This window comes from Micromonospora sp. NPDC005161 (assembly GCF_053599855.1).
This window is the reverse complement of the sequence record NZ_JBSFYQ010000008.1, coordinates 113,735-169,648: the sequence shown is the minus strand read 5'-3', so window position 1 is coordinate 169,648 and position 55,914 is coordinate 113,735. Positions and strand designations below refer to the sequence as shown.

Below are 55,914 nucleotides of genomic sequence, written 5' to 3'. Positions count from 1 at the left end.
CGGTCCGGCCGCAGGTGGGCACGCTCAGCCTCGGTGGGTTGACCGGCTGCTACGCCGGCTGCGCCCTGGTCGTCTCCAACGACACCGGTCCGCTGCACCTGGCCGCCGCGGTGGGTACGCCGACGGTCGGCGTCTACTGGGTCGGCAACCTGATCAACACGGCCAACCCGCTACGCGGCCGGCACCGGCCGATCTGTTCCTGGATCGTGCACTGCCCGGTCTGCGGGGTGGACTGCACGCCCGGCATCTATCCGCACCGGCCCGGCGACGGCGAGTGCCCGCACCGGGATTCCTTCGTCAGCGACGTGCCGACGATCGAGGTGCTGGAGGCCGCCCGGGAGCTGCTCCAGGCGTAGGGAAGGGCGCCTTTTCAGGCTGGCTGGGGGGTGTCCTCGTCGGCGAGTACGACCTCCCACGCCTCGACGTCCCGATCGGTGACCGTGGTGGGGGACTCCAGGTGGTAGGCGCCGCTGGGCAGGATGCCGGCCCCTCCGTGCCGGGCCAGCACCGAGAGTTGGGCGGCCACGTCCTCGCCCTGGTGCTTCTCCTGCACCTTCCGCCAGAAGTCGAAGCCACCGGAATCGACGAGCTTGGCCCGGTCGTAGAGCACGCACCCCCCGATCCAGGAGATCTTGTACGCACGCCACGCACCGGGCGGCAGCGCCAACTCTCCGGTGACGTGCAGCAGGTTGGCCGCCGAGTGGATCCGGGCCCGGTTCCACTCCGGGGTGCCGGGCCGGATCCGCTCCGGTGTGGGCCGGCCGATCCACTCCTCGTAGTGCCCGTGCGTCTCTGGTCGCCGGTCATCGGTGTACGAGAGCCCGTGCACGCCGTTGCCGACGAACCCGCAGCCCAGCTCCCCGATCGCGGTGACCAGCCGATGCAGCGCCCCAGGCTCCAGCCAGACGTCGTCGTCGAGGCTGAGCACGTACCGGGCGGCCGAGGTGGCCAGCAGGTACGCCCGGTGCTCGGCCAGCCCTCGCCGAGGCAGCCGGCGGGTCAGCAGCACCGGGTGGCCCCGGTGGCGCAGAGCCCGGACCATGGTGGCGGCGGCGGGGTGGGCGTACGCCGGCTCCCCGTCGGACTGGTCGCTGACCACCACCCCGAAGCCGGATACGCCCTCCTGGGCGGCGAGGCCGGCCAGGGTGACCGCCAGCTCGGCGGGCCGGTTACGGGTCGGAATCAGCACGTCGACCAGCCGCTCGGTGCGGAACGCCTCCGGGGTGTCGAGGTCGAGTGGGCGGTTCACGACGCTCGGGTACGGGTGCGGAGTGACGGGTCCTGGCCGTGCGACGACGGGTCGGGCTCCCGGTCCTGACTGTGCGACCGGATCCGCTCGATGATCGCGGACGTGGACCGGTCCGGCACGTACCCCAGGGTGCGCACCTGGCCACCCAGCCGGCGCACCAGCGGCGCCTCAGGCACCAGCTCCGGTGGGTAGTCCCCGCCCTTGACGTAGACGTCCGGCCGAACCGCCTCGATCAGCGCCGCGGGCGAGTCCTCCTCGAAGATCACCACGTGGTCCACGCAGGACAGCGCGGCGAGCAGGGCGCCCCGGTCCTCGACCGGGTTTACCGGACGGTCCGACCCCTTCAACCGGCGTACGCTGCCGTCCGAGTTGACCGCCACGATGAGCAGGTCGCCCAGGGCGCGGGCCTGCTCCAGGTAGCGCACGTGCCCGCGGTGCAGCACGTCGAAGCAGCCGTTGGTGAACACCACCGAACGTCCGGTGTCGCGATACTCGGCGACGATCGCGTCCAGCTCGTCGGCGCCGACGAGCACCGGGTGCCCGGTGCTCTCCGGCGGCTGGTCGAGCGCGGTGAGCAGGTCCTCCCGTCGGCACACGCAGGTGCCGGTGTCCGACACGGTGATGGTGGCTGCCAGCTGGGCGAGCTGGGCGGCGGTGGGCAGCGGCGCGTCGGCGGCCAGGGCCAGCGTCATCGCCGCCAGGTACGCGTCACCGGCACCCACGGCATGGCTCGCCGGCACCGGGGTGCTGTGGCTGCGTCGCGGCTCCCCGTCGGCGCCGCCGACAACCGCGCCCTCGGTGTCCAGGGTCACCGCGACCACGTCGGCGCCGGTGTGCGCACGTAGGTCGGCGAGGCGCGCCTCGGCCAGCACCGCCCGGTCGACGCCCTCTCCGGCCTCGGTGTTCACGGTCACGCCGGCGCCGGTGACGCTGAGTCCGTCGCCGGTGAGGGCCACCTGGCCTTCGCTGAGCGTCGGCTCGCCGACCGGCCCCGGATGGCCGGCCCGGGTCGGGTCGGGGATGGTTCCGGCGCTGACGGCGTCGGCTCGCGCCCCACCCGGGGCGGCACCCACGCTCAGCTCGGATGGTCCGTCGGCCGGGTCGCTGTCGGGGTGTTCCAGGTGCAGTTCGATGCCGGCCGCCGGGCGGTTCGCGCGGCCGGCGCGGGCCAGCAGCCGGGTCGCCTCGGCGAAGCTGGGGGTGACCACGGTCGGCGCGAGCCCCCGCCAGTCGGCCAGGTCGTGGGCGTCCAGCGCGACCGTGGCGTAGCGCTCCCGCTGCTCGACCAGCCAGGCGCGGACCGGCGCGGGCAGGGCGCCCAGGCCGTAGTCGCAGACCACCAGGGTCGGTGCCTCCCCGCCGGCGGCGGCGCGCAGCTCCTCGGTGGCACAGTCCAGCGCGGTGAGCAGCCGGGTCACCCCGTCCGGGGCGAGCGCGTCCGGGCCGCCGGAGTCCTCCCGGAGCAGGATCTGGTTGCCGGCCAGCATCCGCCGCTTCACCGGGGTGGGGCGACCGGGCTGGTTGACCGTACGGTCCCAGACGCCGGCGCGGTCCAGGCAGTCGTGCAGTTCGTCACCGGCGACGTCGGCACCGACCGGTGCCACCAGCACCGCCCGTCCACCGAGGGTGGCGACGTTGACGGCGGTGTTCGCGGCCCCGCCGGCGGCGGAGATCCGCCGCCGCAGGGTGAGGACCGGGGCGGGCGCCTCCCGGCAGAGCCGGTCGGAGTCGGCGAACCGCCATTCGTCCAACATGGCGTCGCCGATGATCAGGACGGGGCGCCCCAGCCAGCTCTCCACGACGGTGGCGAGCCGGCGGTGTTCCGCTGCTGCTCCTGCCATGCCTCCCCGGGTCCCCAGCACCCTCGGGGTCAAACCTCCGTGGTGATCCACTCCAGTGGCCGGCCGAGGCGGACGTGTTTTTCCTGGTTCGACGCATGTTCCGCGTTGGTCGGGAAAGAAGGGCCCATGACCACCGAAGCCTCTGCCGCGCCGGTGCTGAGTCGCCAGCAGATCCGGCTGCTCATGATCGGTCTGATGACCGGCATGCTGCTGGCCGCCCTCGACCAGACCATCGTCGGCACGGCCCTGCCGACCATCGTCGGGGAGCTGGGCGGGATCAACCACTACTCGTGGGTGGTCACCGCCTACCTGCTCGCCTCGACCGCGTCGACACCCCTGTACGGCAAGATGGCCGACCTGTACGGGCGCCGCCCGGTCTTCCTCTTCTCGATCGGTACGTTCCTGGTCGGGTCGTTGCTGGCCGGTCTGTCGCAGAACATGACCCAGCTGATCATCACCCGGGGCATCCAGGGCCTGGGCGCGGGTGGTCTGTTGACGCTGGCGTTCACCATCATCTCGGACGTCGTCTCACCCCGGGAGCGGGGCCGCTACCAGGGGCTGTTCGGTGCGGTCTTCGGAATCTCGTCGGTGGCCGGTCCACTGGTCGGTGGTTACTTCGCGGAGACCGACTGGCGGTGGATCTTCTACATCAACGTGCCGCTGGCGATCCTGGCGATCGTGGTCTGCTACCACGTGATGCGGCTCATCCCGTTCGAGCGCCGGGACCACGCGATCGACTGGCTCGGCGCCGGCCTGCTGGTCGCCGGGGTGAGCAGCCTGCTGCTCGCGCTGAGCTGGGGTGGCAACGAGTACCCCTGGGGCTCTGGGGTGATCATCGGCCTGTTCGTCGCCGGCGCGGTGCTCGCCGTGCTGTTCCTGCTCCAGGAGGCCCGGGTCGCCGAGCCCATCCTGCCGCTGCGGCTGTTCCGCAGCGCGACCTTCGCGCTGGCCAACTCGGCCGGCTTCGTGCTCGGCCTGGTCATGTTCGGGTCGATCATCTTCATCCCGCTGTACCTGCAGATCGTCAAGGGCGCCTCACCGACCCGCAGCGGTCTGCTGATGCTGCCGATGATGGCCGGCATCATCGTCACCTCGATCCTCACCGGTCGGGCGATGAGCCGGATCGGAAGGTACAAGTGGTTCCCGGTCACCGGGTCGGCGATCCTGCTGATCGGCATGCTGCTGTTCACCCAACTGTCGGTGGGCACCTCGCTCTGGATCGCCTTCGGCTACATGGTGGTGATCGGCGTCGGCCTGGGGCTGTGCATGCAGTCACTGGTCCTCGCGGTGCAGAACGCGGTCTCCGTGCGCGACCTGGGCGCCGGCACCTCCTCGGCCACCTTCTTCCGGTCGCTGGGCGGTTCGTTCGGGGTGGCGATCCTCGGCGCGGTGCTCTCGTCCCGGCTCGCCGGAGGGCTGGGCGACCGGCTGCCCGGCGCGATCGCCCAGCTTCCGCCGCAGCAGCAGGCCGAGGTGGCGGCGAGCGGCGGCGCGAACATCTCGATCAACGATCCGGCAACCATCATGGCCCTGCCCGGGCCGGTCCGGTCGGCCATCCAGAACGCGTTCGTCGACGCGCTGGACATGGTCTTCCTGACCGCCGGCCTGATCGCGATCGTGGCCGTGCTGGTCACCCTGGCGCTGCCGAACGAACAGCTCCGGGGCGCCGGTCCGGAGGGCGCCAAGGGCGGCGCCGACCCGCTCGGCGGTGAGGCCCCGGCGCCGGGCGGCAAGCCGCTGACCCGCGAGTCGAAGGAGGAGGCGGCCGCCGACATGGAGGCCAAGTCCCAGACGATGATCTGACCGTGTCCACCTCGACCGCCCCGGCTGGTCCGGGGCGGTCGGTGGTCAGGCGGGGCGTCGGTAGGCGCCGTACCACCAGGTCGCGGCCAGCTCCCGGGCGGCCGCACCATCGACCTCGGGGTCGGCGGGGGTCAGGGCGACATGGTGCGCGAGGAACCGGTCGCCGCCGAGCACGATCAGCCGGCTCGCGGTCGCCGGGTCCAGGCTCGCCGGGGTACGACCGGCCCGCTGCTGGGCGCGGAGCACCTCCTCGGTACGCGCCATGAACCGCTCGAAACCGGCCGCCCAGTACTCCCGCACCACCTCGTCGTACGCGGCGACCTCGCTGATCGCCGCCAGCACCGGGGCGTACGTCCGGTAGATCCGGATCACGTCGCTGAAGACCTCGGTGAGCCGGTCGAGCGGGTCGCCGGGGTCGGCTGGATCCCATTCCTGGACCCGGTCGAAGGAGGTCTCCCGCATGCTGCCGGCCAGGCGCATGAGCAGCTCGCTCTTGTCCCGGAAGTGGATGTAGAAGGTCGAGCGGGCCACCCCCGCCTCGGCGGCGATGCGCTGGACGCCGAGGTCGGTGAAGCGGGCCCCCTCCTGGAGCAGCCGCTCGGTGGCGGCCAGCACCCGCGCTTCGACGGCGGCCCGACCGTCGGGGTTGCGCGGGCGGCGTCGGGTGATCGAGGGCATGGTCGAAATCCTAGGTGGCCGGGGGCGGAACGGGCGACGTACGCTCGTCACCGGACACACTGTCCGACATAGTGACCACGGGGTGGCCGAAGCAGGCCTCCGATCGACGAGGAGTAACGCGTGAAGTACCGACTGCTGGGCAACACCGGGGTGTACGTCTCGGAGATCTCGCTCGGCACGATGACCTTCGGCGGCAGCGGGCACCCGATCTGGGGCGGCCTCGGCGCGCTGGCGCTGCCCGACGCCCAGCGGCTGGTGGACACCGCGCTGGACGCGGGCGTCAACTTCGTCGACACCGCTGACACGTACAGCGAGGGCGAGAGCGAGGAACTGCTCGGCCAGGCGCTCGGCAAGCGGCGCCGCGACGTGGTGCTCGCCACCAAGGCGCACGCCCGGACCGGTCCCGGCCCGAACGACGTCGGCACCTCGCGGTTGCACACCATGCAGGCGTTGGAGGACAGCCTGCGACGGCTGCGCACCGATCACATCGACCTCTACCAGATCCACAACTTCGACCAGGTCACTCCGATGGAGGAGACACTGCGCGCGCTCGACGACGCGGTGCGGCAGGGCAAGGTCCGCTACATCGGTTGCGCGAACTTCGCCGCCTGGCAGATCTCCAAGGCGCTGGGCATCTCCGCGCGGGAGAAGCTGGCCGGTTTCGTCTCGGTGCAGTCGTACTACTCCCTGCTGGGCCGGGACGTGGAGCGCGACGTGGTGCCGATGGCGCTCGACGAGGGCGTCGGCCTCACCGTGTGGAGCCCCTTGGCCGGTGGCTTCCTCTCCGGCAAGGTCGGCCGGGACAGCGCGGTCGCCGACAGCGGCTCGCGCAGCGCCCAGCCTGGCTTCACCAACTTCCCGCCGGTGGACCGCGAGCGCGGGTTCGACGTGGTCGACGTGCTCAAGGGCGTCGCCGAGCGGCACGAGGTCAGCCCGGCCCGGGTGGCGGTCGCCTGGCTGCTGGCCCGGCCGGCCGTGACCAGCGTGATCGTCGGCGCCCGCAAGCAGGAGCAGTTGGTGGACAACATCGCCGCCACGGACCTGACGCTGACCGCGCAGGATCTCGCCGAGCTGGACGAGATCAGCAAGCTGCCCGTCGCGTACCCGAACTGGATCCAGGAGGCGTTCGCCGGGGTCCGCTACCCGCAGTGAGGCCTGTCGTCCGGTCCGGCGCTCACTGGCCGGGCCGGGCGGGCACGGCGGGTACGGCCTACTTGAGGATCAGCCGGCTGGTCTGCTCGAAGACGTCCAGGTCGGCCAGGGTCTCGGTGACCGAGGTGGAGAGCGGGGCGGGGAACCGGTCCCGGGGGAAGAAGCCGGCGTCGGTGGTCTCGTCGGTGAACCGCGACAACTGCCCGTCCCAATCCTCGACCCGGAACGCCGTGGTGAAGACCTGGTAGGTGTGCCCGTACATGTTGGTGCTGGTCCGGTCCGGGCCGGTGTAGAGGGCGAACGCGCAGACCCGCAACGCCCGGAGCCCGGTCTCCTCGCGGACCTCCCGCACCGCGCAGTCCGCGATCGACTCGCCCAGCTCCATCGCCCCGGCCGGCATGGCCCACTGGCCGTTGTCCGAGCGCTGGATCAGCAGGATGCGTCCGGCGTTGTCGCGGACCACGGCGCGGGCGCCGACGAACATCAGCGTCCGGTCCCCGGCCAGTGCGCGCAACTGCCCTACGTACGAGTCGGCCCAGGAGATGCTCACCTGCGACAATTTACGGGGGTTCCCAAGCTGTGACCGGCGACACTAGCTTGTTACCCATGCGTAGCACGATGATGGACGCCCCTCTGCAGGTCTCCCGGATCCTCGACCACGGCGCCACCGTGCACGGCACGGCCGAGGTGGTCACCTGGACCGGCGGGGAACCCCGCCGGATGACGTACGCCGAGGTGGGCCGTGCGGCCGCCCGGCTGGCACACGCGCTGCGCGACGAGTGCGGGGTGACCGGCGACGAGCGGGTCGCCACCTTCATGTGGAACAACAACGAGCACCTGGTCGCCTACTTCGCGGTGCCGAGCATGGGTGCGGTGCTGCACACCCTCAACATCCGGCTCTTTCCCGACCAGGTCGCCTACATCGCCAACCACGCAGAGGACCGGGTGGTGCTGGTCGACAGCACGCTCATCCCGCTGCTGGCCCGGGTGATCGGCGAACTGGCCACCGTGCGGCACGTGGTGGTGGTCGGCGGCGGCGACCCGGCGCCGTTGGTGGCGGCTGCCGGCGATCGGATCACCGTGCACCACTGGGACGCCCTGCTCGCCGACCGGCCCGAGGTGTTCGACTGGCCCGAGGTGGACGAGCGGGACGCCGCGGCGCTCTGCTACACCTCCGGCACCACCGGCAACCCGAAGGGCGTGGCCTACTCGCACCGGTCGATCTACCTGCACTCGTTGCAGGTCTGCATGCCGGAGGGCTTCGGTCTCGGGCCGACCGACCGGGAGCTGGCCATCGTGCCGATGTTCCACGCGATGTCGTGGGGGCTGCCGTACGCGGCGTTTCTCTCCGGCGCGTCGCTGATCATGCCGGACCGGTTCCTCCAGGCCGCACCGATCGCCGAGATGATCGCCGCCGAGCGGCCCACCCTGGCCGGCGCGGTGCCGACCATCTGGACCGACCTGCTGGCCCACCTGGACAGCCACGAGGTGGACACCTCCTCGCTCAAGGAGGTGATCGTCGGGGGCTCGGCCTGCCCGCCGTCGCTGATGCACGCGTTCGACGAGCGGCACGGGATCGACGTCATCCACGCCTGGGGCATGACCGAGATGTCCCCGCTGGGTTCGGTCTCCCGTCCGCCGGCCGGCGCGACCGGGGAGCAGGCGTGGCGTTACCGCTACACGCAGGGTCGTGTGCCTGCGGGTGTGCAGGCGCGGATCGTCGGCCCGTTGGGCGAGCAGCTGCCCGCCGACGGCAAGGCCGCGGGCGAGCTGGAGGTCCGTGGACCGTGGGTGACCGCCCGGTACGTCGGTGACGACGCCCCGGACGAGGAGAAGTTCCGGGACGGCTGGCTGCGCACCGGCGACGTGGGCACCCTCTCTCCGGATGGATACATCACGCTGACCGACCGCGCCAAGGACGTGATCAAGTCCGGGGGTGAGTGGATCTCGTCGGTGGAGTTGGAGAACGCGCTGATGGCTCACCCGGCGGTGCTGGAGGCGTGCGTGGTTGGTGTGCCGGACGAGCGGTGGGACGAACGGCCGCTGGCTACGGTGGTGGTCCGGGAGGGCGCCTCGGTGACCGCCGAGGAGCTGCGTGACTTCCTGGCCAGCTCGGTGGCCCGCTGGCAACTGCCCGAGCGGTGGGCGTTCATCGACACGGTGCCGAAGACCAGCGTCGGCAAGTTCGACAAGAAGGTCGTCCGTTCGCGGTACGCCGGGGGCGAGCTGACGGTCCGGGAGCTGGCGGCCCCGTAACGTTTTCCCCGGCACCGTCGCCTGTTGGGGCAGGGGTGCTTCTGAACATTCCTCCCCAGGGGCGGCCCCGGCGTTCGCACCGCGCCGGGGCCGCCCGCTCCACGCGGGGCGACCCGCACCGTCATTGTTGCGAAACTTATTCGCCTCTGTCCTGATGACGGGGAAATTGGGTGGTCAGCGACCTGATCAGGCGTCACTGGTACTGATCAGCACCTTGCCCACGGCCGAGTTCTCCACCGCCTGGTGCGCCGCGGCCGTCTCGGCCAGGCGGTGGTAGTGCAGCGGCAGGCCGGCCTCCACACCGACCCGGATGCCGCCCTGGTCGGCCGCCGCGGCCACGTCCCGCACAGCATGGGCCTTGGCCACCGTCGGCTCCGTGTAGACCAGCACGAACTGCCACCGGGCGTTCCGCATCATCGACGGCCGGATCGGGACGCTCACCTCGGGCTCGTCGTCGGCATAGACGCAGACCGAGCCACCGTTCCGGAGCACCTGCACGTCCGTCGGGGCGTTGCGGGCCGGGGAGACCTCGACGATCGTGTGCACCCCGTCGGGAGCGATCTTGCGGACCTCCTCGACCACGTCCTGCTCCCGGTAGTTGATCACGACGGAGGCGCCGGCCGACGCCGCGAGCTGCGCCTTCTCCGCGCTGCTCACCGTGGTGATCACCGTGGCGTCGGCCCAACGGGCGAGCTGGATCGCCGCGTTGCCGACCGCGCCCGCCCCGCCCTGCACCAGCACGGTGTGGTCGGCCAGCGCGCCGGCCCGCAACGTGTCCGGCATGAACTCGCCGGCGGTCAGGCAGCGGTGCGCGGTGAGGAACGGGATCCCCAGGCTCGCGCCCAGGTCGAACGAGGCGTCGCCGAGACGGACCACCTGCCGGACCGGCACCAGCGTGTACTCCGCCGAGGTGCCCCACGGCCGCTGCCAGGCCGCCTCCCAGATCCAGACCCGCTCGCCGATCAGGTCCGGGTCCACCCCGGCGCCGACGGCCTCCACCACGCCCGCCCCGTCCTGCCCGGGGATCTGCCAGCCGGCCGGCAGGGGGAACGACCGGCGGGCCTTCCAGTCCGTCGGGTTCACGCCGGAGACCGCCACCCGGACCAGGACCTCGCCCGCCCCCGGCTCCGGCACCGGCCGGTCGACCAACTGCAGCACCGAAGGATCACCGGTGCGCTCGTACACGATGGCTTTCATCCGTGGTCTCCTCACCCGTCCGGCGGGTGGCACCCGGGTCGAGCACCGCCGGCTGCGGTACCCCGCTCAGTCCCCGTCATGCCGGCCCCACCGGTCCGTGAAAACCGTACAACCGCACCCGAGGCGGGAGGGACCGGACAGCGGGTGACGTGGGGTACATCAGTCAGCCAGCTGATCCACCAGCTCGGGGGTCAGCTCACCGATCGCGCCCAGCGTCACCGCGGCCAGCCGGGCGGCGTCCGGGTCCAGCGGGTACGAACCGTGCGGCACCGCCACCACCCGCATCCCCGCCGCCGCGGCCGAACGCACCCCGTTGGACGAATCCTCCACCGCCACGCAGCGGGCCGGGTCGACGCCCAGCCGCCCCGCGACGCTCAGGTACACGTCCGGCGCCGGTTTGCCCCGCTCGGTCTCCTCGGTGGACAGGGTGGTGGCGAACGCGTCGGTCAGACCCGTGGCGGCCAGTGCCGCCGCGATCAGCCGGGTCGGCGAGGAACTGGCCAACCCCATTTGCCACCGCGCGGCCAGCCGGCGCACCACCTGGTCGGCGTTGTCGATCAGCGGTACGTGCTCCCGGTAGCGCCGGGTCATCTCCTCGACCACCTCGTCGGCGACCTGTCCGGCGGTGCGCGCCACACCCAGCTCACCGCTGAGATAGTGGGCCCACTCGCTGGTGCTCATGCCCATCAGCCGGCGCTGGGTGTCCGGCTGCCAGGCTCCGCCGTGCGTCGCCACGTACGCCCGCCGGACCTCCTCCCACACCGGTTCGGAATCCACGATCACGCCGTCCAGGTCGAAGACCACCGCATCCACCACGGCCCCATCCTGCCGGACCGGGAGCCGTCGGTCAGCCGGGCAGCGCGGGCAGCCCGATCGGGCTGTCGGCCGGAATCAGGGTGTGGCCGGCCCGGGCCATCGGCTCCAGAAGGTTGCGCAGCCGGTCCGTGTCGTCCGGGCCGAGCGCCCGCCACGGGTGCTCGGCGGCCCGGTCGGTGGCGTCCTCGACAGCCTGGAAAGCGGCCCGGCCGTGTTCCGTGGCCTCGCCGTCCGTGCTCAGCCAGCCCCGCCGCGCCAGCCGCTCGCGGGCAGCCCGCCACTGCTCCTCGGACCAGCCCCGGCCCAGCAGGTTCTGCGGCGACATGTCCACCGCGACCCGCCAGGCCAGCGTCTCCACCGGGTCCAGGCCGGCGGCGACCAGCGCGGCCACGTGCCCGTCTCCCCGGTGCTCGCGCAGCGTGGTGGCGGCCTGCCAGAGCCGGGACAGCGGGTACTCCCCGATCGGCAACGCCGCGTTGACCGCGCCGAGCACCCGGCCGGCGGTCTGCGTCGCCGACGCGGCCCGCTCCAGCAGATCGGCGGCCTCCGCCAGGTGCGCCTCTGGCAGCTCGTAGGTCAGCTCCGCGAGGGCCTGCACGGCACCGGTCAGCCGGGCCCGCAGGGCCTCCTGCGGGCTGGCCAACCGCCAGATCGCCGGCAGTGCCCGGCTCACCATCGGCGGCGCGAAGCTGAAGAAGGCGGCGATCACCGGGGCCGCGTCGGTGGCGCCCAGCGGCGCGGACCGGCCGGCGAAGTAACCCCGCCAGTAGCCGCGCAGCCCGACCGCCTCGTACGCCGCTCGTGCCCGGGGGTGGAAGTAGGTGACAGCATGCACCGGCTCGAAGTGCGCCCACATCAACCGGGCGATCCGCCCGGGCTCGTCCAGCGCCGTCACGTGCACCTCCGCGTCCCGTCCGGATGCTCACCCCGGGAGGCGAGCCTCCCGGGGTGACGCCGAACCTACTGCCGGTGGGTGACGGGCCGGAAGCCCCATGTGAACAACTCCATCGCGCCCGGGCGAACACCGGGGCGATCCGGACGGATCACTGGGCGGCGAGCACGTCCACCACGAAGCGCAGCGGGCCTTCCGGCCGACCCATGGCGGCGGCGTCCTTGCCGTACGCCAGCTCGGACGGGATGTCGAGCTGCACCCGGCTGCCCACGGTCACGCCGACCAGGCCCTGGTCCCAGCCGGGGATGACCTGTTCCACGCCGATCGGGAAGGTGGCCGGCTGGCCTGCCTTCCAGGAGGAGTCGAACTCCTTGCCGTCCTTGTAGAAGACGCCCACGTAGTTCGTGGTGATGGTCTGGCCCTTCTGCACCGCCGGGCCGGTGCCCTTGATCAGGGGAGTCACCGTGAGCTTCTTCAGCTCGCCCTTGCCCGCCTCGACGGTCGGCTTGCTGCCCAGCGCCGGGTCGACGTCCGCCGGCAGCTGCGGTGCGGGAGGCGCGGCGGCCTCGTCCGGGGCCGGGGCGGACGCGGAGGCGGACGGTGTCGCGTCAGCCTGGTTCGCGGGCTTGTCGTCGCCCCCACCGACCAGCACGAAGACGGTGATCAGCACCGCCACCACGGCGACGCCGGCCAGCCCACCGGCCCACGCCTGACGGCGCCGCTTCGCCTCGGCCGCCTTCTGCGCGGCCAGCTGGGCGGCCAGCCGCCGCCCCGCCTTGGTTGCCGGGCTCTGGCCCTCCGACCGGTTCTGCTGCGTGCTCTCGCTCACGTCGTCGACTCCCTGCTGCGAAGGTGTGGCCGGCACCCGGTGCCGGGGGGAAAGCCGACGCACACGGTACCCGCCTGACGGCCCACCGTGCCCACCCCGGACCGCCCGGATCGCTCTGCGGGCGCTCGCCCCGAGCCGGCGTGACGGTTATTCCGGCACCACCATGAAGTCCGTCACGAACGATGTCACCCCGCCATCGGTGCCCCGCCCGATCCAGGTGCCGTAGCAGCCGTCACCCCAGCCCGTGGCGACGGTCACGACGTTGGCGCCGGTGGCCTCGTCCAGCACCGCGGTGATCAACCCCGGGACCGGCGAGGCGGGCAGCTCGGCCGGGATGAAGACCTTTTCCACCTGGTCTTCGTCCCAGGCTTCCAGGGCGGTGAGCGCCGTCGGGTCGGCGAGGGTGCCGGCGCCGGCGTCCACCCCGTACCCGAAGTAGTCGTCCGCGCCGAGGCTGGCGACGTCCTGGTCGCCGGCGACAGCCGGCTCCCAGCGCACCGTCGGCGCGTCCCGGACCACCAGCTCCAGCGCGGCCACCCGGCGGTCCACCTCGGCGTCCTCCCGGAGCACCACGGCCACCCAGGCGCGGGCGGGATGCCGCCCCGGGGGCACGGTGACCGTGAACGGCTCGGCCTCCGGGCAGACCAGCGGGTCACACCCGACCACCTGGCCAGTCGGCAGCACGATGTCGCCCACCGGGTGGGCCTCGATCATGTACGAGCCGTGCGCGTCGGTGAAGCGAGCGCCGGGCGTCAACAACCGGTCCAGATCAGGGGTGTACGGCATGGCGGCTCCTCCGGTGGCCAGCGGCCGGCGGAGCGTACCCGGTCCGGCCGATGCCTCCGTCGCTGCCGTGCGGTCAGGCGGTCTTGCGGGGTGCCGTCTTCCGGGCCGCCGTCTTCTTCGCCGGCTCCGCCTTCTTCGCGGGAGTCTTCTTGGCGGCCTTCTTCGCCGGTTCGGCCTTGGCCGCGGCCGCCTTCTTCGCCGCGGTCTTCTTCGCGGGCGCCTTCGCCGCCTTCTTCTCGGCCGCCTTCTTGGCCGAGCGGGCCGACGAGATCGGCGTCGGCTCGCCGCCGCCACGGGCGGGCTGCTCGCCGCGGGCCGTCCGAGCCCGGTCCACCGATGCCTTCAGCGCGGCCATCAGGTCCACCGCCGCGGCCGGCGCCTCCTCCACCTCTTCCGGCTGCACGACCTCCCGACCCTCCACCTTGGCGTCGATGACCTCCTGCAACGCCGCCCGGTAGTCGTCGGTGAAGACGTCCGGCTCGAACTCACCGGTCATCGAGTCGATCAGGGAACTCGCCATCGCCAGCTCCGGCGGGCGCACCTTGAGGTCCTCGTCGAGGAAGCCGAAATCCGCCGTCCGGATCTCGTCCGGCCAGAGCATGGTGTTGAGCAGCAGCACGCCCTCGCGGACCCGGAGCGTGGCGAGCTGCTCCCGCTGGCGCAGCGCGACCTTGACGATGGCCACCCGCTCCGAGTCGAGCAGCGCGTCGCGCAGCAGCACGTACGGCTTGGTCGCCGTGCCCTCCGGCTCCAGGAAGTACGCCTTGTTGTAGAGGATCGGGTCGACCTGGTCGGCCGGGACGAACTCCAGCACGTCGATCGCGCGCGAGCTGGTCAGCGGCAGGTCGGCGAAGTCCTCGTCGGTGAGGATCACCATCTCCCCGCCGCCGATGTCGTAGCCCTTGGCGATGTCGTCGTAGGTGACCTCCTCGCCGCAGACCGAGCAGGTGCGCTTGTACCGGATCCGGCCGCCGTCCTCACGGTGCACCTGGTGGAACCGGATGTCCTTCTCCTCGGTCGCGGAGTAGAGCTTCACCCCGATCGAGACGAGCCCGAACGACACGGCTCCCTTCCAGATGGCCCGCATCCTCTGCTCCCTTCCCCGGTATCGACCATGCTCGCATCCGAAGGAACCGGACGCGAGGTGTTCGGCCTGCTACTACAGTCGGGTCGTGCCCGGCGCGCCGCTCAAGCCGATGCTCGCGATGACCGGGCCGCTCCCGGCGGGTGACGGCTGGGCGTACGAGTTCAAGTGGGACGGTGTCCGCGCGCTGGCCGACATCTCGGCCGGCGGCCAGCACCTGTACGCCCGTTCCGGCGTGGAGATCACCGCCGCGTACCCCGAACTGGCCACCCTGTCTGAGCAGGTCGACGACGCGCTGCTCGACGGTGAGGTGGTGCTGCTCGGTGAGGGTGGGCAGCCGTCGTTCACCGCGCTGGCCGAACGGATGCACGTCCGGGACCGGAACAAAGCGGCCCGGTTGGCGGCGGTCATGCCGGTGACGTACATGATCTTCGACCTGCTCCGGCTGAACGGCGACGACCTGACCGGCTGGCCGTATGAGCGCCGTCGGGAGGCTCTGGACGGGCTTGCCCTCGGCGGTGCCCGGTGGGCCGTGCCGCCGGTCTTCGCCGACGGTCCGGCCACCTACGAGGCGGCCAGCGAGCACGGCCTGGAGGGGGTGATGGCCAAGCGGGTCGGCGCCGTCTACCGCCCCGGGGTGCGCTCGCCGGACTGGGTGAAGGTCAAGCTGGAGGTGACCGGCGACTTCGTCATCGGCGGCTGGCGACCGGGCGCGCGCCGGATCGGTGGGCTGCTGGTCGGGGTACCCGGGCCGGACGGCCGGTTGATCTACCGGGGCCGGGTGGGAGGTGGGATCGGCGCGGCCATCGAACGGCAGCTCCTCGCCGAGCTGGAGCCACTGCGCTCCGGCGTGTCACCGTTCGCGCCGGGTGTGCCACGCGAGGATGCCCGGGGTGCCATCTGGGTAACTCCCCGGGTGGTGGTGGAGGTGAAGTACGGCCAGCGCACCCCGGACGGCCGACTGCGCTTCCCCCGGGTGCTGCGGTTGCGCCCGGACAAGCCGCCGGAGGAGGTCGACGATGCCAGCTGACCGGTTGCGGGTGGACGTCGAGGGCCGCGCGCTGGATCTGTCCAATCTGGACAAGGTGCTCTATCCGTCGGCCGGCTTCACCAAGGGCGAGGTGATCGACTACTACACGCGGATCTCGCCGGTGCTGCTGCCGCACCTGCGGGACCGGGCACTCACCCGGATCAGGTTCCCCAACGGGGTCGACGACAAGTCGTTCTTCGAGAAGAACAAGCCGGCCGCGACGCCGGACTGGGTACGGGTGGAGACGCTGCCCGCGCCGGGGTCGACCAAGGGTCGGGAGACCATCGACTACGTGGTCGCCGACGACCTGCCGACGCTGGTCTGGCTGGCCAACCTGGCCGCGCTGGAGATGCACACGCCGCAGTGGAAGGTCGGCGAGCACCCGGACATGATGGTGGTGGACCTGGACCCGGGCCCACCGGCCGGGCTCGCCGAGTGCTGCCCGGTAGCGGTGCTGATGCGCGACCGGCTCGCTCTGGACGGGATCGAGTCGTACCCGAAGACGTCCGGCAAGAAGGGCATGCAACTCTGCTGCCCGATCGCCGGCACCCAGTCCTCCGATCTCGTCTCGGACTACGCCCGGCGGATCGCTCAGGAACTGGAGAAGGCGCACCCGAAGCTGATCGTGTCGAAGATGGCGAAGAACCTGCGCCCGGGGAAGGTCTTCATCGACTGGAGTCAGAACAACGCGGCGAAGACCACCGTGGCGCCGTACTCCCTGCGGGCACAGTCGATGCCATCGGTGTCGACGCCACTGACCTGGGACGAGGTCGAGGCCGGCGCCCGCGGCCGGAAGCCGGCCGTCCGCCAGTTCACCGCCGCCGAGGTGCTGGACCGGGTCGAGGAGTACGGCGACCTGCTCGCCCCGCTGCTCGACGGTGGCCCGGAACTGCCCGTCTGAGGCGATGCCGGCTCTCGTACCCTCGTGCCCATGGTCGAACGGGTGAGAGTTGCGGTCGCGGGAGTCGGTAACAACACGTCAGCATTGGTGCAGGGGATTGCTCTCTACCGCCAGACCGGCAGCCTGGTGGGTGTTCGTAGGCCGATGATCGACGGTCTCGGGGTGGCCGACATCGATTTCGTCGCGGCTTTCGCCACCTTCGCGGAGAAGATTGGCAAGGACCTGACCGAGGCGATCTTCGTGGCGCCCAACAACTTCCCCCGTCTCGACTGCGATCTTCCCAGGGCGGACGTGCCCGTAACCAGGGGCCTTGTCGATGCGACTGAGGTGGATCGGGTGGCAGCGGCGTTGGCCGGGGCGGAGGTGCTGCTCTACTCCGCACCGAGCGGCCGGCCGGAGACCGCCCGGGCCTACGCCGAGGCGGCCTGCAAAGCGGGTGTCGCCTTCGTCAACACCACGTCCGACGCGATAGCCCGCGACCCGATGTGGGGGGAACGGTTCCAGGAGGCCGGCCTGCCGTTGCTCGGTGACGACCTGGCCAGCCAGTTCGGCACCTCGGTGGTGCACAACGCGTTGCTGCGGTTGCTCGAGGAGCGGGGGCTCACCCTGGTGAGTTCATATCAGGTCAATCTGGGAGGTACCGAAGACTTCCGGAACCTGGTTGAGAACTCCAATACCAAGAAGCAGTCCAAGCTCAATGCGCTGTCGGCGGCTGACAAGGTCGAACTGGCTCCGCTCGGATACCTACCGCATCTGAAGTCGCAGAAGGTGGCGCATCTCAACATCGAGGCGCAGGGTTGGGGTGAGACGGCGATAAGCCTTGACGTGAAGCTGAAGGTGCATGACCCGAGCGGTGCTGCCGGCGTCAACATCGATCTGATTCGCATGGCGGCGAGCGCGCTCCGAGCTGGGCGCGGCGGTTATCTCGCCGAGGCGTCGTCGCTGCTCAAGTCCCCGCCTGGCACGGCGATCTGACCCTCAGGCCACCGTGACGGTGGGTGTCCGGATGGCGTGGCGGGTGCTCGTCACTGAGCGCGACGGGCATCGGTGCCCCCGGCCAGACCGCTCAACCCCTTTGCTCTGCTTACACGGGCGCAACACCACGTTGAGCTGCGGCTTCACGATGGCTTGCGTGGGCGGTGGCCATACCTGTGCTCGCGGAGTGTGAGTGTTGCGTATAGGTAAGCAGAGCAAAGGGTCTGGGGTGGGTGCGGCGGCCGGGGCCCGGAATCAAATCACCCTGCGTGATCGGCCCGGCGCCCCCTCGCGGTGGACGCCGGGCCGAGAGGCACGCGGTGAGGGGTCAGTCGCGGCCGAAGACCTTGCGGCTGGAGCCCAGCCGCAGGAGCACCGTCTCGCCGGTGGCGTCCTGGACCGCGTCGTTGTCGGTGATGGCGTAGACCTCGCCGTCGCCGGCCACGGTCAGGCCCTCCAGCTTCTCCTGCGTCCACCCGTTGGTGGCACGCAGCGCGGGCAGCACGTCGACGGCGAGCGTCTTCGGCAGCACCCGCAGCGGGCCGGGCGCCGCGGCCCCGCCCGGCAGCGGCACCGTGTAGATCCGCTTCACCGTGGCGGCGGGGCCGTTCAGCTTGTCCCGCTCGATGACCGCGAGCCGGTCGCCGACCACGGTGATCTCGGAGAGGCCCATCCAGTCACCCGGGACGCTGGTGGCGCCCAACCGGTAACCGAACCAGCTCCAGGTGCCGGCCGCGACGTCGTACCGGCCCAGCCGGACCACGCCGGCCGGGTCGGTGCTCAGCTCGCGCTGCACGGCCACCCAGACGATCTCCCTGCCCTGCCGGTCGGTGGTCGCGGTGACCCCCTCCAGGCCCTGCTTGGCCAGACCGGCGGCGACCTCCGTGGGCAGCGCGACGGTCTGCCGGGTGACCCCGGCGTCGTCCAGCCGGACCAGCTTGTTCTCCGGGCCCTTGGCGCCCTCGACAGCGAGCCAGAAGCCGCCCTGCGGACGGGCGAAGATGCCCTCCGCGTCGTACCCGACCGGTGCGCCGGTCGCGTCCTTCACCGGCAGCGCACCGGTGATCACGGCCGGCGTCCGCTTCGCGTCGATGGTGAGGATCCGGGTCTGGCTGTACGCCGCGTCGGTGACGCTGTAGAGCTGGTCCCGCTTGCCGGGTGCCGCGGTCAGCGCGCCGAGGGCGCCCCAACCGATCGGCGTACCCGCCCGGTCGGTGCCGGAGACGATGCTCGGGAACGCCGGAGTGCCCCGGCCCAGCTGGTAGAGCGACACCGAGGCGCGGACGCCGACCGAGGCGTCGTCCTCCTCGCTGGAGACGGCGAGCAGCCCCCGCGACGGGATGGGCAGCAGCCCCTCCGGTCCGTTGGTGGCCGGCAGCACCTGCCGGAACCGCGGGTCGGTCGGCCGGCTCAGGTCGTAGACGGCGACGAAGTTGCTGCGCTCCGAGCCGACGAACGCGTACCGCACGCCGTCGTACTCGGCGACGGCGACGCCCTCCGGCTCGGTGCCCTTCTTCGCGGCCCGGTCCTCGTTGTGCAGCCCGTACGTGACGGCGAGCCGCTCGAAGGTGTTGCCGGCGTCCCAGGCGACCCGCCCGCTGCGGCTGTCGAAGACGGACCAGCCGCGGGTGCCGCCCCGCCAGTCACCCTCGTTCGCCGTGGCGAGGTAGCGGTCGTCGATCCAGGCCACCGCGTCCGGCTCGCGCGGCACATCGGTGATGCCGCCGGTCAGGTTGATCGTGCCGTCCTTGACGGTGTCGATCCCGCTGATCGTCGCCGTGCCGGCGCTGAACACCTTGGTGACCCGGCCGGTGGGCAGGTCGACCAGGGCGACGCCGTTGTTCTCCTGAAGCGTCACCGCCAGCTGGTTAAGGCTGTTGATCGAGACGTACTCCGGCTCCGGGTCGGTCGGCGCGGCGAGGCCGGCCTGGACCAGGGCGGGCAGGGCGCTCCCGTCGGCGCCGGTCAACGGGACCGGCCGCAGCCGCCAACCGGCCGGGGTCTTGCCGGCGAGATCGACGATCTGCACGAAGCCCGCGGGTGCCTGCGGCAGGTCGCCCTCCTCGCCGCCGGGCGGGGTGGCCTCCTCGTCGCGCTCGTTCTCGATGGCGATCGCGGCGTACCGCTGGTCCTTGCTGATCGCGATCGAGTCGGGCTGGCCGCCGAGGTCGAAGCTCGCGACCCGCTTGCGGCTGACCAGCTCGATCACGTCCAGCCGGCCGGACGGCTCGGTGTAGCTGCTGCTGGTGTTCACCACCACCATTACGTACTTCCCGACCACGGCGACCGAGGTCGGCTCGTCCTCGGCGTTGCCGAGCTGCGCCAGGGAGAGGGTGCCGAGGCCGCGCGGCCGGTCGGCCCGGGAGATGTCGAGGAAGCCGATCCGTCGGGCCAGCGCGTCCGTGTGAACCAGGGTCCGGCCGTCCGGGCTGACCGCCGAGATCTCGGCGACCGTCGGGGTCGCCGGGTCCTCACCGGCCGGACGGTTCTGAAAGACCGGGTACGTGGCAACCCGATCGAAGGCGCGCGACGTGTCCGAGTGGTGGTGTCCGCCGGCCGACGCGGGGGTGACACCGGTCAGGCTGGCGGCAGCGACACCGGCCGCGGTGAGCGCGGTGAATGCTCTTCTGAATGTCAAGGACTTCCTCCGTTAGGTCGTACCCGGACGGAGGTTGACACCCGAGAAGGAGCATCAGCTTGCGCGCACATGAACAGCCGGCGAAGTGCGGCGCAGCCGCCACCAGGCGCCACCGATCAGGACCACGGTGACCACGCTGACCGCCACGTCGCCGGCCAGCGCCGCCGCCGGGCTCGCCGGGGAGTACGGCGGCACCAGGTACGCGAACGCGGCCGCGCTGACCAGGCTCCCAGAGCCGGCGACGAGCACGTGCCGCTGCCCCCAGCCGGCGCGGGACGACCAGTACGCGATCAGCCCTCCGGTGCCGGCGGCGAGCGCCAGCGCGACGGCCATTCCCGGCCAACCGGGTGTCAGGTCGGTGCCGAGGTGGACGAGAACGACCACCAGGCCCACCCAGATCGGGCCGGGCACCCGACGGGCGCGCCGCGGGTTTGGGTGGCGCCAGCGGGGCAGCAGGGCCAGCGCGACGAGCGCGAGGACCACCGCCGCGGCGAACGTCAGCTGGAGCGGGCTGGCCAGGAAGCCCTTCCGGCCGCTGTCCGAGAAGATCAGCAGGCTACCGAGCAGGTAGATCACGCCGACCACGACGAGCCCGGGCCGGCGGAGCCACGGGCGGAGCCGGCGGTTTCGGCCGAGGAACGACTCGACGATCACGATCGGCGCGCAGATGGTCAACGTGATGTGGTTGCCCACGTAGTCGAAGGCCTGTCGGACGCTGAACCCGAGTCCCGGCACCAGCGTCGCCTCGGCGGCGGCTCGGGTGTCGGCGTACTCGGTGTCGTCCAGGTAGCCCGGGTTGAACAGCGACTGGTCGACCAGGCCCGCCTGGAGCACGCCGAACGCGGCGGCGAGCAGCACGATCGCCGGCCATCCCGCGCCGAGGTGCCGGGCGGTCTCCCGGATCAGGATGGCGGCCCCGCCGTACATCGGCCCGAGGATGAGCACCACCGGGAGGAAGTCTTCGAGGGTGAAACCGCCCCAGGAGCACTCGGCGGCCCAGGGCGCGAGCAGCAGCAACGCGACCACCGGCACGAGCCGGCGGCGCAGTGGAAGACGGTCGGCGGTGACGGGCGAGTCGGCGGCGGGGTGGCACTCGGTCGGCATGGGCGCTCCTCGGCGACGTTCCGGGACCACCCGTACCCTGCGCGGGCCACCCGGACATCCACTACGGCCATCGGCCGACGACGGGCGCGACCAAAGTCGTTGAGTAGGGTGGTTCGACGCCGTCACCCGGGGAGCGTGGAGATGCAGCCAACCGCCACGGCCGACCTGTCGGTCCCGCCCGCCGACGCCGAGCGTCCACTGCTCAGCTACCGCGACGAGGCGACCGGCGAGCGGGTCGACCTGACCGCGCACCAGGTCGGCGCCTGGGCGGCGCGCAGCGCCGGTCTGCTGCGGGACGGCTGCGGGCTCGGCCCCGGCAGCCGCGTAGCGGTGCTGCTGCCGCCGCACTGGCGTACCGCTGCGGTTCTGTTGGGTGCCTGGGCCTCCGGCCTCGCGGTGTCGTTCCGGCCCCGCGCCACCGCGGGCCTGCCGGTCCTCGAACCGGGCGGCGACCGGCCGTTCGATGCCGTCTTCGCGACCCCCGAGCGGCAGGACGACTGGCTGGAGGACGTGCCGGACGCTCCACACCGCTACCTCGTCGGTACCGGGCCGGGGGCGCTGTCCGACGTGCCGCTGGGCTGGCTCGACTGGTCCGCCGAGGTGCTCCGGCACCCCGACGCCACGCCCGACCACACCGCCATTCACCCGTCCGACCCGGCCAGCGCGGACGGCACGACCTACGGCCAGTGGGGCGCGCTCGCCCAGGGCATCGCCGAGATGCTGGACCTACGTGCCGGCGACCGGCTGCTGGTCGACGCCGCCGAGCACGAGCAGCCGCTGAAGTGGCTGCTGGCCCCGCTCTCCGCTGGCGCGTCCGTGGTGATCAGCGCCAACCTCGACCCTGCTCGGCGGGACGCGGTGGTCGCCGCCGAGCAGGTCACCCGGGTTCTCTAGGGGACGTCACTCCGGCCGTCGTCCAGGTCAGTCGAACGCGGCGGCGAACATGCCGGGCTCGTAGGAACCGCCCCGCTGGTGCACGATCACGGCGAGGCGGTTGGCCGCGTTGATCAGGGCGACCAGGGCGACCAGCGCGGCGATCTGGTCGTCGTCGTAGTGCTTGCGCACCTGAGCCCAGGTTTCGTCGGACACGCCCTGGTAGGCGTCGGCGAGTCGGGTGCCCTCCTCGGCGAGCGCCAGCGCGGCCTGCTCGGCCTCCGTGAAGACGGTGGACTCGCGCCAGGCGGCCACCAGGTTGAGCCGAACCGGGCTCTCGCCGGCCGCTGCGGCGTCCTTCGTGTGCGCGTCGATGCACCAGCCGCAGCCGTTGATCTGGCTGGCCCGAAGGGACACCAACTCCTGCGTGGACTTCGGCAGCGGCGACTGCTGAATCACCATGCCGGCGTTGGCGAACCGCTTGGCGAACTTCATGGCGATCTCGTTGTCGAACATGTTGAATCGGGCGTCCATGGTTCCGTCCTTCACTTCCGGCGTTCGATCGGACGAACATGAGATGCCGGCGAGCAGAGTCCTGTGACAGAACGGCAGGGTGACAGCGATAACAGCGCTCCTCGGCCCCCTGCCGTTACACCCCCCATCAGCCCTGTACGCAGGCCTTTTGCCGCTGCCACCGACGTGATCTCATACCGGGAAGACGACGTCGTCGAGCTGATCACGACGACCCCGCGCCGTCTCCATTCCCTCGAGAGGTGCACCGATGCACAGGAGACCAATCTTCCGACTGGCAGTCCTCACCGCCACCGCCGCGACGCTCCTGGCGTCCGGTGGCGGCTACGCCGCGGTGGCGGCACCCGCTCCCGTATCCCCGGGTGTCGGCGCGTGTGAGCCGGGTGCCGAGGCGCACAGCGCGGCCCGGGTCGCCAAGGGCGCCACCGCGCAAGAGCCGAAGCTGTACTCCAACAACGAGGCGAACGCCTACGGGGTGATCAAGGACGCCCCGCGCCTCGCCAACGGCAGCGTGACCGTGCCGACGGTCTTCCACATGGTCTCCGACCAACCGCTCAGCGCGGCCGAGACGGCCAGGTGGAACACCCTGATCGCGGCGCAGATGACGGTGCTCAACGACTCGTTCGCGGGGCGCACGGCAGCGAACGCCTCCGACACGCCGTTCCGGTTCTCGCTCGTCGACACGACGTGGACGGTGAACAGCGCCTGGTACACGGTCGAGCCGGGCAAGAACGAGCGGGACATGAAGAAGGCGCTGTACACCGGCGACTCGAAAACCCTGAACGTGTACGCGGCCAACATCGGCGGCGGGCTCCTCGGCTGGGCGTACTTCCCGAAGGGTTACAACAACGGCCGGGACTACATCGACGGCGTGGTGATGCTCGACGAGTCGATGCCGGGCGGTACGGCGGGCAAGTACTCCCTCGGTGACACCCTGACCCACGAGGTGGGGCACTGGCTCATGCTGGAGCACACCTTCGCCCACGGGTGCTCCGCTGCCGGCGACTTCGTCGCGGACACTCCGCGGGAGGCGGCGCCGCAGTTCGACTGCCCGGTGGGCGCGGACACCTGCACCGCACCCGGGCTGGACCCGATCCACAACTTCATGGACTACACGCAGGACTCCTGCATGAACATGTTCACCGTCGGACAGGCGGACCGGATGAGCGACGCCTGGGTGGCGTTCCGGGCCGGCGGCGCCGGGTAGATCGCGCGTCTCGGGGTCGACGGGCCGCTGGATGGTGGCTCGTCGACCCCGTTGCTTCACCCTTCCGGTGGAGCCGACGTGTTCCACCATTTCTCACATGTCGCCCGCTCATACGCTTCGCCGAAGGCACGTGCGCTGTCGGAGCGCCGGCCGCTTTCCACACCCGCGGAGGGGACATGGCGTCGAGGCGTACACGTCGGACACTGATCTCGGCGGTCGCCGGCGGCCTGTTCGCCCTCGGTGTGCTCGCACCGGGCCCGGCCGCCGCGCCGCCGCTGCCCCGCGCGGCGCAGGCAGCCGATTCGTCCCACCCGGAAGAGCCCCGGCCCCCGCAGCTCCCGGCCGACTTCCAGGGCACCGGCCGGTACATCGTTCGCGACCTCGGGATCGACGTGCCGTTCACCTGGCAGGGCAGGGACGGCAACAGCCAGATGATCGCCGGGGGCCCGGAGCATCCGATCTGGTTCACGAACCTGATCTACGAGAACACGCTCTACACGCTCACCTACAAGTGGCCGAACATCCCACTGTTTCCGCCGCGGGCGTGCAGCAAGGTCCCGGGGTTCTTCAACCGACAGATCTTCAACGACAAGCTGAAGGCCGCGCGCTTCGTCGGACCGGAAATCCTGCAGGGGGAGAAGGACCGGCACGTCGACCACTGGCGGGTCGGTGTCGTCGGGGGTTCCTCCGTGCCGGGCGAGGTGTTCCGGTTCCCGATCGCGCTCGGCGACATCTACGTCGACCAGCGGGATCCGAGCCGGTGGTGGCAGGTGTTGCAGTTCGGCCTGCAGAACCTCTTCGACCCGGAGCTGGACGAGTGGTTCACGATGACAACGTTCGACCACCGGCCGGGCGAGGTCACGCTCCCGGACCGCTGCCCGCCCCCAATGTCGTGATTTCGCACGTGTCAGTCGACGGTCGGGAGCTTCGGGCCGAGGACGTCATCGGCGTCCACGATGGTGTACGCGTAGCCCTGCTCGGCGAGGAAGCGCTGACGGTGTGCCGCGTACTCGGTGTCGATCGTGTCCCGTGACACCACCGTGTAGAAGTGCGCCTGCCGGCCGTCGGCCTTCGGCCGCAGCACCCGGCCGAGCCGCTGCGCCTCCTCCTGGCGAGACCCGAACGTCCCCGACACCTGGATCGCCACCGCCGCCTCCGGCAGGTCGATGGAGAAGTTGCCGACCTTGGAGATGACCAGCGTGCGGATCTCCCCGGACCGGAACGCGTCGAAGAGCCGTTCGCGCTCCTTGTTGGTGGTCGAGCCCTGGATGATCGGCGCGTCCAGGTATTCGCCGAGCTGGTGCAGCTGGTCGATGTACGCGCCGATCACCAGCACCTGGTCGTCGGGGTGCCGGTCGACCAGAGCCCGGACCACCGGCAGCTTGGTGCGCGCGGTCGCCGCCATCCGGTAGCGCTCCTCGGCCTCCGCGGTCGCGTACGACATCCGCTCCGCGTCGGTCAGCGTCACCCGGACCTCGGTGCACTCGGCCGGGGCGATCCAGCCCTGGGACTCGATGTCCTTCCACGGGGCGTCGTACCGCTTCGGGCCGATCAGGCTGAACACGTCACCCTCCCGGCCGTCCTCGCGAACCAGGGTGGCGGTCAGGCCGAGCCGGCGGCGGGCCTGGAGGTCGGCGGTGAACCGGAAGATCGGCGCGGGCAGCAGGTGCACCTCGTCGTAGACGACCAGGCCCCAGTCGCGGGCCCCGAACAGGTCCAGGTGGGTGAATGCGCCGCCGCGCCGCGAGGTGAGCACCTGGTACGTGGCGATGGTGACCGGGCGGATCTCCTTGCGCTCGCCGGAGTATTCGCCGATCTCCTCCTCGGTCAGCGAGGTGCGGGCGATCAGCTCCCGCTTCCACTGCCGGCCGGCGACGGTGTTGGTGACCAGGATCAGCGTGGTGGCCTTCGCCTCGGCCATCGCGGCCGCGCCGACCAGGGTCTTGCCGGCGCCGCAGGGCAGCACGACCACGCCCGACCCGCCGGCCCAGAACGCCTCCACGGCCTCCCGCTGGTACGACCGCAGCGTCCACGGCTTGCCGCCGTCCTTGCCGGCCTCGGCCAGCTCGATCGGGTGGGCCTCGCCGTCCACGTAGCCGGCCAGGTCCTCCGCCGGCCAGCCCAGCTTGAGCAGGGCCTGCTTGAGCCGGCCGCGCTCGGACGGGTGCACCTGGATGGTGTCGTCGTCGATCTTGTTGCCGAGCATGCCGGCGAGCTTCTTGCTCTTGGCCACCTCGATCAGCACGAGCCGGTCCAGTGCGCGCAGCACCAGGCCGTACGCCGGATCGTTGGCGAGTTGGAGCCGGCCGTACCGGTCCATCGTCTCGGCCACGTCCACCAGCAGCGCGTGCGGCACCGGGTAGCGCGAGTACTTGATCAGCGAGTCGACCACGCCCTCGGCGTCGTGCCCCGCCGCGCGGGCGTTCCACAGGCCGAGTGGGGTCAGCCGGTAGGTGTGCACGTGTTCGGGAGAGCGCTCCAGCTCGGCGAAGGGTGCGATGGCAATTCGGCAGGCCTGCGCGTCCGGGTGGTCGATCTCCAGCAGCAGGGTCTTGTCCGACTGCACGATCAGTGGTCCACCGCTCACGCCAGGGTCCTCTCCTCCGGTTGGCCGTCCGGTCGTGGCGCCTGCTTACCCGCCGCTGGCCGACCATCCAGTGTTGCACGGTGCGGACTGTCGGAAGAAAGATGCTCACCGGGCGCAACCGACATGGCACTTGCAAACGTCTAGCAAAGGGACGACAGCCCAGGGGAGGTCCCATGAAGCATGTCCGGATCACTTCCCGACTTGTCGCCCTGGTGGTGGTCACGCTGGTCGGCGCCGGTGCGTGCGCGTTCGATCCGCAGGCCGGCGGGGGTGGCGGCGGGGGAGCCGCCCCGGCAGGTGCGGCGGAACAGGTAACGGGGGCGAGCGGCACGCCCGGGCCGGACCAGCGCGGCCGGCCCGCGACGACCGCGCCGACGCGGACGCCGACGCCGAAGCCCACCCGGAGTGTCACGCCGAAGCCGACCAGCAGCACGCGGCCGGCACCGGCCACCAGCACCGCCACGCCGGCCGCCGGCTGCCCGCAGGGCGAGCACCAGCGCGCCGTGGAGACCTACCTGGCCCGGTTGGGTGGGTTCGGGCCGGTGACCGTGGACGGCCGGCAGTCCGCCGCCGACTGCGCCGCGATCAAGAAGTTCCAGCGGCGGTACGGCATCCGCCCCGTCGAGGGTCGCGCCGGGCCGACCACCTACGACGTGGCAAAGCGCCTCGGCACCACCGACACGGCTCGCTGCAAGGCCGGCACGGGCACCACCTTCTGCGTGGACCTGACCCGGCAGACCGTCTGGGCGGTCCGAGGCGGCAAGGTGATCATGGCGCCGACGGTGACCCGCACCGGGATGGCCGGCTACCGCACCCCGGCCGGCACCTACAAGGTCAACTACCGCAATCCGAAGGAGTGGTCCGACCCGTACGAGGTGTGGCTGCCGTACTGGCAGCACTTCACCCAGGGGATGGGCTTCCACGAGACCACCACCTACCTGCACAACAAGTCGATCGGCTCGCACGGCTGCGTCAACCTGCTGCACGCCGACGCCGTCCGGATGTGGGAGCTGGGGAAGGTGGGCACCCGGGTGGTGCTGATCGGCCGCCGCCCCGGCACCTGAGCGACGACCCGCCCGACTCGGGGTTTTATCCCCTGTCACACCGGTCCCGGTAGTGACACCCTGGGAGTCCAGGGCCGGACCGGGCGGGGAGGCTGGGTATGACGGTCGACCGTGACGTCATAGAAGCGCACGACCAGGCTCCACCGGACGAGGTGTCCCGCGCGACCGTGTTCGCGTACGCCGTCGCGGCGGCGCTCCTCGTCGGGTGGTTTCTCTTCGGCTGGCTGGTGCTGCGGCAGGGCTTCGTCGATTCGATCGGGGAGTCCGCCGGCGCCGGCTTCGCGCTGTTGCTGATCATCTCGGTCGTCGGCACCGTACGCCGCAGCCGACGCTGACCAGCGCGCACACCGACCGGCGCCGGCCGGGCTCCGGTCAGTCCGCCAGCACCGCCGCGGTGATCCGGTGCAGCGCGAAGGTGTGCAGCATCTCGGTTCGTTCGTCCTCGGCGCGTAGGTAGCCGGCGCCGATCGAGACTGGCTTGACCAGCCGGGACGCGGTCGCACCATGGGCGTCCACGTATCCCACCCAGACCAGCGCCCGATCACGCACGGCCTGCTGGAGCACGGCCAGCGCCTCGCTGTGGGTGTGCGCCGGCACCGGGCCGCCGCCGAGGCCGACAGCCCCGCCGCGCACCACCGCCGGTGCCCGTCGGGCCGCCCGCGCCGCCGCCTCACCCCGCCGGATGTGCTCCACCACGCCCAGCAGCCGAGGCATCGGCAGTTTCGGGGCGACCAGCGGATCCAACGTCCGGGTGGTCACGGGCACCCGGGCCGGGGCCCGCCGGATCCGTGGCCGGGACAGCACCGTGCCGCCGCTACCGTCCTCCTGCGCCGGGGCGTACCCGGCGTCGCGCAACGCGCTCAGCAGCCGACCGACCTGGTACGGGGTGGTCAGCACCGTCGGGGCGAGCCGGCGCAGCGTCAGCGATTCCAGCCGCCGGTCGGCAAGCACCTCGCTGAGCAGCGTCTCGTCGTCGCTGCGCAGGTACGCCCCGGCGAGGCCGACCCGCAACCCGCCGTGTTTGCGGGCCACGTCGTCCACCAGATAGGTGAGCCCCTGCGGCACCGGGGTACGCGACCGCCGCCGGAATACGTCGTGCAGGTCGTCGGCCGAGTAACCGGCGTCCAGCGCTCGCCGCACACTCGCCGTCGTGACCCGGTGCACGCTGGCCCCGCCGGCCGACTCGGGTTCGGTCATCGCCTCCAGCTCGGCGGCGAGCGCCGGCTCGGGTGGCCCGGGCACCACCACCGTCAGGTCGGCCTGCACCAGGAAGTGGTCGACCGGGGCGGGCAGTAGCGCGTCCAGCGCCCGTGCCGCGCTGGACGGGTCGCCGCTCTCGGCGTCCGCGTGCAGCCCCAGCGGGTCCTCGCCGCCCGACTCGTCGGCCGAGGTCAGGTCGGCCAGCAGCAGCCGGCCGTACGAGGTGAGCGCCCCCAGGCCGGTGACGCCGAGCTGCGCCGCCTCGGCCAGCACCTCGCGGTGGGCGGCCTCCCGGCCCCGGCTGCGTCGCGGCGCCCGCCAGTCCAGCAGGTCCTGCACCTCCTCCGGAGTGGGTGAGGTCGCGGGTTCCAGGTCGGCGAGCACCGCGAGCACCGCCCGTCGGGTGCCCGGCGCTCCGGCGCGCTCGGCCTCGGCGGAGAGCGCCGTGATCGGCCGGTCCCGGTCATCGCGCCGGCCGACCAGCCCGACCTGCCGGGTCATGGTCAGCCACGCGCGGGCCAGCTGCTCCCAGCGTTGGGCCAGCGAGGCGGCCCGCCACACCTCGTACCCGCCGGTCGGCAGCACCTGCTGATCCGCCCCGTACCGGGTGGTGGTCGCACCGGGCAGCTCCAGCTCGCCGGCGAGCCCCGCCGCGTACGCCACCTCCAGCAGCAGCGCGGTGGTCGGCTCGTCCAGCCCGGCGGTGCGGGCCAGCCGGCGCAGGTCCCGTACGCCGATGCCGCCCGAGCGCAGCACCGGCGCGGGTTCGGCGGCGAGCTGGTCCAACAGCCCTTCGGTGTGCCGGACCACCTCCATCGTCTGTCCGGCTCCGGCGGAGTCGACCGCCTTCGCCTCGCGCGGCGCGGCGGCCACGGGCGGCGGGCTGGTGCGCAGCGGCCCGAGCGGGCCGCTGTCGCGGCGCAGCAGCAGGCCGACCTCGCGGGGCAGCTCGACAGTGCCGGTGGTCGTCGACGAGCCGGTCGAGACAGGGACCAGCAGCCGGTTGTCGACCAGCCAGCGCACCGGGGAGCCGGTCGGCGCGCCGCCGTTGGTCGGGTCCGAGAGCAGGGCGTCCTCCGCGCCGAGCGGCGGTGCCTGCAACGCCCCCGGGGGCACGCTGCCCACCGGTGGTCCGGCCGCCAGCCGGTCCAGGATCGCCCGGGCCGAGGGAGGAGCGGCGAGCAGCGTCCGCCGGAGCTTCGCCGGGTCCGCGCAGAGCGCGGCCGTGCGCGGGTCCAGCTCCGCGGCCGGCCGGCCCAGCCCGGCGGGGTACGGAGCCACCTCGTCGACGGCGGGTACCACCTGGAGCGCGTGCTCCGGGCCGTACAGCAGGAAGAGCGCGCGCAGCCGGCCGACGGCGGCCCGGACGGCCGTCGGCGCCGGCGGGTGGGGCCCGGCGGTCGCCATGGCGAGCACCGCCTCGGTGGCCGTGGTGCCCTCGTCCGGGTCCCGGGTGAGCCGGGCGGCGTCCAGGATCTGGAGGGTGAACTGGTCCAGCCCGTCCAGCGCGCGGGCCACCGAGACCCGGGACTGGGCCCGGATGGCCAGGGCGGAGATGTCGGCCGGCACGGGCACGACGAGGTCCGGCCGCAGCTGGAGGAGCGCGGCCAGCGATTCGTCGGGCAGCGACCGCAGGTGGTCGGCGAGTGAGGTGGTCATCGTCTTACCACGCTAGCCCGGCACCGGGCCGTCGCGCCCCTCGGACGTCCGCCCGGCAGGGAGTCGCCTGTACGTTTCTGGGCATGCCCGCTCTGACCGTCGGATTCGACCTCGACATGACGCTGGTGGACTCCCGCCCCGGCATCGCCGCGGCCTACCGGGCGTTGACCGCCCGGACCGGCGTGCCGGTGGACGCGGACCTGGCGGTGTCCCGGCTCGGTCCGCCGCTGCGCACGGAGATCGCGCACTGGTTCCCGCCGGAGCAGGTCGAGTCGGCCGTGCACGCGTTCCGCGAGCTGTACCCGGCGTACGCGATCACCCCGACGGTGCCGCTGCCCGGCGCGCGGGAGGCGATCGACGGGATCCGCGCGCGGGGCGGACGGGTGCTGGTCGTCACGTCCAAGGTCGGCCGGTTGGCCCGCCTGCACCTGGACCACCTCGGCCTCGCGGTCGACGAGCTGGCCGGTGACCTGTTCGCCGAGGAGAAGGCGACGGCTCTGCGGGAGCACGGGGCGACCCACTACGTCGGGGATCATGTGGCGGACATGGTGGCGGCGAGGGCGGCCGGGGTGCCCGGAATCGGCGTCGCCACCGGGCCGTGCTCCCCGGATGAGCTGCGTGCCTCCGGGGCGGAAATGGTGCTGGACGACCTCACCGGATTCCCAGCGGCGCTCGACGGCATGATCCAGCTAGCCTTGGAGCAGTAGCGGCTCAAGTGAAGCAGGGGTTTTCAGGTGCCTACGGGTCGAGTGAAGTGGTACGACACGGCCAAGGGATACGGCTTCGTCACCAGTGACGAGGGCGGCGACGTGTTCCTGCCCAAGGGCGCGCTGCCGGCGGGCGTCACCGACCTCAAGGGTGGCCAGCGGGTCGACTTCAGCGTGGTCGACAGCCGCCGGGGCGCGCAGGCCATGGGAGTCAAGCTGCTGGACGCTCCGCCGTCGATGGCGGAGCTGCGGCGCCGGCCGGCTGAGGAACTGCACGGCCTCGTCGAGGACATGATCAAGGTGCTGGAGGCGAAGGTTCAGCCGGATCTGCGCCGGGGCCGGTATCCGGACAAGAAGACCGCGCAGAAGATCGCTCAGCTGGTCCACGCGGTCGCGCGCGAGCTGGAGGTCTGAGGCACCAGGCCGGCGTCGGCGGCGCGGTCGAGCAGCGCCGCGACCGCCGCGAAACCGGCCTCGCCCAGGTCGGCGGTGAACTCGTTGACGTAGAGGCCGATGTGCCGGTCCACCACGTCGAGTTCCATCTCCTGGGCGTGCGCGAGCACGTACTCCCGGCTGGCCGCCGGGTCCGCCCAGGCCTGTCGGACCGACTCGCGGACCCAGCCGGCTGCGGCCTCCGGGTCCACCACGCCGCGCTTGGCCAGGATCGCGCCGAGCGGAATGGGCAGGCCGGTGTCGGCCTCCCACCACTCGCCGAGGTCGACCAGCGCGGTTAGGCCGTGCCGGTGGTAGGTGAACCGTGCCTCGTGGATGACCAGCCCGGCGTCGTAGCGGCCGGCCGCGACGCCCGGCATGATCTCGTGGAACGGGACCACCTCGATCCGGGCCGGCGGCCGGCCCGCCGACCAGAGCCGGAACAGCAGGTACGCGGTGGTCCGGTCACCCGGCACCGCCACCGTGGCGCCGGTCAGGTCGGTGCGGTCCGGCCCGCCGGTGCGGTCGCCCCGGGTGAGCACCAGCGGCCCGCACCCGCGGCCGAGGGCGCCCCCGCAGGGCAGCAGGTGGTAGTCGTCGAGCAGCCACGGCAGCGCCGCGAAGCTCACCTTCACCAGGTCGAACGCGCCCCGCTCGGCGGCCGTGTTGGTGACGTCCACGTCGGCGTACGTCACCTCGACCGGCGGTGCGCCGGGTACCCGGCCGTGAACCAGGGCGTCGAAGACGAACGTGTCGTTGGGGCAGGGCGAGATCGCCAGGGAGAGCGCCACGCCTCCACGTTAGCCCCGCCCCCGCACGCTCCCGCGCGCCCACCCGGCTCACTGTGACCTGCTTGGCCCTCCGGCGAGCCTTCACGCCCCCGGCCGCACGCCCCACGCCCCTGCCACTCCCGCCGCACGCCCTGGCACTCACTGCCAGCTGCTCGGAAGACACCGTCAGGGTATGGGGTGTCACTGTCACTCCTGTAGAGCTGCCCCATCTGTGGGGCGCCGTGACCTTGGGTGGGCGTACTGGTTGCGGCGGCTGATGGCGGCGGCGGTGGTGGGGGGTGGCGGGTAGCTGGTGGCCGTGACGGTGCCCGATCGTGGGTCTGTCCCAGCTGCCCATCGGCTCGCCCCATCAATGGGGCAGCTCTACAGGCGCCGACGAAGGGGCTACGCGCAGCGGCGGCGGCGCTGTCCACAGGCTTATCCACAGGTGGGAGAGGGCTGTTGACGGCGCGAGGCTGAGCGGAAAACCATGGACGGATGGCTGCTGGCAAGGGTGCGATCGACGTCGGGGCGGCTCTGCGGGATCTTCGTCGACGTGCCGACCTGAGCCAGCGGGAGTTGGCTGAGCGGTCCGGGGTCCCGAAAAGCACGCTGGCCCGGATTGAGGCGGGCGAGGGCGGCGAGCCGGCGTTCCGGACGGTGGAGCGTCTGGTCCGCGCGGCAGGCGGCGAGCTTGCGCTCAGGCTGCCCGGCGACCCGTGCTCCACCCCAGACGACGCCGAATCGTCGAGCGTGTCGGACGACGAACCGCGGGACGAGGCTGGGCGTCGCTACCCCGCGCACCTCGACGTCCGTCGGGTCCGGACCCTGCGGGACTGGCCGGGTGCCTGGTGGGTGCATTCGTACACGCTCCCCGAGCGGTTGTGGCCGGTGCGCGTTCCAGAGCTGACCTACGACCTGGATCGAGCGCGGCGAGACGAGCGGCGGAGGCGGGACCGGACGCGGGCCCAGGTGGGGTTTCGACGTGCCCCCGAAGGACTGCCCACCACGTCCTGGCGTTTTCTTGCCGAGGTGCCCGGGGCCGGGCCGGTCGGTGAGCTGAGGGCCCATGAGCGGAGCGTGGACCTCCTCCTCGGCGAAGATTGGGGTGACCGGCGTGAGCTGGTGTTGGAAGGCCTGGTCGTTGCTCCCGGCCTACGGACCCTGGGCATTGGGCGTCAACTGATCGGGCTGTTGGCCAAGGAGATGGCAACGGCCGGCATCCGGACCGCCCACGCGATTGCCGAGTTTGGCAACGTGGAATTTCTGCTCGCCTGCGGGTTCGAGCTGCAGGCGAATCGACCGTCGGCGCTGACCCTCGAAGTCTGAGCCGCCCTGCCGGGGTCAGCGCAGCGCCGGGGCCGCTGTGGTCAGGGCGGTGAGGGCTTCGCGTAGCCGCCAGGCGTCGCGGTCGCGGGGGCCGATCGGGTTGGAGATGGTACGCAGCTCGGCGAAGGGCACCCCGGCCTGCGCCGCGGCGACCGCCACCCCGTACCCCTCCATGGCCTCGGCGACCGCCCCCGGATGTCGGCGGCGCAGCTCCTCGGTGCTGGCGACGGTGCCGGTGACCGTGCTGACGGTGAGCACCGCGCCGGTCGTGGCGGACGGCAGAGCGGCCCGCAGCGCCGCCAGCAGCCGTGGGTGAGCTGGCACCACGCTGCCGTTGCCCAGCAGCGCGGGCGGCATGCCCAGCTCGTCGACGGGGATGAAGCCGTCCGGTGACTCGGCGCCCAGGTCGGCGGCGATGCTGGCGGTGCCGAGCACGATGTCGCCGACCTCCACCCTCCCGACGAAGCCGCCGGCCACGCCGGCGCTGACCACCGCGCGGTACGGGCGCCCGGCCGCCTCGGCCAGCGCCAACAGTCGGGCTGTGGCGGCTCCGGCCACGGCCGGGCCCACCCCGACCGGGGCCACGGTGACGGTGGCGTCGGTCAGCCCCGCGCGGACCGCGTCCGCCTCGGCGGGCACCGCGGTCACCACCAGCAGGCCGGTCACGACAGCGGCCCGGGGGACTCCCGGCGGGTCTCGTCGTCCGCGCCGCCACCCGGTCCGCCGACCGCCGAGGAGGGGCGGTAGATGTGGTAGCCCGGTGGTGCGAGCCCCGGGTCGTCGTACTGCGGCGAGCCGGCCTGGGTCGGCGCCGGAGAGGTGGGCGTTCGGTCACCGAAGTCGTCCGTCGACTCGTCGTCGGCCAGTTCGTCGTCGCCCAGCGGCCGGCCGGCCAGCTTCTCGCCGCGCAGCCGTGCGGCGACCAGCACACCCCGGGTCGCCGCCAGGACGCCCACTCCGGCGGCGACCGCGATGCCGGTGCGACCGTCGAACGGCACCAGCCCGAGCCCGCCGCCCGCCACGAAGGCCAGCATCAGCACCGTCTCCGAGTGGGCGAAGGAGCTGGCCCGCAGCCGCTCCGGGATGCGTTCCTGGATCGAGGCGTCCACGGCGAGCTTGGCCACCCCACTGACCAGCGCGGTGACCAGGCAGAGCAGGGCCACCATCGGCAGCGAGAAGCGGATGACGGTGAGTACGGCCACCCCGGCCACGATGATCATGCTGCTGGACTGGATGGCGGTCGGCCGGTGGATGCGCAGGCGGGTGCCGACGGCGGTGGCCAGGAAGCTGCCGACCGCCAGCGCGCCGCCGACCAGCCCCAGCGCCCACTCGGCGCCCAGGTCCCGACCGAACATCACCGTTGTCAGGTCGCCCTTCTTGATGGCGAAGGCGAGGAACAGCAGCAGGAAGCCGTAGACCGCGCGCAGGGTCGCGGAGCCGATCAGGGTGGCGATCACCAGACGGCCGGCGGGTCGGCCCCGCCCCAGTGGGCGGTCCCCCCGGCGACGGCCCAGCGCGCGCAGCGGCCGGGGGACCCGTTCCGGTGGCTCCGAATCCGCCTTCGGTGGCAGGCGCAGGGAGATCACCATGCCGATCAGGAAGATCACCGACGCGACCCGTAGCGGCCACTGCGGCCCGAACCAGAACGCCGCCAGCCCGATCGGGGCCACCAGTGCGCCCGCCACCGTGCCGTAGACGCTGGCCCGTGCGCCCACCTGGGAGAGGCCGAGCCCTTCCGGCAGGAGCCGGGGCACCGCCGCGGAGCGGGCCACGCCGTACGCCCGGGACAGCGCGAGCACCCCGAACGCGGCCGGATACAGCCCGAAGCCGTGGATGTAGTCGGAGATCAACCAGGCCAGGAACGCCCGGCCGAGCATGGTGGCGGCCAGGGCGTACCGCCGGCCGTGCCGGAAGTGGTCCAGCAGCGGGCCCACCACGGGGGCGAGCATCGCGAACGGCACCATGGTCACCAGAAGGTAGAGCGCGACCTTGCTGCGGGCCTCGCCCAACGGCACGTTGAAGAAGATCGTCCCGGCCAGGCCGATGGCGATCAGAGTGTCTCCGGCGCAGGACACCGCGTGCAGATCGAACAGGCGGACCATGCCGACCTCGCCGCCGGCGCCCCGGGCGCGCGCCCGGCCGGCCCGGCGGGTCACCCAGCGCCCGCTGCCCACCGAACCACGCAACAGCAGCCGGATGGTGCGGATGCTGGTGCCGACGGTGCGCCCGAGGACGGATCGCCCGGAGCGGGAGTACGACGGCATGTCCACCATCCTCGCCCATCCGATCGAGGTACGCGCAGCACTGCGGCGAAAGGTTCCCCGGGAGTCCCTGTCACCCCTGTTCGACGCATGGGGAACAATGGTGAGGTGACCAGGCCCGCCTCCACCCGCGCCGCCCGTCTCGACCAGGTCTGCGCTGCCGCCGTCGAGGTGGCCCGCGCCGGCATCACCGAGGTGGACGCCGACGACGTCGGCGACCACCTGCAGGTCGTGGCCGAGGGCGACCGGCTGGTCACCCACTACTTTGAATGCCGTCTTGCCGGCTACCGCGGTTGGCGTTGGGCGGTCACCGTCACCCGGGTGCCGCGCAGCCGCACGGTGACCATCTGCGAGACGGTGCTGCTGCCCGGCCCCGACGCGCTGCTCGCGCCCGGCTGGTTGCCCTGGCAGGAGCGGCTCAAGCCGGGCGACCTGGGCCCTGGTGACCTGCTGCCGACCGCGCCGGACGATGAGCGGTTGGCCCCCGCCTACCTGCTCTCGGACGACCCGGCGGTCGAGGAGACGGCCTGGGAGCTGGGCCTCGGTCGGGCCCGGGTGCTCTCCCGGGAGGGCCGCGCCGACGCGGCGCAGCGCTGGTACGACGGCGACCACGGCCCGGCCGCGGCGATCTCCACCGCTGCCCCGGCCGCCGCCCGCTGCGGCACCTGCGGCTTCTACCTGCCGCTGGCCGGCGCGATGCGGCTGGCCTTCGGCGCGTGCGGCAACTTCTACGCTCCCGACGACGGCCGGGTGGTGAGCGCCGACCACGGCTGCGGCGCCCACTCCGAGACGCTGATCGAGGCGGCCGAGACCGCGGTGGAGGAACTGCCCACGGTCTACGACGACAGCGCGGTGGAGGCCATGTCGGTGAGCCGCGCCCCGGGTTCGGTGGAGGCCGCCGAGCCGGCGGAGCCGTCCGGGCACCCCTGACGGTCCGCGCCGGGTGTGCCGGCGCTCCGGCGGGGTCAGCTCGTGCGGCGGCGGCGTCGGTTGGCGTCGTGCCGCATCATCACGGCGAGGCCGGGGAAGCCCCACAGGAAACCGGCCAGGCAGGTCCAGAGCCAGTTCTCGTGATCGTGCTCGGTCAGCCAGCCCCGGAAGAAGATCAACAGGACCAGCCCGGCCACTGCCCACCCGATCAGCCCGGCGACGGCGAACGGCACCATCGGTGGGTCCAGCGGCGCGGGCCGCGGAGGCTGCTCGTTCGGCACCCGGCAAGCGTACGCGATCGACTTCCCCTGCCCGCTGGTGATCTGGGACGATGCGCGCGACAACTGGAAGATCACCTGCGAGGACCTGATGGCAGTAACGCCGCCCGAGAACGGCACACCACCCGACCCCGCTCATCCGCGTAACGGCTTCGACCGGTTCTTTGAAATCTCCGCCCGTGGCTCGACGCTGAGCCGCGAGGTGCGCGGTGGCCTGGCGACCTTCTTCACGATGGCGTACATCGTGGTGCTCAACCCGCTGATCCTCGGCGGGGCCGTCGACGGCGACGGCAAGACCCTCCCGATCCCCGCGCTGGCCGCGGCGACCGCGTTGGTCGCCGGCCTGATGACGATCCTGATGGGTGTGGTGGGCCGGTTCCCGCTGGCGCTCGCCGCCGGTCTGGGCGTCAACGCGCTGGTGGCGTACGAAATCGCGCCGGAGATGACCTGGGCCGATGCGATGGGCCTGGTGGTGATCGAAGGTGTGATCATCGCGGTGCTGGTGCTGACCGGTCTGCGGACCGCGGTGTTCCGCTCGGTGCCCACCCAGATGAAGACCGCGATCGGGGTGGGCATCGGCCTCTTCCTGACCATCATCGGTCTGGTGGACGCCGGCTTCGTCCGGCGGATTCCGGACGCCGCCAACACCACCGTCCCGGTGGGCCTGGGCATCGGCGGCAAGCTGGTGAGCTGGCCGATGCTGGTCTTCGTGGTGGGTCTGCTGCTCACCCTGGTGCTGGTGGTCCGCCGGGTGAAGGGCGCGATCCTGATCGGCATCCTCGCCTCGACCGTGCTCGCGGTGATCGTGGAGGCGATCGGCAACATCGGCCCGTCCTTCGTCAACGGTCAGCCCAACCCCAAGGGTTGGTCGCTGAACGTGCCGGAGCTGCCGAAGACGGTGGTGGACCTGCCGGACCTGTCGCTGCTCGGCAAGTTCAACGTGCTCGACTCGTGGGGCCGGGCCGGCTGGCTGGTCGTGCTGATGTTCGTCTTCACGCTGCTGATCACGGACTTCTTCGACACCATGGGAACGATGGTGGCGGTGGGCCAGGAGGGCGGCCTGCTCGACGAGCGGGGCACCCCGCCGAAGGCCAAGGAGATCCTGCTGGTCGACTCGATCGCCGCTGCGGCCGGCGGCGCGGCCAGCACCTCCAGCAACACGTCGTACATCGAGAGCGCCGCCGGTGTCGCGGAGGGCGCCCGGACCGGGGCGGCCAACCTGGTCACCGGCGTGCTCTTCCTGCTGGCGATGTTCCTGGCCCCGCTGGTGGTGGTCGTGCCGTTCGAGGCGGCCTCGACGGCCCTGGTGGTGGTCGGCTTCCTGATGATGACCGCGGTGCGGACGATCGACTGGTCCGACTACGAGATCGCCATCCCGGCGTTCCTCACGATCGTGCTGATGCCGTTCACCTACTCGATCTCCAACGGGATCGGCGCCGGCTTGATCACCTTCGTGGTGGTGAAGCTGGCCAGGGGCAAGGCCCGGGAGATCCACCCGCTGCTGTACGGGGTCGCCGCGCTGTTCGTGCTGTACTTCCTGCGCGGGCCGATCGAGTCCCTGGTGCTCTGACGCACGTCCGGGCGGGGGGATCAGAATCGGATTCCCCCGCCCGGAACAGCCCGAACGTCCTCGTGAGCCTGGTCATATCGGATGTCGTTAGCCAGGCTCATTAGTTAAGCTAACTATCGTGACGGAGCGGACGGTGACGGCGGAACGCGTGCCACCGGCGCAACTGGCTCCCCAGTTGCGTGATGCGATCACCCGACTCAACCGGCGGGTCCGCCAGGCCCGACCGGTCGGCGACCTCACGGTCACCCAGGTCTCCGCGCTCACCAGCCTGCGGCTGGCGGGCGCGCTGACGCCCCGGGAACTGGCCGACGTGGAGCGGGTGCAGCCGCCGACGATGACCAAGATCGTCGGGAAGTTGGAGGACCGCGGCCTTGTGCAGCGGACCCCCCATCCGACCGACGGCCGGCAGGTCATCCTCGCGGCGACCGAAGGAGGGCAGGCCGTGCTCGACCAGTTCGAGCGGGCCCGCGATGAGTGGCTGGCCCACCGGCTGGCCGCGCTCGACGAGGACGAACGGGAGACCCTGCAGAGGGCCGCCCAGATTCTTCAGCAGCTCGCTCGCGCCTGAGCCGCGCCCGCGCCACCGGGCCGTGCCGTCACCTGTCGATGACGCGTACGTCCCGGAGGAGGCGCACCAAGAGTGCGGGCCAAGTTGAGCACGATGTTCCAGTCCCTGCAGGTTCGCAACTACCGGCTATTCGCATCCGGCCAGCTGATCAAGCTGATCGGCGTCTGGATGATGTTCATCGCCCAGGACTGGCTCGTCCTCGAGCTCTCCGACAACTCGGCCACCGCGCTCGGCGTGGTCACCGCGCTGCAGTTCACCCCCGTGCTGCTGCTCACGCTGCTCTCCGGCCGGCTCGCCGACCGGTACGACAAGCGGGTGCTGCTCTTCGCGGCCAACGCCTTCTGGACCGTGCTGGCGCTCGGCATGTCCCTGCTGGTCCTCACCGACCTCGTGCAGCTCTGGCACGTCTTCGCCTTCGCCGCGCTGCTCGGCACGGCCAACGCCGTGGAGACCCCGGTCCGGCAGGCGTTCGTCTCCGAGCTGGTCGGCACGTCGCTGCTGCCCAACGCGCTGTCGCTGAACGCGGCCGTGTTCAACTCCGCCCGGATCGTCGGCCCGGCCGTCGCCGGCCTGGCCATCGCCGCCTTCGACGTGGGGCCGGTCTTCCTCTTCACCGCGCTCAGCTCGATCGCGCCGCTGGTCAACGTGGTGCGGATGCGGACGGCCGAACTGCACCGCGACGCCCTGCTGCCGCGGGACGAGCGGGCGTCCGCCCGGGTGGTCGACGGGCTGCGGTACGTGTGGCGCCGCCCGGACCTGCTGCTGCCGATGGCGGTGATGTCGGTGATCGGCATGTCGCTGTTCAACTTCCAGCTCACCCTGGCCGCGCTGGCCAAGACGGTCTTCCACACCGGTGCCGCCTCGTTCGGCCTTTTCAGCACCGCGCTGGCGGTCGGCGCGCTGGGTGGCGCGCTCAGCGGCACCGGCCGGCGCAGCCGACCGTCGGTCTGGCTGGTGCTCGGTGCCGCGATCGCCTGCGCCAGCTTCGGCACCCTGGTCGGCTTCGCGTCCACCTACTGGCTGGTCGTGACGCTGCTGGTGCCGACCGGCTTCTTCATGGTCTTCTTCGCCCAGGCCGCCAACCAGCGGGTCCAGCTGGGTGTGGACGCGGCCTTCCGGGGGCGGGTGATGGCCCTGTGGGTCCTGGTGTTCCTGGGCACCAACCCGGTCGGCGCGCCGCTGATCGGCTGGATCGCCGAGCACTTCGGCGCTGGCGCCAGCATCTGGATGGGCGGGTTGATCTCGCTGGCCACCGCGTTGATCGCGCTCACCTGGCAGCTGCGCCGCGCCGGCGCCCGGCTGCGATTCCGGGTGCTGCCGATGCCCCGCTTCTACGTCACCTCCACCGACTGCTGAGGTGTGAAGGAAGGGCCCCTTGTTATCGGATTTTGCATAACAAGGGGCCCTTCCTAACCCGGGCCCGGGAGCACGTCGTGTTGAGCGCATGGCGCGGATGCGGCCAATCATGTGGCGGGCCGGCGCGACGGGGCTTAGCGTCGATACGTGGGAGTCGGACGCGCGCTGATGCTGGCCCTGGCGTTCCTCGCCGTGGCCAGCCTTCCGGCGGCGTTCGCCCTGCTCTTCTGCGCCGACGAGATCCTGGATCGGGTGGTCTGCGGCTGGTCGGAGTGGCGTGAGCGCCGACGGGAACGACGCACCATCGCCCGTCTCGACCGCGCCATCGAGGCCGACGCCCTGACTCGGGACATCGACCTCAGCGAGTTCGACCGCACCGACCGGCGGCCCCTGGAACAACTCGCCGCCGACCTGCGGCGCCTCGGCGGCCAGCGGCTCGGCGGCACCGGCCGGCCGATGGTCTGGCACGGCGCGGTGGTCCAGGCGTACGACGACCGGCTCCGACTGGCGTGCCGAGCCCTCGGCATCACCGAACACCTCGCCGAGCTGAGCGGCGTCGACCAGGAGATCGAGCGGGTCCGGGTGGAAGGCGTGCTGCACGCCGCCGGGCTGACCCTGCCGGCGGCCCGAGCCGGGCACCGGCAGCGGCACCGCTGAGCGGTCGACGGTTGCGGCTCTTCGTCGCGGTCTGTCCGCCCGCCGAAGCGGTCACCCATCTCGGCGCGCAGGTCGCCCGGCTGAGGGTCGGGGCGGCAGCGGCCGCCGGCACCAACGTACGGCTCGCCGACCCGGCCCACCTGCACCTAACCCTGGCCTTCCTCGGTGACGTCGAGACGGCCCGGCTGGTCGAGGTGGAGAGCGCGCTCGGGCTGGCTGCCGAGTGGTTCCGGGACGGCCGGGACGCCTCGCCCCGGCTGAGCCTCGGCGGCGGCGGCCGGTTCGGCCGGGGGCGGTTCACCGTGCTCTGGGTGGACTGCCGGGGTGACGTCGAGGCGCTGCACGTGCTGGCGCGACTGATCCGGTCCCGGCTGCGGCACGCCCGGCTGCCGCACGACGACAAGCCGTTCCGCCCGCACCTGACCGTCGCTCGGCCCGGCGACCTGGTGGACGTGGCCGACGTTGACGCCGACCGGGCCGCCCTGGACGACTACCAGGGCCCGCCGTGGGCGGCGACCGAGTTGCTGCTGGTACGCAGCCACCTCGGCCCCCGGCCGCGCTACGACCGCCTCGCCGCCTGGCCGCTCTGACTCAGCCCGCAACCGGCCCTGCCACGGGCACTTGGCGTGCCTCGCGCTGACGGGTGGCGAACCGCCACCCGCCAACGCGAAGCGTCAGGAGGACTCGCGCGCGGCCGGACCGCTGCCGAAGAGCACGTCGTCCCAGCTCGGCAGCCGCTTGCGCGGCTTGCCGTTGGCATCGGTGGACTCGCCGCCGGCAGCCGCCGCGGCGCCCGTCCGGCGGGGCCGCAGCACCGCCAGCGACGGCACGGCCGGCACCTCCTTGGGCGCGTCCGAGTCGTCGTCGAAGGCCGACCCTTGGCCGCCGCCCAGCAGTGCCGCTGCGCCGCCACCGACCGGCCGCTGCCGGGGCGTGTCGGACCCGGCGAGGGCAGCCGGGATACGCGGCTCCAGGCCGCGGCCCGACGAGGCGCCGAGCGGGCGGTCCAGTGAGGCGAGCAGTGCGTCCCGCCCGGCTCGGATCGGGTCCCGGCCGGGACGCGGGTGCTCGGAGGCTGCTGGCAACCCGTGCCCACCGCGACTCGGCTCGCCGCGTGACGGACCGGGCAGGGCGTGCCCGCCCCGCTCCGGCGCTGGCTCCTGGCCGAGGATCGGCGTGGGCCGCTCGGCGCACAGGTACTGCGCCATGTCGTCGTGCGGGGTGACCGCCTGCCGGGTCTTGTCGAGATCCCAGATCGCCTGCGCGGTGGCCTTGCCGGAGGGCCAGGTGGCGATGATCCGCCAGGTGCCGTCGTCGCGGCGGTACGCGTCCCAGGAGATCTTCTCGGTGTCGATGCCGTGCTGGCTCAGTCGGCCGTTGACCACCTCGGCCAGCGGGGTGGGCTTCTCCGCACCCTTGAGCCGGGTGCGGCGGGCGTGCTGGGCGAGCATCGCCCGCTCCTGGAGCACCGGGCCGGCATAGCGCAGGACCCGGTCGACCGGCACACCGGCGATCCGGGCGACGTCCTCGGCGGACTCACCGGAGCGGATGCGGGCCTGAATGTCCCGGGGGGACAGTGAGGGGATCGGGTCGGCGGCGGTCGGCGCCACCGCGAGCGGCGGAGCACCCGGCTCGGCGTGCAGTGCGCCGGCGATCCGCTCGTCGATCGGCAGGGCGAGCAGCCGCCCGACCTCGTCGGCGAGAACCAGGGCATGGCCGTCCTCGGAGAGGGCGACGAAGCGTACTGGGCGCATAGCGTTGCCTCCGTCCCGCTTCGCTGGCCGCACGCCACGAGTCGGCCACCCAGGCGTCTCGGACCACCGTACGCGCATCTGTCTCGGGGTGGGGGAAGCGACACCCCGCATGTCGCGACTGAGCTGCAACGATGATCACGGTCGGTGTCCGCCGAGGTCCCGATGGACACCGACCGTGACGATCGTCAGAGGCGCTCGACCACGTAGTCGATGGACGCGGTCAACGCCTCGACGTCGGCCGGCTCGATGGCCGGGAACAGTGCCACCCGCAGTTGGTTGCGACCGAGCTTGCGGTACGGCTCGGTGTCCACGATGCCGTTGGCGCGCAGTGCCTTGGCGACGGCCGTGGCGTCCACCCCGTCGACGAGGTCGATGGTGGCGACCACGTTGGACCGCAGCGCCGGGTCGCTGACGAACGGGGTGGCCACAGTGGACCGTTCCGCCCAGCCGTACACCGTCGCGGCGCTCTCCGCGGTGCGCTTCGCGGCCCAGGCCAGCCCGCCCTGCGCGTTCATCCAGTCGGTCTGCTCGGCGGCCAGGAAGATGGTGGCCAGCGCCGGGGTGTTGTAGGTCTGCTGCAGCCGCGAGTTGTCGATCGCCGTGACCAGGTCGAGGAAGGCCGGGATGTACCGCCCGGAGGCCTTGATCTCGGCGGCCCGGTCCAGCGCGGCCGGCGACATCAGGGCCAGCCAGAGACCGCCGTCGGAACCGAAGCACTTCTGCGGCGCGAAGTAGTAGACGTCGGTCTCGCCGACGTTGACCTCCAGGCCGCCGGCGCCGGACGTGGCGTCGACCAGCAGGAGCGCGCCCTCGTCCGCCCCCGCCACCCGGCTGATCGGCACGGCCACGCCGGTCGAGGTCTCGTTCTGCGGGGTCGCGTAGACGTCCACGCCGGCCTCGGCGACCAGCGTCGGCGCGCTGCCCGCGTCGGCCTTGCGGATGGTCGGATTGCCCAGGAACGGGGCGTCCTTGACCGACTTGGCGAACTTGGCGCCGAACTCGCCGAAGCTGGCGAACTGCGCCCGGTCCCGGATCAGGCCGAAGGTGGCGACCTCCCAGAACGCGGTGGTGCCGCCGTTGCCGATCACCACCTCGTAGCCCTCGGGCAGCGAGAAGAACTCGGCGATACCGGAGCGCAGCCGGGCCACCTGGTCGCGGACCGTCTTCTGCCGGTGCGAGGTGCCCAGGTAGCTGGTGGCCACCTCGGCGAGGGCGGACACGGCCGCCGGACGGACCTTGGACGGGCCGCAGCCGAAGCGTCCGTCGGCGGGCTTGATCTCGTCGGGAATCCGGATGAGCGGTGCGTCAGCCACGGTCTTGGAGGTCCTTCCGCATGGGCGGGGGCGGGGCCCGGTGCGGACCGGCGGCGGGCGCGTACGCGGGGCGCACGGCGGGCCGGGATCCGTACCGGCGATCCGGCGACACTGCCGGCCCCCATCCTCGCACCCTGGCCGGGCGGTGGATGTCGCGGTCCCGAGGGCCGGCCTGAGTCCTTCGCCACACCCGGCTCCGCCTGCCGGGCGCGGTGTTAGGAAGGGGCCCCTCCTATACACGAGGCGTTAAGAAGGGGCCCTTCCTTACCGCTCAGACGCCGTGGGGGATGGCGCCCCAGCCTTCGACGTCGCTGGGCTTGCGGCTTTCCGGGCCGACGTAGCGGGCGGACGGGCGGACGAGCCGCTGCAGGCGCTTCTGCTCCAGGATGTGCGCGCTCCAGCCGCCCATCCGGGCGCAGGTGAACATCGAGGTGAACATGTGCGCCGGCACCTCGGCGAAGTCCAGCACCACGGCCGACCAGAACTCGACGTTGGTCGCCAGTACCCGGTCCGGGCGTCGGGCCTGCAGCTCGGCCAGCGCCGCCTTCTCCAGCGCCTCGGCGATCTCGAAGCGCGGCGCGCCCAGCTCCTTGGCGGTACGCCGGAGCACTCGGGCGCGGGGGTCCTCCGCGCGGTAGACCCGGTGGCCGAAGCCCATCAGCCGCTCGCCGCGGTCCAGCACGCCCTTGACGTAGCCCTCGGCGTCCCCGCTGCGCTCCACCGCCTCCAGCATGCTGAGCACCCGGGACGGGGCGCCGCCGTGCAGCGGGCCGGAGAGGGCGCCGATGCCGGAGGAGATGCAGGCCGCCGCGTCGGCCCCGGTGGAGGCGACGATGCGGGCGGTGAAGGTGGAGGCGTTCAGGCCGTGCTCGGCAGCCGAGATGAAGTACGCGTCGACGGCCTTGACGTGCCGCGGGTCGGGCTCGCCCCGCCAGCGCTTCATGAACCGCTCGACGATGGTCTGCGCCTTGTCGATCTCCTTCTGTGGCACCGCCGGCAGGCCGAGGCCCCGGGCGGACTGTGCGACGAAGGAGAGCGCGGTCACCGAGACCCGGGCGAGGTCCTCGCGGGCCTGCTCGTCGGAGATGTCCAGCAGTTGGCTCAGCCCCCAGTACGGGGCCAGCATGGCGACTGCGGACTGCACGTCCACCCGGATGTCGCCGGAGTGCACCGGCACCGGGAACGGCTCCGCCGGCGGCAGGCCCGGCCCGAACCGGCCGTCGACCAGCAGCGCCCACACGTTGCCGAACGAGACCTGGCCGATCAGATCCTCGATGTCGACCCCGCGATAGCGCAGCGCGCCACCCTCACGGTCAGGTTCAGCGATCTCGGTCTCGAAGGCGACGACGCCCTCCAGCCCGGGTTTGAAATCGGCCATGTCGCTCTCCTGGATCTGGTCGGTGCGCCCGGTGAGCTCATCCGGCCCGGTCGGCCGAGCGCCTCAGGCGACCCTCAGGGATGTGTTCGGAACATCTTGCCTGCTGAGTAACCGGATACGCGACCCGCTGCGACTGTGCTGCACACGACATCCCCGGACGCGCATTCTCCGCGCCGCTCGGCAAGACTGGGCGCTGCGGTCTGGCCAGCGCGGGAGGGCGCCGGCGGGGCCGCCGAGAAGGAGTGGGAACGTGACGGGCGACACACCCGCCCCGGCCGCGATGCGTAACGAGTACGCCGCGGACCTGGGCCTGACCGAGGCTGACCTGGCCGCCGACTGGCACACGCAGTTCGACCGCTGGTTCGCCGACGCGGTGGCCTTCGGGCTACCCGAACCCAACGCGATGGTGGTGGGCACCGCCGACGCCGCCGGCCGGCCGAGCGGGCGGACGGTGCTGCTCAAGGGGTACGACCCGGACGGCTTCGTCTTCTTCACCAACCACCTCTCGCGCAAGGGCGTCGAGGCGTCCGCCAATCCGCACGCCAGCCTGGTCTTCCCGTGGTTCCCGATGCAGCGTCAGGTGGTGGTCACCGGGCGCGTCGCCCCGGTCGACCGTTCGGTGGCCGAGGCGTACTTCGCCAGCCGCCCGCGCGGCTCCCAACTGGGCGCCTGGGCCAGCCCGCAGTCGCAGGTGGTGCCGGACCGGGCGGCGCTGGAGGAGAGCTACCGGGCGGCTGCCGAGCGGTTCGACGGCGAGCCGGTGATCCCGACCCCGCTGCACTGGGGTGGACTGCGGGTCCGACCCGACACGGTGGAGTTCTGGCAGGGCCGGGCCGGTCGGTTGCACGACCGGCTGCGCTTCCGCCTGCTCGACGAGGGCGGCTGGACCGTCGAGCGGTTGGCACCGTGACCGGTGTGCAGGAGGCCCGGCCGCGCGGAGCGCGCCGCTGGGCGATCGATCTGCGTCCGCTTCGCGTGCCGGCGTACCGCAGGGTGTGGTTCGGCAACAGCGTGGCGATGTTCGGCTTCCAGTTCACCGCGGTGGCCGTGCCGGTGGAGATGTTCGGGCTGACCAAGGGATCGTTCTGGGTCGGCCTGCTCGGCGTGGCGGGTTTCCTGCCGCTGCTGGTGTTCGGCCTGTGGGGCGGTGCGGTCGCCGACGCCCGGGACCGGCGTCGGGTGCTGCTCGGCGGCGGCGTGCTGCTCTGGGCATCGACGGTGGCGCTGCTGGCGCACGCCCTGCTCGGGCTGGGTAGCCCGCTGCTCCTGCTGCTGCTCGTGGCGTTGCAGTCGACCGCCTTCGCGATCACCTCACCGACCCGGAGCGCGATCCTGCCCCGGCTGGTCCCGGACGAGCTGGTGCCGGCCGCGAGCACGTTGAACTTCACCACCTTCACCGCCACCTCGGTCTTCGGACCACTGGCCGCCGGGCTGATCTTCGCCATCTGGCGGACCGATGTGGGACTGCCGATCGCGTACGCGGTGGACGCGGTGCTGTTCGGCGCCTCGTTCTGGGCGACGTGGCGGTTGCCGGCGATGCCGCCCGAACCGGACCCGGCGGCCGAGAACGGTCCGCGTCGGGCCGGCCTGAGCAGCGTCATCGACGGGTTCCGGTACCTGGCCACCACGCCGGTGCTGCTGCTCTCGTTCGGGGTGGACCTGATCGCGATGATCCTGGCCATGCCCCGGGCGCTCTTCCCGGAGATCGCCACCGAGCGGTTCGGCAATCCCGCCGCGGTCGGCTGGCTCTACAGCGCCATCGCGATCGGCTCGATGATCGGCGGGCTCACCTCCGGCTGGATCGGCCGGCTTCGCCGGCAGGGGCTCGGGCTGGTGCTGGCGGTGGTCGGCTGGGGGGTGGCGATCGCGGCGGCCGGCCTGGCCCGTCAGCTCTGGCTGATGATCGCCCTGCTGGCCGTGGCCGGTGCCGCTGACCTGGTCAGCTCGGTGCTGCGCCAGTCGATGCTGTTGATCTACGCGCCGGATCGGATGCGCGGCCGGTTGCAGGGGGTGAACACGGTCGTGGTGGCCGGCGGTCCGCGCCTGGGCGACCTGCGGGCCGGCACGATGGCCGCCGGGTTCGGCGTCGGGGTGGCCTGGGTGGCCGGCGGGCTCGCCTCGGCGGTGCTCGTGGTGGCGCTGGCGGCCGCCTTCCCGGCGCTGCTGCGCTACCGGGCGGCGGCGTCGAGCGGGGACCGGACGTGACCGGTTAGGGTCGCCGGCATGGACAGCCCCGACCAGCGCCCCTTCTCCGGCGCCCAGTGGACCATCTCCGCCGCCGGCCACGAGGCCGTCATCGTGGAGGTGGGCGGCGGGCTGCGGACGTACCGGCACGACGGGGTCGAGCTGGTCGACGGGTACCAGGCCGACGAGGTCTGCCCCGGCTGCGCCGGGCAGGTGCTGGCGCCCTGGCCGAACCGGATCCGCGACGGCCGCTACTCCTTCGGGGACCGGACGCACCAGCTCCCGCTGACCGAGCCGGAGCGGCACGTGGCGATCCACGGGCTGGTCAACTGGGTGCCGTGGCGGCTGCTGGAGCAGTCGGCGGACGCGGTGACGGTCGGCTACGACCTGCCGCCGCAGCCCGGTTACCCGTGGCCGCTGCGGCTGCGCAGCCGGTGGAGCGTCGGCCGGGGCGGGCTGCGCGCCGAGCACGAGGTGACCAACACAGGCGCTGCGCTGGCGCCGTTCGGCTTCTCCGTGCACCCGTACCTGCAACTGCCGGGCGTCGCGGTGGACGACCTGGTCATGCGGCTGCCGACGCGTACCCGGCTGCTGGTGGACGGGCGGCTGCTGCCGGTCGGCGCGACCCCGGTGGCGGGTACCGAGTACGACTGGACCAGCCCCCGCCGGATCGGCCGTGCCCAGCTGGACCTCTGCTTCGGTCAGGTGATCGCCGACGCCGACGGCGGCTCGTCGGTGAGCCTGGCCGCGCCGGACGGCTCGTCCGGGGTGAGCATCTGGGCGGACCAGGAGTTCGGCTGGTGGCAGGTGTTCACCGGGGACGCGCTCACGGGCGAACGGCATCGTCGTTCGGTGGCGATCGAGCCGATGACCTGCCCTCCGGACGCGTTCCGCTCGGGCAAGGATGTGCTCACGCTCAAGCCCGGCGCGACCTGGCGGGGCGCCTGGGGCATCCGCCCCGGGGCTTGAGCCGGGCCGGCGGGGAGAACGGGATGGAGTTCGCCGAGGTCGTCCGGCGTCGGCGCATGGTGCGCAACTACGACCCGGACCGCCCGGTCCCGCCCGACGTGGTGGACCGGCTGCTCGACCACGCGGTGCGCGCCCCGTCGGCCGGGTTCGCGCAGGGCTGGGGTTTCCTGGTGCTGGAGGAGGCGGCCGACCGGGAGCGGTTCTGGGCGGCCACCACGCCGGACGGTGGTGGGCGGGAGCGGTGGCTGGCCGGGATGCGCCGGGCGCCGCTGATCGTGGTGCCGCACGCCAACGAGTCGGCCTACCTCCAGCGGTACGCGGAGCCGGACAAGGGCTGGACGGACGGGTCCACCGACCGCTGGCCGGTGCCCTACTGGTACGTGGACACCGGGTTCGCCGCGCTGCTGATGTTGCTCACCGCGGTGGACGAGGGCTTGGGCGCGTGTTTCTTCGGCATCCCGCCGCAGCGGCTGGCCGCTTACCGGGACGCGTTCGGCGTGCCGACGGACCATCGACCCGTCGGAGCCATCACAATCGGTTACCGCGCACCCGACCATAGGTCACCGTCGCTGCGCCGAGGTCGCCGTCCTGTGGACGAGGTGGTGCGGCGCGGCCGGTGGAGTTGAGTGCGGCGTCCCGTTCGTCCGGTTGGGGATCGGACGAGCGGTAGCGAAACTGACATCAGGGAGCAGAACGTGGTGTGCGCTGGGCGGCTAGGCTGGCACGCGTCATCGGTACCGCGCCACGCGGTGCCCGCCGCGACCCGGCTCGGCGCCGCCGGTCGGCTCGGCCACGGGGAGGGGAGCGTGCCGTCGTGATCTTCAGAGCGGTCCGGGACGGGCGTCCCTATCCAGAGCACAACCTGACGCTCAAGCAGTGGGCGGAGATCCCGCCGCGACCGCTGCGCCTGGACCAGTTGATCACCACCAAGCGTGAGCTGGCGCTCGACAAGCTCCTCGCCGAGGATTCCACCTTCTATGGGGACCTCTTCCCCCACGTGGTGCAGTGGAATGGCGGGCTCTACCTGGAGGACGGCCTGCACCGGGCCCTGCGCGCCGCCCTGCAGCAGCGCAACCAGATCCACGCCCGGGTGCTGGTGCTCTCCGAGCCGATCGAATGACGCGTCCGCGCCCATCGGCCTGAGTCTTCGTTAAGGTGGCGTCCATGACCGCTCCACTGGACCTGCTCGACCTGGACCCGTCGCTCACCGAGGAGGAGCGGCAGATCCGCGACGTCGTACGTCAGCTCATCGACGATCGGGTGCGCCCGCACGTCGCCGACTGGTACGAGGAGGGCCGGGTGCCGGCCCGCGAGCTGGCCCGGGAGTTCGGCAAGCTCGGGCTGCTCGGCATGCACCTGACCGGGTACGGCTGCGCCGGCGCCTCCGCGGTCGCGTACGGGCTGGCCTGCCAGGAGCTGGAGGCCGGCGACTCGGGCGTCCGTTCCCTGGTCTCCGTGCAGGGCTCCCTGGCCATGTACGCCATCTGGCGCTACGGCAGCGAGGAGCAGAAGCAGCGCTGGCTGCCGTCGATGGCGACCGGCGAGGCGATCGGCTGCTTCGGCCTGACCGAGCCGGACCACGGCTCGGACCCGGCGTCGATGGCCACCCGGGCCCGCCGCGACGGCGACGACTGGGTGCTCACCGGCGGCAAGATGTGGATCACCAACGCGCCGATCGCCGACGTCGCGGTGATCTGGGCGCGCACCGACGAGGGCGTCCGGGGTTTCGCCGTACCCATGGACACGCCCGGTGTCACGGCCCGCGAGATCCGCCGCAAGATGTCGCTGCGCGCGTCGGTTACCGGCGAGATCGTGCTGGACGACGTCCGGCTCCCGGCGGACGCCCAACTGCCCGAGGCGGTCGGGCTCAAGGCCCCACTGAGCTGCCTCACCGAAGCCCGGTACGGCATCGTCTGGGGCTCGGTCGGCGCCGCCCGGGACTGCCTGGAGACGGCCTTGGCGTACGCCACCACCCGTACCCAGTTCGGTCGTCCGCTGGCCGGTTTCCAGCTCACCCAGGCGAAGCTCGCCGACATGGCCGTCGAGCTGGTGAAGGGGCAACTGCTCGCGCTGCACCTGGGCCGGCTCGCCGACGCCGGCCGGCTGCGGCCCGAGCAGGTCAGCGTGGGCAAGCTGAACAACGTGCGGGAGGCCCTGGCCATCGCCCGGCAGTGCCGCACCATCCTCGGCGCCAACGGCGTCTCCGGCGAATACCCGGTGATGCGGCACGCGAACAACCTGGAGAGCGTGCTGACGTACGAGGGCACCTCGGAGATCCACCAGCTCGTCATCGGACAGCGGCTCACCGGGGTCTCGGCCTTCGCCTGACCTGCCCGTTTACGCTTTCCGGTCGCTCGACGCGCGGGTGTCGTACGGGGGCCGTACCGTCAATGGCAGACGACGTGTCTGACGAGGACGGTGAGCGTGATGGCCCGCGACGCTGGCATCAACGAGCCTACGAGGGAGTTCCCCGGATACCCCACGGGCGACGATCTCCGGCAACGGTCGGACACCCCGACGGAACCCGTGCCGGGCGGCCCGGCCGGCCCGGGCGACTCCGGTGGCCCCGGCGGCACCAGTGGGCCGACGAGCGGCGGTGCCGGTGGTCCGGTCCGCGGTCTGCTCGTGCTTCTCGGGGCCGCCGCGCTGGCCGTGGTGGTGCTGCTCGGCGTGCAGGCGACCGGGCTCCTGCCGGAGTTCCGCAACCCGTTCGCCAAGGAGCAGACCGACCGCAGCCAGCCGCCGCTGCTGAAGTCGATCCGGGACCTCAGCCGATACGTGGCCGCCGAGGGCAACTTCCAGGTCGTGGTCGACACCCAGAACGACCGGCGCAACGTACCGGACTTCCTGCTCAACGAGCGCACCCTGTTCGTTGGGGCGGGCAGCGTCGAGGCGTACGTCGACTTCGGCAAGATCGGGGAGGGCGCTGTCGTCGAGTCCGCCGACGGCACCTCGGTCGAGATCAAGCTGCCCGCGCCGCAGCTCGGCGAGACCAACCTCGACCTGGAAAAGAGCTACGTGTTCGCCGAGCAGCGCGGTCTGATCAACCGGCTCGGCGACCTGGTCGGCAACGACCCCAACCGGCAGCAGCAGGTCTACCAGCTCGCCGAGGAACGGATCACCGCCGCCGCCCGGGACAGCGGGCTCTCCGCCCGAGCCGAGGAGAACACCCGCAAGATGCTGGAGGGGCTGCTCCGCTCCCTTGGCTACCAGCAGGTCACGGTCACCTACACCGCTCCCTGACCGCTGGACCTCGCACGTCGAAGCGCCCGCCCCGACGACCGTCAGGGCGGGCGCTTCCGTCATCGAACTCTCCGCGCCCCGCGCCGTGCCTCGCGCTCCGTCCCGGCGCAAGATCCACGCAACTTCAGGGATGTTGGTGTTTCCGGCCGTCGTGAGGCAGCAACTTCCCAGAAGTTGCTGCCTCAGCCCGGGGCGGGCCGGGGGCGGGGGCGGTTTCGGTCGGGGTGGGATGCGGGTGAGGGTCAGTGCCGGGTGGAGGCGAGGTAGCGGTCCTCGTTCGGCATGAGGATCCAGAGGATCAGGTACACGATCACCTGGGTGCCGGGCAGCAGCAGCGACAGCAGGAACAGCAGCCGGACCATCCCGGCGGACATGCCGAACCGCTGACCGAGGCCGGCGCAGACACCGGCGATCATGCGCCCCTGGCGGGGCCGAACCAGTTTGCGACTCATCGTCGTACTCCCACTCTGCGGCGGTACGCCGCGTCTGCAATCCACGGTAGAAAGGGACGGCCAGTTCACCCTCGGTCCCGAGGAGGATCGGCAACCCGTGGACCCGTAGGTACTTACCCGTGCGGCTCCGCTCCGACGCCTCCGGTGCCGCACCCCGTCCCGCCCAATCGGAGGCCCGCGCCGGCGTCGGCGCCACGCGGGGATTCCGCGTCATGCCGACGTTCCGCGACGCGCACTCCCCGAGGAGATCGTGCTCGATCCTGGATGTAGTGCTCTCGGGCATGAGCGGAAGCCGCTACATCCTGGATCGTGCGCGATCTTGCGGCGGGACGTCGCCGGGACGGGGCGGGGAGGTGGCGGTGAGACGGCGGGTGAGTGGCGGTCCGGCGATCACGTCGCGGTGGCCGGGTGGGCCGTGAACTGGGCGGGTAGGCTCGCTGGTTGGGCACCCACACCCCGGGTGGCCGGCGGCCACCCGACCGGGCGGCCACGAGCGGGGCCGCCAGACCGGTGGCCACGACCGGGCCGGATCCCGCACCACGGGACGACGGCGAGGAAGCGCAGCGCAGCCATGATCAGTGTTTTCGACCTCTTCAGCGTCGGCATCGGGCCGTCCAGCTCCCACACGGTGGGGCCGATGCGGGCCGCCCGCACCTTCGTGGCCGGGCTCAAGGCCGACGGGCTGCTCACCGACACCGCACGGGTGCAGGCCGAACTGTTCGGCTCGCTGGGCGCCACCGGGCACGGCCACGGCAGCGACCGGGCGGTGCTGCTCGGGCTGGCCGGCGAGGCACCGGAGACGGTCGACACGGACACCGTCGGCCCCCGGGTCGAGCGGATCCGGGCGGAGCGGCGGATCAGCCTGCTGGACGCGCACGAGATCGACTTCGACCCGGACCGGGACCTGACGCTGCACCGCCGCCGGTCGCTGCCGTACCACCCGAACGGGATGACCTTCGTGGCGTACGACGGGACCGGCGCCGAGGTGCGCAGCCGCACCTACTACTCGGTCGGTGGCGGCTTCGTGGTGGACGAGGCGGCGGCCGGCGCGGACCGGATCAAGCCGGACAGCACCCGGGTGCGGTACCCCTTCCTGACCGGGGCGCAGCTGCTGGAGGTGACCACCGCCACCGGCCTCTCGATCAGTGAGGTGATGCTGGCCAACGAGCGTTCCTGGCGCAGCGAGGCGGAGATCCGGGCCGACCTGCTGGAGATCTGGCGGGTGATGCGGGAGTGCGTGGAGCGTGGCTGCGAGCGGGACGGCGTACTCCCTGGTGGGTTGAAGGTCCGGCGGCGCGCGGCGGAGCTGCGGCGCAGCCTGGAGGCGGACACCGCGACCACCGATCCGCTGCGCGCGATGGACTGGGTGACGCTGTTCGCCCTGGCGGTGAACGAGGAGAACGCCGCCGGCGGCCGGGTGGTCACCGCGCCGACCAACGGCGCGGCGGGGATCATCCCGGCGGTGCTGCACTACTACACCCGGTTCGTGCCGGGTGCCTCCGACGACGGCGTGGTGCGGTTCCTGCTGGCGGCCGGCGCGATCGGCGTGCTGTTCAAGGAGAACGCCTCGATCTCCGGCGCCGAGGTCGGCTGCCAGGGCGAGGTGGGCTCGGCCTGCTCGATGGCCGCGGCGGGCCTCGCCGAGGCGCTCGGCGGCACCCCGCAGCAGGTGGAGAACGCCGCCGAGATCGGGATGGAGCACAACCTCGGGCTCACCTGCGACCCGGTGGGTGGCCTGGTGCAGATCCCCTGCATCGAGCGGAACGCGGTGGCTAGCATCAAGGCGATCACGGCCGCCCGGCTGGCGCTGCGCGGCGACGGTGTGCACGCGGTGTCCCTGGACAAGGTCATCAAGACGATGCGGGAGACGGGCGCCGACATGAAGGTCAAGTACAAGGAGACGGCGCGGGGCGGCCTGGCCGTCAACGTGATCGAGTGCTGATCTGGCCGACTCGGGGCATTCGTTCACCGACTGCTAACCTGTCGTCCGTTTCAGGAGGCGGGAGGCAGCGGTGACCTCTGGCGTCGCGGCGTTGTGGTCGCACCGCAACTCGCTGCGCATCCTGGTCAGACGGGACCTGGCGGTCAAGTACCAGCAGTCGGTGCTGGGCTATCTCTGGTCGTTGATCGAGCCGCTCGGCATGGGCGCCATCTACTGGTTCGTCTTCGGCGTGCTCTACTCGCGGGACACCGGGCGGCACCTCGGTGAGGCGGCCGGATCGTATCCGCTGTTCCTGATCACGGGGATCTTCGCCTGGATGTGGACCAGTTCGGCGCTGAGCGAGGCCACCAACGCGCTGACCGGTCAGTCCCGGCTGATCACCACGATGAACGTGCCGCGCCAGGTCTTCCCGATCGGCCGGGTCACCGGCCGGTTCGCTGAGTACTTGGCCGGTCTGCCGATCCTGATGGCCATCGCGGTGATCTACGGGGCGCACGGCCGGATCCATCCCGGCTGGTCGCTGCTCTCCCTGCCGCTCGCGGTGGCCGTCCAAGCCGTCCTGCTGATCGGGCTGGCCCTGCTGCTGTCCGCGTGGAACGTGCTGATGCGTGACGTGGAGCGGTTCATGCGGCTGATCATCCGGGTGCTCTTCTACGCCACTCCGATCATCTATCCGCTGAGTCTGGTGCGGGAATCCGGCCTGCCGGGCTGGCTGAAGGTGGCGTACGAGCTGAACCCGCTGGTCGGGATCTTCCAGCTGCACCACGCGATCTGGTACCCGGATGAGTTCCCGGACGCTCGGCTGCTCACCACCACGGTCGTCGGCAGCCTGCTGGTGCTGGCCGCCGGCTGGTGGTCGTTCCGCCGGTTGGAACCCGCAGTGCTCAAGGAACTCTGACATGGCCGCGCCGATCATCGAGGCCGACGGCCTGGGCATCCGGTTCGTCCGCAACCGCCGCCGGCAACTGCGGCTGCGGGAGTTGTTCATCCACCGGGGCGGTCGGGGTGCCCTGCCCGGCCAGTTCTGGCCGCTGCGCGACGTGTCGTTCACCGTCGAGCCGGGCGAGACGGTCGGGGTGATCGGCCGCAACGGCACCGGCAAGAGCACCCTGCTGCGGTTGATCGCCGGGGTGCTCATTCCGGACGAGGGCAGCATCCGGGTGCACGGCGCGGTGGCGCCACTGCTGGAGCTCTCCGCCGGTTTCTCCAACGACCTGACCGGGCGGGAGAACCTGCACCTGGTCGGTGGGCTGCACGGGCTGTCGACGGGCTATCTGAAGCGGCACTTCGACGAGATCGTCGAGTTCGCCGGTGAGCAGGTGGAACGGGCCATCGACACGTCGGTGCGGCACTACTCGTCGGGGATGAAGGTGCGGCTCGGCTTCGCGATCATCTCGCATCTGCCGCACCCGATCCTGCTGATGGACGAGGTGACCGCGGTCGGTGACGCGGAGTTCCGCAAGAAGTGT

54 protein-coding genes (2 of these 54 only partly in view) are annotated in these 55,914 nt (G+C 72.0%); 31 read left to right on the top strand and 23 right to left on the bottom strand.

The genetic code is table 11. From position 1 onward, the window contains the following. Positions 1-356 carry the end of a glycosyltransferase family 9 protein gene (locus ACWD5O_RS10790; protein ID WP_450085124.1) on the top strand. It extends 751 nt beyond the left edge of the window, so 356 of the gene's 1,107 nt are visible here — the last part of the coding sequence; its start codon lies off the left edge, out of view; its stop codon occupies positions 354-356. Positions 357-370: 14 nt separating this feature from the next. Here the strand turns inward: ACWD5O_RS10790 and ACWD5O_RS10785 are convergent, their stop codons facing one another. Continuing rightward, complete coding sequence (locus ACWD5O_RS10785) at positions 371-1,249, bottom strand: glycosyltransferase family 2 protein (protein WP_354964381.1); 879 nt, start codon at positions 1,247-1,249, stop codon at positions 371-373. Continuing rightward, a complete protein-coding gene (rfaE2, locus tag ACWD5O_RS10780) occupies positions 1,246-3,090 on the bottom strand; it encodes a D-glycero-beta-D-manno-heptose 1-phosphate adenylyltransferase (protein ID WP_354964382.1) in 1,845 nt (614 codons plus the stop codon). Before rfaE2 ends, ACWD5O_RS10785 begins: the two co-directional genes overlap by 4 nt. Positions 3,091-3,216: 126 nt before the next feature. On the opposite strand from rfaE2, the gene ACWD5O_RS10775 reads away from it, so the two are divergent. Next, entirely contained in the window at positions 3,217-4,893 is a 1,677-nt protein-coding gene (locus tag ACWD5O_RS10775; RefSeq protein ID WP_450085123.1) for an MDR family MFS transporter, read from the top strand. 45 nt (positions 4,894-4,938) lie between these two features. Here the strand turns inward: ACWD5O_RS10775 and ACWD5O_RS10770 are convergent, their stop codons facing one another. After that, complete coding sequence (locus ACWD5O_RS10770) at positions 4,939-5,571, bottom strand: TetR/AcrR family transcriptional regulator (RefSeq protein ID WP_354964384.1); 633 nt, start codon at positions 5,569-5,571, stop codon at positions 4,939-4,941. A gap of 120 nt (positions 5,572-5,691) precedes the next feature. Here ACWD5O_RS10770 and ACWD5O_RS10765 point away from each other — a divergent pair, with 120 nt between their 5' ends. Further along, positions 5,692-6,723, top strand: a complete 1,032-nt coding sequence (locus tag ACWD5O_RS10765; protein WP_387322865.1) for an aldo/keto reductase — start codon at positions 5,692-5,694, stop codon at positions 6,721-6,723. 58 nt (positions 6,724-6,781) lie between these two features. Here ACWD5O_RS10765 and ACWD5O_RS10760 read toward each other — a convergent pair whose 3' ends face one another. After that, the gene (locus ACWD5O_RS10760) at positions 6,782-7,273 is read right to left on the bottom strand and encodes an NUDIX domain-containing protein (protein WP_450085122.1); all 492 of its coding nucleotides are present in this window, start codon (positions 7,271-7,273) and stop codon (positions 6,782-6,784) included. 56 nt (positions 7,274-7,329) lie between these two features. Here ACWD5O_RS10760 and ACWD5O_RS10755 point away from each other — a divergent pair, with 56 nt between their 5' ends. After that, positions 7,330-8,979 carry a fatty acid--CoA ligase gene (locus tag ACWD5O_RS10755; protein WP_450085121.1) on the top strand — a complete coding sequence of 550 codons (1,650 nt, stop codon included), beginning with the start codon at positions 7,330-7,332 and terminating at the stop codon, positions 8,977-8,979. A gap of 186 nt (positions 8,980-9,165) precedes the next feature. On the opposite strand, the gene ACWD5O_RS10750 is transcribed toward ACWD5O_RS10755, so the two are convergent. From ACWD5O_RS10750 to ku, 6 genes are all read right to left on the bottom strand, one after another. Continuing rightward, complete coding sequence (locus ACWD5O_RS10750; protein WP_354964388.1) at positions 9,166-10,176, bottom strand: NADPH:quinone reductase; 1,011 nt, start codon at positions 10,174-10,176, stop codon at positions 9,166-9,168. A gap of 159 nt (positions 10,177-10,335) precedes the next feature. Further along, the gene (locus ACWD5O_RS10745) at positions 10,336-10,992 is read right to left on the bottom strand and encodes an HAD family hydrolase (protein WP_354964389.1); all 657 of its coding nucleotides are present in this window, start codon (positions 10,990-10,992) and stop codon (positions 10,336-10,338) included. 31 nt (positions 10,993-11,023) lie between these two features. After that, a complete protein-coding gene (locus ACWD5O_RS10740) occupies positions 11,024-11,848 on the bottom strand; it encodes an SCO6745 family protein (RefSeq protein WP_450085152.1) in 825 nt (274 codons plus the stop codon). 187 nt (positions 11,849-12,035) lie between these two features. Next, entirely contained in the window at positions 12,036-12,749 is a 714-nt protein-coding gene (locus ACWD5O_RS10735) for an FKBP-type peptidyl-prolyl cis-trans isomerase (protein ID WP_450085151.1), read from the bottom strand. 111 nt (positions 12,750-12,860) lie between these two features. Next, a complete protein-coding gene (locus ACWD5O_RS10730) occupies positions 12,861-13,499 on the bottom strand; it encodes a DUF4241 domain-containing protein (RefSeq protein ID WP_450085120.1) in 639 nt (212 codons plus the stop codon). 73 nt (positions 13,500-13,572) lie between these two features. Beyond that, positions 13,573-14,586, bottom strand: a complete 1,014-nt coding sequence (gene ku, locus ACWD5O_RS10725) for a non-homologous end joining protein Ku (protein WP_450085119.1) — start codon at positions 14,584-14,586, stop codon at positions 13,573-13,575. 85 nt (positions 14,587-14,671) lie between these two features. On the opposite strand from ku, the gene ligD (ACWD5O_RS10720) reads away from it, so the two are divergent. From ligD (ACWD5O_RS10720) to ACWD5O_RS10710, 3 genes are read left to right on the top strand one after another with little or no spacing between them, the layout of a single operon-like run. Beyond that, positions 14,672-15,613: a non-homologous end-joining DNA ligase gene (gene ligD, locus ACWD5O_RS10720; protein WP_354964392.1), complete on the top strand. Its 942-nt coding sequence runs from the start codon at positions 14,672-14,674 to the stop codon at positions 15,611-15,613. After that, entirely contained in the window at positions 15,603-16,514 is a 912-nt protein-coding gene (ligD, locus tag ACWD5O_RS10715) for a non-homologous end-joining DNA ligase (protein WP_450085118.1), read from the top strand. Before ligD (ACWD5O_RS10720) ends, ligD (ACWD5O_RS10715) begins: the two co-directional genes overlap by 11 nt. A 30-nt stretch (positions 16,515-16,544) precedes the next feature. Then, entirely contained in the window at positions 16,545-17,489 is a 945-nt protein-coding gene (locus ACWD5O_RS10710; protein WP_450085117.1) for an inositol-3-phosphate synthase, read from the top strand. A 328-nt stretch (positions 17,490-17,817) separates the two neighbouring features. Here ACWD5O_RS10710 and ACWD5O_RS10705 read toward each other — a convergent pair whose 3' ends face one another. Together ACWD5O_RS10705 and ACWD5O_RS10700 are read right to left on the bottom strand one after the other, a co-directional pair. Next, a complete protein-coding gene (locus tag ACWD5O_RS10705) occupies positions 17,818-20,127 on the bottom strand; it encodes an esterase-like activity of phytase family protein (RefSeq protein ID WP_354964395.1) in 2,310 nt (769 codons plus the stop codon). A gap of 54 nt (positions 20,128-20,181) precedes the next feature. Continuing rightward, complete coding sequence (locus ACWD5O_RS10700) at positions 20,182-21,231, bottom strand: hypothetical protein (RefSeq protein ID WP_387322870.1); 1,050 nt, start codon at positions 21,229-21,231, stop codon at positions 20,182-20,184. Positions 21,232-21,372: 141 nt separating this feature from the next. On the opposite strand from ACWD5O_RS10700, the gene ACWD5O_RS10695 reads away from it, so the two are divergent. Further along, positions 21,373-22,125: a TIGR03089 family protein gene (locus ACWD5O_RS10695; protein WP_450085150.1), complete on the top strand. Its 753-nt coding sequence runs from the start codon at positions 21,373-21,375 to the stop codon at positions 22,123-22,125. A gap of 27 nt (positions 22,126-22,152) precedes the next feature. Here ACWD5O_RS10695 and ACWD5O_RS10690 read toward each other — a convergent pair whose 3' ends face one another. Next, on the bottom strand, positions 22,153-22,638 hold the full coding sequence (locus ACWD5O_RS10690) for a carboxymuconolactone decarboxylase family protein (protein ID WP_354964398.1): 486 nt from the start codon (positions 22,636-22,638) through the stop codon (positions 22,153-22,155). A 247-nt stretch (positions 22,639-22,885) separates the two neighbouring features. On the opposite strand from ACWD5O_RS10690, the gene ACWD5O_RS10685 reads away from it, so the two are divergent. Beyond that, the gene (locus ACWD5O_RS10685; protein WP_450085116.1) at positions 22,886-23,842 is read left to right on the top strand and encodes a zinc metalloprotease; all 957 of its coding nucleotides are present in this window, start codon (positions 22,886-22,888) and stop codon (positions 23,840-23,842) included. Positions 23,843-24,018: 176 nt separating this feature from the next. Next, on the top strand, positions 24,019-24,738 hold the full coding sequence (locus tag ACWD5O_RS10680) for a hypothetical protein (RefSeq protein ID WP_450085115.1): 720 nt from the start codon (positions 24,019-24,021) through the stop codon (positions 24,736-24,738). A gap of 11 nt (positions 24,739-24,749) precedes the next feature. Here ACWD5O_RS10680 and ACWD5O_RS10675 read toward each other — a convergent pair whose 3' ends face one another. Continuing rightward, complete coding sequence (locus ACWD5O_RS10675; protein WP_354964401.1) at positions 24,750-26,429, bottom strand: DNA repair helicase XPB; 1,680 nt, start codon at positions 26,427-26,429, stop codon at positions 24,750-24,752. Positions 26,430-26,602: 173 nt separating this feature from the next. Here ACWD5O_RS10675 and ACWD5O_RS10670 point away from each other — a divergent pair, with 173 nt between their 5' ends. Beyond that, a complete protein-coding gene (locus ACWD5O_RS10670; RefSeq protein WP_450085114.1) occupies positions 26,603-27,493 on the top strand; it encodes a L,D-transpeptidase family protein in 891 nt (296 codons plus the stop codon). Between the two features lie 98 nt (positions 27,494-27,591). After that, entirely contained in the window at positions 27,592-27,828 is a 237-nt protein-coding gene (locus ACWD5O_RS10665) for a hypothetical protein (RefSeq protein ID WP_450085113.1), read from the top strand. A gap of 37 nt (positions 27,829-27,865) precedes the next feature. Here the strand turns inward: ACWD5O_RS10665 and ACWD5O_RS10660 are convergent, their stop codons facing one another. Continuing rightward, positions 27,866-30,352: a helicase-associated domain-containing protein gene (locus ACWD5O_RS10660; protein ID WP_450085112.1), complete on the bottom strand. Its 2,487-nt coding sequence runs from the start codon at positions 30,350-30,352 to the stop codon at positions 27,866-27,868. Positions 30,353-30,435: 83 nt separating this feature from the next. On the opposite strand from ACWD5O_RS10660, the gene ACWD5O_RS10655 reads away from it, so the two are divergent. Continuing rightward, positions 30,436-31,059, top strand: a complete 624-nt coding sequence (locus tag ACWD5O_RS10655) for an HAD family hydrolase (protein ID WP_354964405.1) — start codon at positions 30,436-30,438, stop codon at positions 31,057-31,059. 27 nt (positions 31,060-31,086) lie between these two features. After that, complete coding sequence (locus ACWD5O_RS10650; protein ID WP_088986676.1) at positions 31,087-31,473, top strand: cold-shock protein; 387 nt, start codon at positions 31,087-31,089, stop codon at positions 31,471-31,473. Here ACWD5O_RS10650 and ACWD5O_RS10645 read toward each other — a convergent pair. After that, a complete protein-coding gene (locus ACWD5O_RS10645) occupies positions 31,434-32,282 on the bottom strand; it encodes a 1,4-dihydroxy-6-naphthoate synthase (protein ID WP_354964406.1) in 849 nt (282 codons plus the stop codon). The two genes, ACWD5O_RS10650 and ACWD5O_RS10645, sit on opposite strands and share 40 nt — an antisense overlap. A gap of 477 nt (positions 32,283-32,759) precedes the next feature. On the opposite strand from ACWD5O_RS10645, the gene ACWD5O_RS10640 reads away from it, so the two are divergent. Then, positions 32,760-33,590: a GNAT family N-acetyltransferase gene (locus tag ACWD5O_RS10640; RefSeq protein WP_450085111.1), complete on the top strand. Its 831-nt coding sequence runs from the start codon at positions 32,760-32,762 to the stop codon at positions 33,588-33,590. Between the two features lie 15 nt (positions 33,591-33,605). On the opposite strand, the gene ACWD5O_RS10635 is transcribed toward ACWD5O_RS10640, so the two are convergent. After that, positions 33,606-34,256: a futalosine hydrolase gene (locus ACWD5O_RS10635; protein WP_354964408.1), complete on the bottom strand. Its 651-nt coding sequence runs from the start codon at positions 34,254-34,256 to the stop codon at positions 33,606-33,608. Further along, on the bottom strand, positions 34,253-35,854 hold the full coding sequence (locus tag ACWD5O_RS10630) for an MFS transporter (protein WP_354964409.1): 1,602 nt from the start codon (positions 35,852-35,854) through the stop codon (positions 34,253-34,255). The genes ACWD5O_RS10635 and ACWD5O_RS10630 overlap by 4 nt, the downstream gene beginning before the upstream one ends. Before the next feature lie 87 nt (positions 35,855-35,941). Here ACWD5O_RS10630 and ACWD5O_RS10625 point away from each other — a divergent pair, with 87 nt between their 5' ends. Continuing rightward, positions 35,942-36,781: a DUF3027 domain-containing protein gene (locus ACWD5O_RS10625; protein ID WP_450085110.1), complete on the top strand. Its 840-nt coding sequence runs from the start codon at positions 35,942-35,944 to the stop codon at positions 36,779-36,781. A 35-nt stretch (positions 36,782-36,816) separates the two neighbouring features. On the opposite strand, the gene ACWD5O_RS10620 is transcribed toward ACWD5O_RS10625, so the two are convergent. Continuing rightward, positions 36,817-37,062: a DUF2530 domain-containing protein gene (locus ACWD5O_RS10620; protein WP_354964411.1), complete on the bottom strand. Its 246-nt coding sequence runs from the start codon at positions 37,060-37,062 to the stop codon at positions 36,817-36,819. Positions 37,063-37,150: 88 nt separating this feature from the next. On the opposite strand from ACWD5O_RS10620, the gene ACWD5O_RS10615 reads away from it, so the two are divergent. The 5 genes from ACWD5O_RS10615 to thpR all read left to right on the top strand — a co-directional run bounded on the left by ACWD5O_RS10615 (position 37,151) and on the right by thpR (position 41,800). Further along, on the top strand, positions 37,151-38,629 hold the full coding sequence (locus ACWD5O_RS10615; protein WP_354964627.1) for an NCS2 family permease: 1,479 nt from the start codon (positions 37,151-37,153) through the stop codon (positions 38,627-38,629). A 118-nt stretch (positions 38,630-38,747) separates the two neighbouring features. Beyond that, a complete protein-coding gene (locus ACWD5O_RS10610; RefSeq protein ID WP_354964412.1) occupies positions 38,748-39,197 on the top strand; it encodes a MarR family winged helix-turn-helix transcriptional regulator in 450 nt (149 codons plus the stop codon). A 72-nt stretch (positions 39,198-39,269) separates the two neighbouring features. Next, entirely contained in the window at positions 39,270-40,553 is a 1,284-nt protein-coding gene (locus ACWD5O_RS10605) for an MFS transporter (protein WP_354964413.1), read from the top strand. A 147-nt stretch (positions 40,554-40,700) separates the two neighbouring features. Then, a complete protein-coding gene (locus tag ACWD5O_RS10600) occupies positions 40,701-41,210 on the top strand; it encodes a hypothetical protein (RefSeq protein WP_354964414.1) in 510 nt (169 codons plus the stop codon). Positions 41,211-41,221: 11 nt separating this feature from the next. Then, the gene (gene thpR, locus ACWD5O_RS10595) at positions 41,222-41,800 is read left to right on the top strand and encodes an RNA 2',3'-cyclic phosphodiesterase (protein WP_354964415.1); all 579 of its coding nucleotides are present in this window, start codon (positions 41,222-41,224) and stop codon (positions 41,798-41,800) included. An 84-nt stretch (positions 41,801-41,884) separates the two neighbouring features. On the opposite strand, the gene sepH is transcribed toward thpR, so the two are convergent. The 3 genes from sepH to ACWD5O_RS10580 all read right to left on the bottom strand — a co-directional run bounded on the left by sepH (position 41,885) and on the right by ACWD5O_RS10580 (position 45,655). After that, on the bottom strand, positions 41,885-42,964 hold the full coding sequence (gene sepH, locus ACWD5O_RS10590; protein ID WP_450085109.1) for a septation protein SepH: 1,080 nt from the start codon (positions 42,962-42,964) through the stop codon (positions 41,885-41,887). 185 nt (positions 42,965-43,149) lie between these two features. Then, complete coding sequence (serC, locus tag ACWD5O_RS10585) at positions 43,150-44,277, bottom strand: phosphoserine transaminase (RefSeq protein ID WP_354964417.1); 1,128 nt, start codon at positions 44,275-44,277, stop codon at positions 43,150-43,152. 271 nt (positions 44,278-44,548) lie between these two features. Next, positions 44,549-45,655, bottom strand: coding sequence for a citrate synthase 2 (locus ACWD5O_RS10580; protein ID WP_354964418.1), 1,107 nt, complete (start codon positions 45,653-45,655; stop codon positions 44,549-44,551). 280 nt (positions 45,656-45,935) lie between these two features. Here ACWD5O_RS10580 and pdxH point away from each other — a divergent pair, with 280 nt between their 5' ends. The 7 genes from pdxH (at position 45,936) to ACWD5O_RS10545 (ending at position 52,051) form a co-directional block, all read left to right on the top strand. Beyond that, entirely contained in the window at positions 45,936-46,565 is a 630-nt protein-coding gene (gene pdxH / locus ACWD5O_RS10575) for a pyridoxamine 5'-phosphate oxidase (protein ID WP_354964628.1), read from the top strand. Then, complete coding sequence (locus ACWD5O_RS10570) at positions 46,562-47,860, top strand: MFS transporter (RefSeq protein ID WP_354964419.1); 1,299 nt, start codon at positions 46,562-46,564, stop codon at positions 47,858-47,860. The genes pdxH and ACWD5O_RS10570 overlap by 4 nt, the downstream gene beginning before the upstream one ends. A gap of 18 nt (positions 47,861-47,878) precedes the next feature. After that, the gene (locus ACWD5O_RS10565) at positions 47,879-48,808 is read left to right on the top strand and encodes an aldose 1-epimerase family protein (protein ID WP_354964420.1); all 930 of its coding nucleotides are present in this window, start codon (positions 47,879-47,881) and stop codon (positions 48,806-48,808) included. Positions 48,809-48,831: 23 nt separating this feature from the next. After that, a complete protein-coding gene (locus ACWD5O_RS10560) occupies positions 48,832-49,434 on the top strand; it encodes a nitroreductase family protein (RefSeq protein ID WP_354964421.1) in 603 nt (200 codons plus the stop codon). A gap of 188 nt (positions 49,435-49,622) precedes the next feature. Continuing rightward, positions 49,623-49,928 carry a type II toxin-antitoxin system VapB family antitoxin gene (locus ACWD5O_RS10555; RefSeq protein ID WP_007454850.1) on the top strand — a complete coding sequence of 102 codons (306 nt, stop codon included), beginning with the start codon at positions 49,623-49,625 and terminating at the stop codon, positions 49,926-49,928. A gap of 44 nt (positions 49,929-49,972) precedes the next feature. Continuing rightward, positions 49,973-51,136, top strand: a complete 1,164-nt coding sequence (locus ACWD5O_RS10550; protein WP_354964422.1) for an acyl-CoA dehydrogenase family protein — start codon at positions 49,973-49,975, stop codon at positions 51,134-51,136. A gap of 99 nt (positions 51,137-51,235) precedes the next feature. Then, complete coding sequence (locus ACWD5O_RS10545) at positions 51,236-52,051, top strand: DUF4230 domain-containing protein (protein WP_354964423.1); 816 nt, start codon at positions 51,236-51,238, stop codon at positions 52,049-52,051. 242 nt (positions 52,052-52,293) lie between these two features. On the opposite strand, the gene ACWD5O_RS10540 is transcribed toward ACWD5O_RS10545, so the two are convergent. After that, a complete protein-coding gene (locus ACWD5O_RS10540) occupies positions 52,294-52,503 on the bottom strand; it encodes a PspC domain-containing protein (RefSeq protein ID WP_354964424.1) in 210 nt (69 codons plus the stop codon). A 571-nt stretch (positions 52,504-53,074) separates the two neighbouring features. On the opposite strand from ACWD5O_RS10540, the gene ACWD5O_RS10535 reads away from it, so the two are divergent. The 3 genes from ACWD5O_RS10535 to ACWD5O_RS10525 all read left to right on the top strand — a co-directional run. Next, entirely contained in the window at positions 53,075-54,445 is a 1,371-nt protein-coding gene (locus ACWD5O_RS10535) for an L-serine ammonia-lyase (protein WP_354964425.1), read from the top strand. 70 nt (positions 54,446-54,515) lie between these two features. Next, positions 54,516-55,343 carry an ABC transporter permease gene (locus ACWD5O_RS10530; protein ID WP_449935556.1) on the top strand — a complete coding sequence of 276 codons (828 nt, stop codon included), beginning with the start codon at positions 54,516-54,518 and terminating at the stop codon, positions 55,341-55,343. A 1-nt stretch (position 55,344) separates the two neighbouring features. Next, positions 55,345-55,914 carry the 5' portion of an ABC transporter ATP-binding protein gene (locus tag ACWD5O_RS10525; RefSeq protein WP_074316275.1) on the top strand. The gene runs 177 nt beyond the window's last position, so the window shows 570 of its 747 coding nt (coding positions 1-570); its start codon is at positions 55,345-55,347; the stop codon falls past the right edge of the window.

Coding starts and splice junctions, on each gene's coding strand:
- ACWD5O_RS10750 (WP_354964388.1), bottom strand. CDS start 10,176: ATGAAAGCCATCGTGTACGAGCGCACCGGTGATCCTTCGGTGCTGCAG.
- ACWD5O_RS10615 (WP_354964627.1), top strand. CDS start 37,151: ATGGCAGTAACGCCGCCCGAGAACGGCACACCACCCGACCCCGCTCAT.
- ACWD5O_RS10625 (WP_450085110.1), top strand. CDS start 35,942: ATGGGGAACAATGGTGAGGTGACCAGGCCCGCCTCCACCCGCGCCGCC.
- ACWD5O_RS10775 (WP_450085123.1), top strand. CDS start 3,217: ATGACCACCGAAGCCTCTGCCGCGCCGGTGCTGAGTCGCCAGCAGATC.
- rfaE2 (WP_354964382.1), bottom strand. CDS start 3,090: ATGGCAGGAGCAGCAGCGGAACACCGCCGGCTCGCCACCGTCGTGGAG.
- ACWD5O_RS10630 (WP_354964409.1), bottom strand. CDS start 35,854: ATGCCGTCGTACTCCCGCTCCGGGCGATCCGTCCTCGGGCGCACCGTC.
- ACWD5O_RS10730 (WP_450085120.1), bottom strand. CDS start 13,499: ATGCCGTACACCCCTGATCTGGACCGGTTGTTGACGCCCGGCGCTCGC.
- ACWD5O_RS10685 (WP_450085116.1), top strand. CDS start 22,886: ATGCACAGGAGACCAATCTTCCGACTGGCAGTCCTCACCGCCACCGCC.
- ligD (WP_450085118.1), top strand. CDS start 15,603: ATGCCAGCTGACCGGTTGCGGGTGGACGTCGAGGGCCGCGCGCTGGAT.
- ACWD5O_RS10770 (WP_354964384.1), bottom strand. CDS start 5,571: ATGCCCTCGATCACCCGACGCCGCCCGCGCAACCCCGACGGTCGGGCC.
- pdxH (WP_354964628.1), top strand. CDS start 45,936: ATGCGTAACGAGTACGCCGCGGACCTGGGCCTGACCGAGGCTGACCTG.
- ACWD5O_RS10740 (WP_450085152.1), bottom strand. CDS start 11,848: ATGTGGGCGCACTTCGAGCCGGTGCATGCTGTCACCTACTTCCACCCC.
- ACWD5O_RS10700 (WP_387322870.1), bottom strand. CDS start 21,231: ATGCCGACCGAGTGCCACCCCGCCGCCGACTCGCCCGTCACCGCCGAC.
- ACWD5O_RS10545 (WP_354964423.1), top strand. CDS start 51,236: ATGGCCCGCGACGCTGGCATCAACGAGCCTACGAGGGAGTTCCCCGGA.
- ACWD5O_RS10550 (WP_354964422.1), top strand. CDS start 49,973: ATGACCGCTCCACTGGACCTGCTCGACCTGGACCCGTCGCTCACCGAG.
- ACWD5O_RS10670 (WP_450085114.1), top strand. CDS start 26,603: ATGAAGCATGTCCGGATCACTTCCCGACTTGTCGCCCTGGTGGTGGTC.
- ACWD5O_RS10755 (WP_450085121.1), top strand. CDS start 7,330: ATGCGTAGCACGATGATGGACGCCCCTCTGCAGGTCTCCCGGATCCTC.
- ACWD5O_RS10640 (WP_450085111.1), top strand. CDS start 32,760: ATGGCTGCTGGCAAGGGTGCGATCGACGTCGGGGCGGCTCTGCGGGAT.
- ACWD5O_RS10540 (WP_354964424.1), bottom strand. CDS start 52,503: ATGAGTCGCAAACTGGTTCGGCCCCGCCAGGGGCGCATGATCGCCGGT.
- ACWD5O_RS10680 (WP_450085115.1), top strand. CDS start 24,019: ATGGCGTCGAGGCGTACACGTCGGACACTGATCTCGGCGGTCGCCGGC.
- ACWD5O_RS10710 (WP_450085117.1), top strand. CDS start 16,545: ATGGTCGAACGGGTGAGAGTTGCGGTCGCGGGAGTCGGTAACAACACG.
- ACWD5O_RS10690 (WP_354964398.1), bottom strand. CDS start 22,638: ATGGACGCCCGATTCAACATGTTCGACAACGAGATCGCCATGAAGTTC.
- ku (WP_450085119.1), bottom strand. CDS start 14,586: ATGCGGGCCATCTGGAAGGGAGCCGTGTCGTTCGGGCTCGTCTCGATC.
- ACWD5O_RS10660 (WP_450085112.1), bottom strand. CDS start 30,352: ATGACCACCTCACTCGCCGACCACCTGCGGTCGCTGCCCGACGAATCG.
- ACWD5O_RS10665 (WP_450085113.1), top strand. CDS start 27,592: ATGACGGTCGACCGTGACGTCATAGAAGCGCACGACCAGGCTCCACCG.
- ACWD5O_RS10560 (WP_354964421.1), top strand. CDS start 48,832: ATGGAGTTCGCCGAGGTCGTCCGGCGTCGGCGCATGGTGCGCAACTAC.
- ACWD5O_RS10695 (WP_450085150.1), top strand. CDS start 21,373: ATGCAGCCAACCGCCACGGCCGACCTGTCGGTCCCGCCCGCCGACGCC.
- ACWD5O_RS10565 (WP_354964420.1), top strand. CDS start 47,879: ATGGACAGCCCCGACCAGCGCCCCTTCTCCGGCGCCCAGTGGACCATC.
- ACWD5O_RS10580 (WP_354964418.1), bottom strand. CDS start 45,655: ATGGCCGATTTCAAACCCGGGCTGGAGGGCGTCGTCGCCTTCGAGACC.
- sepH (WP_450085109.1), bottom strand. CDS start 42,964: ATGCGCCCAGTACGCTTCGTCGCCCTCTCCGAGGACGGCCATGCCCTG.
- ACWD5O_RS10655 (WP_354964405.1), top strand. CDS start 30,436: ATGCCCGCTCTGACCGTCGGATTCGACCTCGACATGACGCTGGTGGAC.
- ACWD5O_RS10535 (WP_354964425.1), top strand. CDS start 53,075: ATGATCAGTGTTTTCGACCTCTTCAGCGTCGGCATCGGGCCGTCCAGC.